59 protein-coding genes and 6 pseudogenes (2 of these 65 only partly in view) are annotated in these 57,069 nt (G+C 49.2%); 34 read left to right on the top strand and 31 right to left on the bottom strand.

All coding sequences use genetic code 11. The features are described 5' to 3' along the window. A protein-coding gene (tsaB, locus tag HV229_RS10785; protein WP_094761103.1) for a tRNA (adenosine(37)-N6)-threonylcarbamoyltransferase complex dimerization subunit type 1 TsaB crosses the window boundary here: on the bottom strand, positions 1-586 show its 5' portion. It extends 110 nt beyond the left edge of the window; the window shows 586 of its 696 coding nt (coding positions 1-586); the start codon lies at positions 584-586; the stop codon falls past the left edge of the window. Positions 587-644: 58 nt separating this feature from the next. Continuing rightward, a complete protein-coding gene (locus HV229_RS10780) occupies positions 645-2,555 on the bottom strand; it encodes an ATP-dependent DNA helicase (RefSeq protein WP_181547537.1) in 1,911 nt (636 codons plus the stop codon). A 141-nt stretch (positions 2,556-2,696) separates the two neighbouring features. On the opposite strand from HV229_RS10780, the gene HV229_RS10775 reads away from it, so the two are divergent. Beyond that, positions 2,697-3,041 (top strand): RidA family protein, encoded by a 345-nt coding sequence (locus HV229_RS10775; protein ID WP_016153387.1) that lies wholly within the window; start codon positions 2,697-2,699, stop codon positions 3,039-3,041. Positions 3,042-3,047: 6 nt separating this feature from the next. Here HV229_RS10775 and HV229_RS10770 read toward each other — a convergent pair whose 3' ends face one another. Then, positions 3,048-3,227, bottom strand: coding sequence for a YoaH family protein (locus HV229_RS10770; protein WP_016153388.1), 180 nt, complete (start codon positions 3,225-3,227; stop codon positions 3,048-3,050). A gap of 83 nt (positions 3,228-3,310) precedes the next feature. Between HV229_RS10770 and pabB the strand changes: the two genes are divergently transcribed. The 4 genes from pabB (at position 3,311) to HV229_RS10750 (ending at position 8,534) form a co-directional block, all read left to right on the top strand. Next, positions 3,311-4,672, top strand: coding sequence for an aminodeoxychorismate synthase component 1 (pabB, locus tag HV229_RS10765; RefSeq protein WP_046275024.1), 1,362 nt, complete (start codon positions 3,311-3,313; stop codon positions 4,670-4,672). A gap of 3 nt (positions 4,673-4,675) precedes the next feature. Beyond that, positions 4,676-5,254: a CoA pyrophosphatase gene (locus HV229_RS10760; protein ID WP_016153390.1), complete on the top strand. Its 579-nt coding sequence runs from the start codon at positions 4,676-4,678 to the stop codon at positions 5,252-5,254. Between the two features lie 183 nt (positions 5,255-5,437). Beyond that, the gene (sdaA, locus tag HV229_RS10755; RefSeq protein WP_016153391.1) at positions 5,438-6,802 is read left to right on the top strand and encodes an L-serine ammonia-lyase; all 1,365 of its coding nucleotides are present in this window, start codon (positions 5,438-5,440) and stop codon (positions 6,800-6,802) included. 130 nt (positions 6,803-6,932) lie between these two features. Then, the gene (locus HV229_RS10750; RefSeq protein ID WP_053389063.1) at positions 6,933-8,534 is read left to right on the top strand and encodes an EAL domain-containing protein; all 1,602 of its coding nucleotides are present in this window, start codon (positions 6,933-6,935) and stop codon (positions 8,532-8,534) included. Positions 8,535-8,540: 6 nt separating this feature from the next. Here HV229_RS10750 and yoaE read toward each other — a convergent pair whose 3' ends face one another. Next, entirely contained in the window at positions 8,541-10,100 is a 1,560-nt protein-coding gene (yoaE, locus tag HV229_RS10745; protein ID WP_016153393.1) for a CNNM family cation transport protein YoaE, read from the bottom strand. 459 nt (positions 10,101-10,559) lie between these two features. Between yoaE and manX the strand changes: the two genes are divergently transcribed. From manX to mntP, 5 genes are all read left to right on the top strand, one after another. Then, positions 10,560-11,522 (top strand): PTS mannose transporter subunit IIAB, encoded by a 963-nt coding sequence (manX, locus tag HV229_RS10740; RefSeq protein ID WP_016153394.1) that lies wholly within the window; start codon positions 10,560-10,562, stop codon positions 11,520-11,522. A 58-nt stretch (positions 11,523-11,580) separates the two neighbouring features. Then, positions 11,581-12,381 carry a PTS mannose transporter subunit IIC gene (gene manY / locus HV229_RS10735; protein WP_016153395.1) on the top strand — a complete coding sequence of 267 codons (801 nt, stop codon included), beginning with the start codon at positions 11,581-11,583 and terminating at the stop codon, positions 12,379-12,381. A 12-nt stretch (positions 12,382-12,393) separates the two neighbouring features. After that, complete coding sequence (locus tag HV229_RS10730; protein ID WP_016153396.1) at positions 12,394-13,245, top strand: PTS mannose transporter subunit IID; 852 nt, start codon at positions 12,394-12,396, stop codon at positions 13,243-13,245. 60 nt (positions 13,246-13,305) lie between these two features. Further along, positions 13,306-13,764: a DUF986 family protein gene (locus HV229_RS10725; protein WP_181547535.1), complete on the top strand. Its 459-nt coding sequence runs from the start codon at positions 13,306-13,308 to the stop codon at positions 13,762-13,764. 433 nt (positions 13,765-14,197) lie between these two features. After that, positions 14,198-14,764 (top strand): manganese efflux pump MntP, encoded by a 567-nt coding sequence (mntP, locus tag HV229_RS10720; RefSeq protein WP_016153398.1) that lies wholly within the window; start codon positions 14,198-14,200, stop codon positions 14,762-14,764. On the opposite strand, the gene rlmA is transcribed toward mntP, so the two are convergent. The 6 genes from rlmA to mgrB all read right to left on the bottom strand — a co-directional run bounded on the left by rlmA (position 14,761) and on the right by mgrB (position 19,103). Continuing rightward, on the bottom strand, positions 14,761-15,570 hold the full coding sequence (rlmA, locus tag HV229_RS10715; RefSeq protein WP_181547533.1) for a 23S rRNA (guanine(745)-N(1))-methyltransferase: 810 nt from the start codon (positions 15,568-15,570) through the stop codon (positions 14,761-14,763). The genes mntP and rlmA overlap by 4 nt on opposite strands. 63 nt (positions 15,571-15,633) lie before the next feature. Beyond that, a complete protein-coding gene (gene ftsI, locus HV229_RS10710; RefSeq protein WP_065554706.1) occupies positions 15,634-17,379 on the bottom strand; it encodes a peptidoglycan glycosyltransferase FtsI in 1,746 nt (581 codons plus the stop codon). 219 nt (positions 17,380-17,598) lie between these two features. Further along, on the bottom strand, positions 17,599-17,808 hold the full coding sequence (gene cspE, locus HV229_RS10705) for a transcription antiterminator/RNA stability regulator CspE (protein ID WP_001062678.1): 210 nt from the start codon (positions 17,806-17,808) through the stop codon (positions 17,599-17,601). Positions 17,809-17,820: 12 nt separating this feature from the next. Next, positions 17,821-17,964, bottom strand: coding sequence for a DUF2627 domain-containing protein (locus HV229_RS10700; RefSeq protein ID WP_006684179.1), 144 nt, complete (start codon positions 17,962-17,964; stop codon positions 17,821-17,823). A 636-nt stretch (positions 17,965-18,600) separates the two neighbouring features. Next, positions 18,601-18,885 (bottom strand): YebO family protein, encoded by a 285-nt coding sequence (locus tag HV229_RS10695; protein ID WP_047358298.1) that lies wholly within the window; start codon positions 18,883-18,885, stop codon positions 18,601-18,603. 74 nt (positions 18,886-18,959) lie between these two features. Continuing rightward, complete coding sequence (mgrB, locus tag HV229_RS10690) at positions 18,960-19,103, bottom strand: PhoP/PhoQ regulator MgrB (RefSeq protein ID WP_016153402.1); 144 nt, start codon at positions 19,101-19,103, stop codon at positions 18,960-18,962. Between the two features lie 164 nt (positions 19,104-19,267). Here mgrB and HV229_RS10685 point away from each other — a divergent pair, with 164 nt between their 5' ends. Beyond that, positions 19,268-19,507 (top strand): YobH family protein, encoded by a 240-nt coding sequence (locus HV229_RS10685; protein WP_016153403.1) that lies wholly within the window; start codon positions 19,268-19,270, stop codon positions 19,505-19,507. A gap of 112 nt (positions 19,508-19,619) precedes the next feature. On the opposite strand, the gene kdgR is transcribed toward HV229_RS10685, so the two are convergent. After that, a complete protein-coding gene (gene kdgR, locus HV229_RS10680; RefSeq protein ID WP_003833778.1) occupies positions 19,620-20,411 on the bottom strand; it encodes a DNA-binding transcriptional regulator KdgR in 792 nt (263 codons plus the stop codon). A gap of 174 nt (positions 20,412-20,585) precedes the next feature. Between kdgR and HV229_RS10675 the strand changes: the two genes are divergently transcribed. Continuing rightward, positions 20,586-21,959 carry an MFS transporter gene (locus HV229_RS10675; RefSeq protein ID WP_181547531.1) on the top strand — a complete coding sequence of 458 codons (1,374 nt, stop codon included), beginning with the start codon at positions 20,586-20,588 and terminating at the stop codon, positions 21,957-21,959. A 49-nt stretch (positions 21,960-22,008) separates the two neighbouring features. Here the strand turns inward: HV229_RS10675 and icd are convergent, their stop codons facing one another. Continuing rightward, on the bottom strand, positions 22,009-23,259 hold the full coding sequence (icd, locus tag HV229_RS10670) for an NADP-dependent isocitrate dehydrogenase (protein ID WP_003030769.1): 1,251 nt from the start codon (positions 23,257-23,259) through the stop codon (positions 22,009-22,011). A gap of 461 nt (positions 23,260-23,720) precedes the next feature. Between icd and HV229_RS10665 the strand changes: the two genes are divergently transcribed. From HV229_RS10665 to HV229_RS10655, 3 genes and pseudogenes are all read left to right on the top strand, one after another. Further along, positions 23,721-24,083 (top strand): hypothetical protein, encoded by a 363-nt coding sequence (locus HV229_RS10665; RefSeq protein WP_181547529.1) that lies wholly within the window; start codon positions 23,721-23,723, stop codon positions 24,081-24,083. Between the two features lies 1 nt (position 24,084). Beyond that, the gene (locus tag HV229_RS10660; RefSeq protein WP_181547527.1) at positions 24,085-24,438 is read left to right on the top strand and encodes a hypothetical protein; all 354 of its coding nucleotides are present in this window, start codon (positions 24,085-24,087) and stop codon (positions 24,436-24,438) included. Positions 24,439-24,744: 306 nt separating this feature from the next. After that, positions 24,745-25,038 (top strand): annotated as a pseudogene (locus tag HV229_RS10655) (DDE-type integrase/transposase/recombinase); the annotation flags it as partial. Between the two features lie 226 nt (positions 25,039-25,264). Here the strand turns inward: HV229_RS10655 and HV229_RS10650 are convergent. Further along, entirely contained in the window at positions 25,265-26,509 is a 1,245-nt protein-coding gene (locus HV229_RS10650; RefSeq protein ID WP_181547525.1) for an IS110 family transposase, read from the bottom strand. 82 nt (positions 26,510-26,591) lie between these two features. On the opposite strand from HV229_RS10650, the pseudogene HV229_RS10645 reads away from it, so the two are divergent. The 6 genes and pseudogenes from HV229_RS10645 to purB all read left to right on the top strand — a co-directional run. After that, a pseudogene (locus HV229_RS10645) lies at positions 26,592-26,891 on the top strand (integrase core domain-containing protein); the annotation flags it as partial. A gap of 256 nt (positions 26,892-27,147) precedes the next feature. Further along, the gene (rluE, locus tag HV229_RS10640; RefSeq protein ID WP_181547523.1) at positions 27,148-27,798 is read left to right on the top strand and encodes a 23S rRNA pseudouridine(2457) synthase RluE; all 651 of its coding nucleotides are present in this window, start codon (positions 27,148-27,150) and stop codon (positions 27,796-27,798) included. A gap of 13 nt (positions 27,799-27,811) precedes the next feature. Then, positions 27,812-28,273, top strand: a complete 462-nt coding sequence (locus HV229_RS10635; protein ID WP_016153407.1) for an NUDIX hydrolase — start codon at positions 27,812-27,814, stop codon at positions 28,271-28,273. Positions 28,274-28,326: 53 nt separating this feature from the next. Next, positions 28,327-29,433: a tRNA 2-thiouridine(34) synthase MnmA gene (gene mnmA / locus HV229_RS10630; RefSeq protein WP_003832402.1), complete on the top strand. Its 1,107-nt coding sequence runs from the start codon at positions 28,327-28,329 to the stop codon at positions 29,431-29,433. Between the two features lie 34 nt (positions 29,434-29,467). Then, complete coding sequence (gene hflD, locus HV229_RS10625; RefSeq protein WP_016153409.1) at positions 29,468-30,109, top strand: high frequency lysogenization protein HflD; 642 nt, start codon at positions 29,468-29,470, stop codon at positions 30,107-30,109. A gap of 3 nt (positions 30,110-30,112) precedes the next feature. Continuing rightward, the gene (purB, locus tag HV229_RS10620; protein ID WP_016153410.1) at positions 30,113-31,483 is read left to right on the top strand and encodes an adenylosuccinate lyase; all 1,371 of its coding nucleotides are present in this window, start codon (positions 30,113-30,115) and stop codon (positions 31,481-31,483) included. Positions 31,484-31,557: 74 nt separating this feature from the next. Here the strand turns inward: purB and ruvB are convergent, their stop codons facing one another. The 6 genes from ruvB to aspS all read right to left on the bottom strand — a co-directional run bounded on the left by ruvB (position 31,558) and on the right by aspS (position 36,814). Beyond that, positions 31,558-32,568: a Holliday junction branch migration DNA helicase RuvB gene (gene ruvB, locus HV229_RS10615; protein ID WP_016153411.1), complete on the bottom strand. Its 1,011-nt coding sequence runs from the start codon at positions 32,566-32,568 to the stop codon at positions 31,558-31,560. Positions 32,569-32,576: 8 nt separating this feature from the next. Continuing rightward, positions 32,577-33,188, bottom strand: a complete 612-nt coding sequence (ruvA, locus tag HV229_RS10610; RefSeq protein WP_016153412.1) for a Holliday junction branch migration protein RuvA — start codon at positions 33,186-33,188, stop codon at positions 32,577-32,579. 80 nt (positions 33,189-33,268) lie between these two features. Continuing rightward, a complete protein-coding gene (gene ruvC / locus HV229_RS10605; protein WP_003034867.1) occupies positions 33,269-33,790 on the bottom strand; it encodes a crossover junction endodeoxyribonuclease RuvC in 522 nt (173 codons plus the stop codon). A gap of 34 nt (positions 33,791-33,824) precedes the next feature. Continuing rightward, positions 33,825-34,568, bottom strand: a complete 744-nt coding sequence (locus HV229_RS10600; RefSeq protein WP_016153413.1) for a YebC/PmpR family DNA-binding transcriptional regulator — start codon at positions 34,566-34,568, stop codon at positions 33,825-33,827. A 28-nt stretch (positions 34,569-34,596) separates the two neighbouring features. Next, a complete protein-coding gene (gene nudB / locus HV229_RS10595; protein WP_181547521.1) occupies positions 34,597-35,040 on the bottom strand; it encodes a dihydroneopterin triphosphate diphosphatase in 444 nt (147 codons plus the stop codon). A 1-nt stretch (position 35,041) separates the two neighbouring features. Continuing rightward, positions 35,042-36,814, bottom strand: coding sequence for an aspartate--tRNA ligase (aspS, locus tag HV229_RS10590; RefSeq protein WP_016153415.1), 1,773 nt, complete (start codon positions 36,812-36,814; stop codon positions 35,042-35,044). 264 nt (positions 36,815-37,078) lie between these two features. Here aspS and HV229_RS10585 point away from each other — a divergent pair, with 264 nt between their 5' ends. The 7 genes and pseudogenes from HV229_RS10585 to HV229_RS10550 all read left to right on the top strand — a co-directional run bounded on the left by HV229_RS10585 (position 37,079) and on the right by HV229_RS10550 (position 43,297). Beyond that, entirely contained in the window at positions 37,079-37,645 is a 567-nt protein-coding gene (locus HV229_RS10585) for a hydrolase (protein ID WP_016156803.1), read from the top strand. Further along, positions 37,642-38,124: pseudogene (locus HV229_RS10580) on the top strand (DUF72 domain-containing protein); the annotation flags it as partial. The gene HV229_RS10585 and the pseudogene HV229_RS10580, both read left to right, overlap by 4 nt. A gap of 64 nt (positions 38,125-38,188) precedes the next feature. Next, positions 38,189-39,139, top strand: a pseudogene (locus tag HV229_RS10575) (recombinase family protein); the annotation flags it as partial. Between the two features lie 468 nt (positions 39,140-39,607). After that, positions 39,608-39,955: an IS66 family insertion sequence element accessory protein TnpB gene (gene tnpB / locus HV229_RS10565; protein WP_000609174.1), complete on the top strand. Its 348-nt coding sequence runs from the start codon at positions 39,608-39,610 to the stop codon at positions 39,953-39,955. 49 nt (positions 39,956-40,004) lie between these two features. After that, on the top strand, positions 40,005-41,540 hold the full coding sequence (locus HV229_RS10560) for an IS66 family transposase (protein ID WP_016239903.1): 1,536 nt from the start codon (positions 40,005-40,007) through the stop codon (positions 41,538-41,540). Further along, positions 41,516-42,157: a hypothetical protein gene (locus HV229_RS10555; RefSeq protein WP_249417795.1), complete on the top strand. Its 642-nt coding sequence runs from the start codon at positions 41,516-41,518 to the stop codon at positions 42,155-42,157. Before HV229_RS10560 ends, HV229_RS10555 begins: the two co-directional genes overlap by 25 nt. A gap of 159 nt (positions 42,158-42,316) precedes the next feature. Then, a complete protein-coding gene (locus tag HV229_RS10550) occupies positions 42,317-43,297 on the top strand; it encodes an IS5-like element ISKpn26 family transposase (RefSeq protein WP_000019445.1) in 981 nt (326 codons plus the stop codon). A 38-nt stretch (positions 43,298-43,335) separates the two neighbouring features. On the opposite strand, the gene HV229_RS10545 is transcribed toward HV229_RS10550, so the two are convergent. From HV229_RS10545 to HV229_RS10495, 11 genes and pseudogenes are all read right to left on the bottom strand, one after another. Continuing rightward, a complete protein-coding gene (locus HV229_RS10545; protein WP_249417794.1) occupies positions 43,336-44,133 on the bottom strand; it encodes a phage baseplate protein in 798 nt (265 codons plus the stop codon). Between the two features lie 100 nt (positions 44,134-44,233). Further along, on the bottom strand, positions 44,234-46,339 hold the full coding sequence (locus HV229_RS10540; protein WP_249417793.1) for a tape measure protein: 2,106 nt from the start codon (positions 46,337-46,339) through the stop codon (positions 44,234-44,236). Then, positions 46,321-47,301 (bottom strand): IS5-like element ISKpn26 family transposase, encoded by a 981-nt coding sequence (locus HV229_RS10535; protein WP_000019445.1) that lies wholly within the window; start codon positions 47,299-47,301, stop codon positions 46,321-46,323. The genes HV229_RS10540 and HV229_RS10535 overlap by 19 nt, the downstream gene beginning before the upstream one ends. 67 nt (positions 47,302-47,368) lie before the next feature. Continuing rightward, positions 47,369-47,605 (bottom strand): annotated as a pseudogene (locus HV229_RS10530) (tail tape measure protein); the annotation flags it as partial. 85 nt (positions 47,606-47,690) lie between these two features. Continuing rightward, positions 47,691-47,909, bottom strand: a complete 219-nt coding sequence (locus tag HV229_RS10525) for a hypothetical protein (RefSeq protein WP_181547517.1) — start codon at positions 47,907-47,909, stop codon at positions 47,691-47,693. A gap of 18 nt (positions 47,910-47,927) precedes the next feature. Next, the gene (locus HV229_RS10520) at positions 47,928-48,647 is read right to left on the bottom strand and encodes a transposase (RefSeq protein WP_181547515.1); all 720 of its coding nucleotides are present in this window, start codon (positions 48,645-48,647) and stop codon (positions 47,928-47,930) included. 535 nt (positions 48,648-49,182) lie between these two features. After that, complete coding sequence (locus HV229_RS10515) at positions 49,183-49,407, bottom strand: hypothetical protein (RefSeq protein WP_137370511.1); 225 nt, start codon at positions 49,405-49,407, stop codon at positions 49,183-49,185. Continuing rightward, positions 49,407-49,733 carry a hypothetical protein gene (locus tag HV229_RS10510; protein ID WP_181547513.1) on the bottom strand — a complete coding sequence of 109 codons (327 nt, stop codon included), beginning with the start codon at positions 49,731-49,733 and terminating at the stop codon, positions 49,407-49,409. Before HV229_RS10510 ends, HV229_RS10515 begins: the two co-directional genes overlap by 1 nt. Before the next feature lie 163 nt (positions 49,734-49,896). Then, entirely contained in the window at positions 49,897-50,283 is a 387-nt protein-coding gene (locus HV229_RS10505) for a hypothetical protein (protein WP_000272011.1), read from the bottom strand. Then, positions 50,283-50,564, bottom strand: a complete 282-nt coding sequence (locus HV229_RS10500; RefSeq protein WP_137370513.1) for a hypothetical protein — start codon at positions 50,562-50,564, stop codon at positions 50,283-50,285. The genes HV229_RS10505 and HV229_RS10500 overlap by 1 nt, the downstream gene beginning before the upstream one ends. After that, positions 50,565-51,122: a hypothetical protein gene (locus HV229_RS10495; protein ID WP_137370514.1), complete on the bottom strand. Its 558-nt coding sequence runs from the start codon at positions 51,120-51,122 to the stop codon at positions 50,565-50,567. Positions 51,123-51,322: 200 nt separating this feature from the next. On the opposite strand from HV229_RS10495, the gene HV229_RS26510 reads away from it, so the two are divergent. Further along, a complete protein-coding gene (locus HV229_RS26510) occupies positions 51,323-51,505 on the top strand; it encodes a hypothetical protein (RefSeq protein ID WP_137370515.1) in 183 nt (60 codons plus the stop codon). A gap of 447 nt (positions 51,506-51,952) precedes the next feature. Here the strand turns inward: HV229_RS26510 and HV229_RS10490 are convergent, their stop codons facing one another. Beyond that, positions 51,953-52,621 carry a DNA N-6-adenine-methyltransferase gene (locus HV229_RS10490; protein WP_137370516.1) on the bottom strand — a complete coding sequence of 223 codons (669 nt, stop codon included), beginning with the start codon at positions 52,619-52,621 and terminating at the stop codon, positions 51,953-51,955. A gap of 1,670 nt (positions 52,622-54,291) precedes the next feature. Between HV229_RS10490 and HV229_RS10485 the strand changes: the two genes are divergently transcribed. From HV229_RS10485 to cmoB, 5 genes and pseudogenes are all read left to right on the top strand, one after another. Further along, positions 54,292-55,215, top strand: a complete 924-nt coding sequence (locus HV229_RS10485) for a hypothetical protein (protein WP_181547511.1) — start codon at positions 54,292-54,294, stop codon at positions 55,213-55,215. A gap of 88 nt (positions 55,216-55,303) precedes the next feature. Then, positions 55,304-55,648, top strand: a pseudogene (locus tag HV229_RS10480) (DUF72 domain-containing protein); the annotation flags it as partial. Positions 55,649-55,700: 52 nt separating this feature from the next. Beyond that, the gene (locus HV229_RS10475) at positions 55,701-56,096 is read left to right on the top strand and encodes an MAPEG family protein (RefSeq protein WP_181547507.1); all 396 of its coding nucleotides are present in this window, start codon (positions 55,701-55,703) and stop codon (positions 56,094-56,096) included. 40 nt (positions 56,097-56,136) lie between these two features. Then, on the top strand, positions 56,137-56,880 hold the full coding sequence (cmoA, locus tag HV229_RS10470; protein ID WP_016153419.1) for a carboxy-S-adenosyl-L-methionine synthase CmoA: 744 nt from the start codon (positions 56,137-56,139) through the stop codon (positions 56,878-56,880). After that, positions 56,877-57,069, top strand: the beginning of a protein-coding gene (cmoB, locus tag HV229_RS10465; protein ID WP_016153420.1) for a tRNA 5-methoxyuridine(34)/uridine 5-oxyacetic acid(34) synthase CmoB. The gene runs 776 nt beyond the window's last position; the window shows 193 of its 969 coding nt (coding positions 1-193); it begins with the start codon at positions 56,877-56,879; its stop codon lies beyond the right edge, outside the window. Before cmoA ends, cmoB begins: the two co-directional genes overlap by 4 nt.

Genomic DNA, 57,069 nt, shown 5'->3' with positions numbered 1-57,069 from the left:
GCAGCATATCTTCAGCCGCCGGAAGCAAAACGTCGCCATCGCTCAGCGTCAGACCGCTGTCTTTACCGAGCTCAGGCCAGGCAGGCCAGCCCGTTCCGACCGTTACCCACTCGCCAGACAGTTGCAGTAAACGCGCATGCACCTGCTCGGGGGTTAGCACCGCTTCGGTTTCTTCACCGTGCCAGTTGCCGTGCTCATCACGCAGGTATTCGGCCCAATAGACTTCGCCCATTCGCGCGTCGATCGCGGCCAGTACGCGGGTCGCGCCCGACTTACGCCAGGCTCCCTGCGCCATTGTTGCCAGGGTGGAGACGCCGATCATCGGTAAATTCGCGCCTAACGCCAGCCCCTGAGCAATGCCAATCCCAATACGTACACCGGTGAAACTGCCAGGACCGCGACCAAACGCCAGAGCGTCGATATCGGTTAACGTGAGATCGCCAGCGGCCAGGATTTCCTCAACCATTGGTAAAATTCGTTGGGTGTGTTCTCGTGGGCAAAGCTCGAAATGAGCCTTGGTAGTACCGTCATTCCACAGGGCAACAGAGCACGCCTCTGTGGCGGTATCGATAGCCAGAATTCGCATGGGTGTTTGTGATCAGGTCAATAAATTTGGCGCGCATCTTACCACACTCCGTAACAAATTACTCAGTCGTTGGTATGGCAAGAAAACGAACAGCGCGAGCAATATCACGCGTCCGCGGCGCAGGCGGAAGACTTGCCAGGAAAGTGGCACCGTAAGGTCGCATCACCAGACGGTTGTCGCAAATCACCAGCACCCCGCGGTCGTCGGCGTCACGAATCAGACGCCCCACGCCCTGTTTCAGGGTGATTACCGCATCCGGCAACTGAACGTCTTCAAACGGATCGCCGCCGCGCAAACGGCAGTCCTCCATCCTCGCTTTTAACAGCGGATCGTCGGGCGAGGTGAACGGCAGTTTATCAATAATCACCAGCGACAACGTATCGCCACGCACGTCCACCCCTTCCCAGAAGCTGCTGGTGGCAACCAGTAACGCATTACCTGCGCTGACAAACTGCTGTAACAGTTGTCCTTTACTGGTTTCGCCCTGCAGCAGCACGGGAAGGGTCATGGTGGCGCGGAATTGTTCCGCCAGATCGCGCATCATCGCGTGCGAGGTACACAGCATAAAACAGCGTCCGTTGTTCGCTTCGATAATAGGACGCAGCATGGATGCCAACTGACGCGCCGCTCCCGGTTGGTTGGTTTGCGGGAGATTACGCGGCACGCACAGCAGCGCCTGGCGCGTGTAATCAAATGGACTTGGCAGCAGCATCGACTCGGCATCTTCAATACCCAGCCGCGCGGTGAAATGATGAAGATCATCGTTTACCGACAGCGTCGCGGAGGTAAAAATCCAGCAGCCCGGCTTCTGTTCCATCACTTCTTTGAATTTATCCGCCACCGTGAGCGGCGTCAGCGCAAGGGTGAAATGGCGCGAGGTGCATTCATACCAGTAGCTGAAACCTGGCTGGTTGATCTCTTTCAGGCGCTTCAGACGAGTACGGTAAAGCGTGGCACGTTCAAACGCGGCATCCAGCAAAGCGGAACGTCCGAGAGACAGTTTCGCCACGTCGTAACACAGCTCCAGCGTGTCATCGAGCAACAAAAACGCGCGCTGCACGCGCGGGTCGGCCAGCAGTTCCCGCAAGTTTCCTCGATAGCTCGGCTCGCCCAGTTGCAGGCGGAAGTCCTGCGCGCTTTGCGCCAGCCGGTCGGCGCATTTTTGAAGCTGCTGAGTGTCTTTCAGCTCGGTACGATAGGCAATGGTGATGTCTTTCGCCAGATCCAGCAGTTGGCGACTGGAGAGCGATTGACCAAAATACTGGCTGGCGATATCCGGTAACTGATGCGCTTCATCGAAGATCATCACTTCAGCTTCCGGGATCAGCTCGCCAAACCCACTCTCTTTTACCACCATATCAGCGAGAAACAGATGGTGGTTTACCACGACGACATCTGCATCCATCGCCTTCTTGCGCGCTTTAACGACAAAGCACTCTTTGTACAGCGGGCAGTCGCTCCCAAGGCAATTATCGTTTGTGCTCGTCACCAGCGGCCAGGCCTGAGAGTCTTCCGCCACGCTGACGCAGGTGCTGATGTCACCATCAAGGGTTTGATTTGACCAGGAGCGTAGCAGAATGACGTCACTTAAAGTCTGTACCGGCAGGTCACCGCCCGCCAGCGCCTGTTGTTCGAGACGCTCAAGACACAGATAGTTTGAACGCCCTTTCAGCAGCGCCAGTTTACCCGTGAATTCCAGAGCCTTCGCTACTGTGGGTAAATCGCGGCTGTATAGCTGATCCTGCAACGCCTTCGAGCCCGTGGAGACAATTACTTTCTTTCCGGCACGCAGCGCGGGGGCAAGATAAGCGTAGGTTTTACCCGTTCCTGTTCCGGCTTCGACAACAAGCGGCTGTGATTTTTCGATAGCATGACTGACGGCGAAGGCCATCTGCCGCTGTGGTTCACGCGGTTTAAAACCGGGTATCGCTTTAGCCAACTGACCGTCTGCTGCAAAATCGTCCGTCACACTGCCCCCTGTTAATTTGAACAGGGATTATGTCAGGCCAGCGGCTCTTTCGCCAGTTGAAGAGGTGACGTGGACACAACATTATGGCAGTCTTGGCGCAACCCGAAGCCATTATGAAAAAACGTAAATGAGGAATGATTTATGACGATTGTGCGCATTGATGCCGAAGCGCGTTGGTCCGACGTGGTTATCCACAACAACACGTTGTATTACACCGGCGTACCGGAAAATCTGGATGCCGACGCCTTTGAGCAAACGGCAAATACGCTGGCGCAAATTGATGCGGTGCTGGAAAAACAGGGCAGCAGCAAGTCACGTATTCTTGATGCCACCCTGTTCCTGGCGGACAAAAATGATTTTGCCGCCATGAACAAAGCCTGGGACGCATGGGTTGTTGCTGGTCACGCGCCGGTACGTTGTACCGTTCAGGCCGGGTTAATGAACCCGAAATACAAAGTTGAAATTAAGATTATCGCTGCGGTATAAGCGGCGTTATTCGTCTTCATCTTCAAAACGCGCCACGATCCGCTCGCCGGTATGGCTGGCGCGTAATTCAGCAGCCACTTTCGTAATCGCCTCGCCACTGCTCATCCCCTGGGATATCAGTTCATGAATGCGTTCAACCGCCTGTTGCTGCTGATCGTGCGTGAGTGAAGGTAAACCTGCAATCATGGTGAACTCCTGCTAAATTATTAGCGCTAATTATTTCATGCTACCCGGCACATAGCCAGTGAAGTAGCAACGAGTCAGGACTGATGAAGACGTTATCTCCCGCTGTAATCACACTCCCCTGGCGTCTGGACGCCGCTGAGCACTATTTTGCCACATTAAGCCACCAGCCCTGGGCAATGCTTTTGCATTCAGGCCATGCCGACCATCCGCATAATCGCTTTGATATTCTGGTCGCCGACCCCATTACCACGCTGGTCACACATGCAGAAGAGACCGTTGTGCATGACCATCACGGCACTATGCAAACGGTTGATGATCCGATGACAGTTTTACGTTCGGCGCTGACATCGCTGACTATTCAGCCCGATTATAATCCCGATTTTCCCTTCCAGGGAGGCGCATTGGGTCTGTTCGGTTATGACTTAGGCCGTCGTTTTGAATCTCTGCCAACGGAAGCCGAACAGGATATCACGCTACCGGACATGGCGGTTGGCATTTACGATTGGGCGCTGATTGTCGATCATCAGTTGCAAAGGGTGTCGCTACTTAGCCACTCCGATGTACAGGCACGACGCCGTTGGCTGGAAAGTCAACAGATTCCCGTGCGCGAACCGTTTTCGTTAACATCCTCGTGGCAGTCCAACATGACCCGCGCGCAGTATGGTGAAAAGTTCCGTCAGGTGCAGCGTTATCTGCACAGCGGCGATTGCTATCAGGTCAATCTTGCCCAGCGTTTTCAGGCGCATTATCAAGGAGATGAGTGGTTGGCGTTTGTACGTCTCAACCATGCGAACCGCGCCCCGTTCAGTGCGTTTATACGTCTTGAGGAGGGGGCGATTCTCAGCCTTTCACCTGAGCGTTTTATTCTGCTGGAAAACCAGCACATCCAGACGCGTCCGATTAAAGGCACGCTGCCCAGACTTGAAGATGCCGATGCCGATCGTCTGCAGGCTCAATCACTGGCGAACTCCCCAAAGGATCAGGCGGAAAACCTGATGATCGTCGATTTAATGCGTAATGATATCGGCCGCGTTGCCGAACCCGGTTCGGTACAGGTTCCGGAACTGTTCGTTGTCGAACCGTTCCCTGCCGTTCATCATTTGGTCAGCACCATTACCGCGCGTCTGCCAGAGTCATTGCACGCCACTGACCTGCTGCGCGCCGCCTTCCCCGGCGGCTCTATTACCGGTGCGCCAAAAGTGCGGGCAATGGAAATTATTGACGAACTGGAACCGCAAAGACGCAACGCCTGGTGCGGTAGCATTGGCTATCTGAGCTTTTGCGGCAATATGGATACCAGCATCACCATTCGCACGCTGACAGCCACCAACGGACGCATTTATTGTTCCGCTGGCGGTGGCATTGTGGCGGACAGCCAGGAAGATGCGGAGTATCAGGAAACGTTTGATAAAGTGAATCGTATTTTGCACCAACTGGAGAACTGACACGTGGAATACAGCAGCCTGACGCTTGATGATTTTTTATCGCGCTTTCAACTCCTGCGCCCGCAGGTTAATCATACTGCGTTAAACCAGCGTCAGGCCGCCGTACTGATCCCCGTCGTGCGTCGTGCACAGCCGGGGTTACTGTTAACTCAGCGATCCGTTCATCTGCGCAAGCACGCCGGACAAGTCGCCTTTCCCGGCGGCGCGGTGGATAGCAGCGATGCCTCGTTAATTGCCGCCGCCCTTCGCGAAGCGCAGGAAGAAGTGGCGATCCCACCATCCTGCGTGGAGGTGATTGGCGTTCTGCCGCCGGTCGACAGTGTGACCGGTTTCCAGGTCACGCCGGTGGTAGGCATTATCCCGCCAAATTTGCCGTATCGCGCAAGTGTTGATGAAGTTTCCGCCGTGTTCGAAATGCCGCTGGCACAAGCCCTGCATTTAGGTCGTTATCATCCGCTGGATATCTACCGTCGCGGCGATTCACATCGTGTATGGCTTTCCTGGTATGAGCAATATTTCGTCTGGGGAATGACCGCCGGAATAATTCGTGAGCTGGCGCTGCAAATTGGCGTCAAGCCCTGACTATACTTATCTTTACGCACACCATAGACAACTTGAAACTCAGGTCACAACATTAGTAAAACCGCGGTTATCTATTAGTTTAATTCATGTGAATAGTTAAGCCGATCGCCGCGTTCCCTCTTACACTATGCGCAGTTATAACATCGTTACTGGAAACCCCAGTCGCCCTGTAGGAGTATTATCGTGATTAGTCTATTCGACATGTTTAAGGTGGGGATTGGTCCCTCATCTTCCCATACCGTAGGGCCTATGAAGGCGGGTAAACAGTTCGTCGATGACCTGGTCGAAAAAGGATTACTGGACAGCGTTACTCGTGTCGCCGTCGACGTGTATGGTTCACTGTCGCTCACGGGTAAAGGTCACCATACCGATATCGCCATTATTATGGGTCTGGCGGGCAATGAGCCTGCTACCGTGGATATTGACAGCATCCCCGGATTTATCCGCGACGTAGAAACGCGTGGACGCCTGCTGCTTGCGCAGGGCCAGCACGAAGTGGATTTCCCGCAGAATGACGGAATGCGTTTTCACAACGGCAACCTGCCGCTGCATGAAAACGGAATGCAGATCCACGCGTACAGTGGCGAAACCGTCATTTACAGCAAAACCTACTACTCCATCGGCGGTGGATTCATCGTTGATGAAGAACATTTTGGTCAGGATGCCGCGGGCGAGGTCAGTGTGCCTTATCCGTTCAAATCCGCCACCGAAATGCTGGAATACTGCAACAGCACCGGCCTGTCTCTCTCTGGCATGGCGATGCAGAACGAACTTGCTCTGCACAGTAAAAAAGAGATTGAAGAGTACTTTGGTAACGTCTGGCAAACCATGCAGGCTTGTATCGATCGTGGTATGAACACCGAAGGCGTGCTGCCGGGTCCGCTGCGCGTTCCTCGTCGTGCTTCAGCCCTGCGTCGTATGCTGGTTTCCAGCGATAAACTGTCCAACGATCCGATGAACGTGATCGACTGGGTGAACATGTTCGCGCTGGCCGTTAACGAAGAAAATGCCGCGGGTGGTCGCGTAGTCACTGCGCCAACCAACGGTGCCTGCGGTATCGTGCCTGCGGTACTGGCCTATTACGATCATTTCATCGAGTCCGTCAGCCCGGATATCTATACTCGTTATTTCCTGGCGGCCGGCGCGATTGGCGCGTTGTATAAAATGAACGCGTCTATCTCTGGTGCAGAAGTGGGTTGTCAGGGTGAAGTGGGCGTAGCCTGTTCCATGGCTGCCGCGGGTCTGGCTGAACTGTTAGGCGCAAGCCCTGAGCAGGTGTGTGTTGCTGCTGAAATCGGCATGGAACATAACCTCGGCTTAACCTGCGATCCGGTGGCGGGACAGGTACAGGTTCCGTGCATCGAACGTAATGCCATTGCGTCAGTGAAGGCGATCAACGCTGCGCGTATGGCAATGCGCCGTACCAGCGCTCCGCGCGTCTCGCTGGATAAAGTCATTGAGACCATGTACGAAACAGGTAAAGACATGAACGCCAAATACCGTGAAACGTCACGCGGTGGTCTGGCAATCAAAGTTCAATGTGACTAATACTTATTTTTCGCCCATCTGCGACGGATGGGCGAATTTGCCCCCTCTCCCTCGTCTGGCGTAATTTTCCCCACTACACTTGCTCTGTTGCTGTTGGCTACTGTGACCAACGGCTTATCGGGCGGCCCGCATGCAAACAGCGCAAAGGATCATCAAGAACTATCGCCGGAATCGCTTAATCGTCTGCACATTATGTGCACTACTGACGCTCATTCTCACATTAACTGTCCGATTTATTTCGGAGCGTAATTTAAATCATCGCAATACCGTTACCTTTGCCAACCACGCCGTTGAAGAGTTGGATGACGTGCTTTTGCCCCTACAGACCGGACGCGATGTACTGCTACCGCTGATTGGGCTTCCCTGCTCAGTCGCGCGTTTACCTCTGAGTAAGCATGCAGCCAGACTGCAAACGGTACGTTCTATCAGCCTGATTCAGAGCGGGATCCTTTATTGTTCCAGCATTTTTGGCTATCGCAATGTGCCTATTCGCCAACTGGAGCCTGAATTACCCAGTCGGGAGCCGCAATTGCTGCTGTCTACCGACCATTCGTTGATTAAGGGCAGTCCGATTCTGACGCAATGGTATCCAGCATCTGCCGATGGCTCAGATGGCGTGCTGGAAATCGTGAATATTGATTTATTATCGTCCATGTTGCTTGAACCCCAGCCACCGCAAATTACCCATGCCAGCTTAACCGTCGGTAATCGCCATTTGCTATATGGACAGGGTGTTGTCGATACGCTACCTGAACTGAATAATGAAAAACGCTACCAGCTCTCATCGCAACATTTCCCCTTTACTATCAGCGTCACCGGTCCGGGTGCCAGCGAACTGGCTATAAAACATTTGCCAACACAACTGCCGCTGGCGGTGATCCTAAGTTTTTTAGTGGGCTACCTGGCATGGCTGGCGACCGCCAGCAGAATGAGCTTCTCCTGGGAGATAAATCTGGCCCTTGCTGCACGGGAATTCGAGCTGTTTTGCCAGCCGCTACTTAATGCGCAAACCCAACAATGTATGGGAGTGGAAATCCTTTTACGCTGGAATAACCCGCGCCAGGGTTGGATCTCTCCCGAAGTGTTTATTCCCATCGCAGAGGAGCACAACCTGATTGTGCCGCTTACCCGTCATGTCATCGCAGAAACCATTCAGCAACGACACTTATTCCCGATGAGCAGCCAGTTTCATATTGGGATTAATGTTGCCGCCAGCCATTTTCGTAACGGTACGCTGCTAAAAGATCTCAACCAGTACTGGTTCAGCCAGCACCCTATTCAGCAGTTGGTTATCGAACTTACCGAGCGCGATGCGTTGCTGGATGTGGATTATCGGGTCGTGCGCGAGTTAAATCGGCTTGGCGTAAAGCTGGCAATTGACGATTTCGGCACCGGCAACAGCTCGCTCTCCTGGCTGGAAAAGCTTCGCCCGGATGTGCTGAAGATAGATAAATCATTTACCTCAGCAATCGGGACAGACGCCGTGAACTCAACCGTCACAGACATCATTATCGCTTTGGGGAAAAAACTGAATATAGAACTGGTGGCGGAAGGCGTTGAAACACAGGCGCAGGCACAGCATTTGCGCCGACACGGCGTACATTTATTGCAAGGCTTTTTGTATGCAAAGCCGATGCCGCTGCGCGATTTTCCCAAATGGCTGGCGGGCAGCACGCCGCCGCCCGCCCGGCATAACGGGCGACACAGTATGCACGTTATGCCGTTTCGCTAACCCCGCTTACTCGTCTTCGTCGTGAGCGGGTTGTTCTTTAACAATGCGAACTAAATCCACACGATAGTCATTGGCTTCGACAATCGTAATGCTCAACGGTGCAACATCGATAACATCACCTACGCGTGGAATATGGCCGTTAGCGGCAATGACTAAACCTGCCACCGTGGCGATGTCTTCATCTTCATTCACTAACGTATCCACGTCCAGCGCCTGTTGCAACGCATGCAGATCGGTACCACCTTTCACCAACCAACCGCCTGCATCAGCAATAATTTCAGGCGTTTCATCAGCATCCGGGAATTCACCGGCAATAGCTTCTAATACGTCCAACGGCGTGACCAGACCCTGGACTACACCAAACTCGTTAGTGACGATAACAAAGCTGCCGCGAGCGCGTCGCAGAACACCTAACAGATTGATAGGATCCAGCGTTTCCGGGACAATAATAGCCGGAGACGCAGAGGCAATGGCCGCCACATCCACACCGTCTTCCAGCGCGACCAGCAGCTCTTTAGCACGCACAATACCGATGATTTCATCCAGTTCGCCACGACACACCGGGAACAGGCTGTGTGGTGACGAGAGCAATTGCTCGCGAATTTCCTCCACGCTCAGGTCTGCATCAACCCAGCTAATTTCGCCACGAGGCGTCATAATGCCGCGTAATGAACGCGACGCCAGAGAAAGGACGCCGTTGATCATATAGCGTTCTTCTTCCACAAATGCGCCTTCCGGGACGGGAACCGGCACTGGGTTGTCGGATTCCATCTGCGCGCTGGCCTGACTTTTACCCCCCATCAGACGCAGGATTGCATCGGCAGTGCGCGCACGCAGCGGCAGCGTCGACTGGTGGCGAATAAAGTTCCGACGGGCAATCTGGTTAAACAACTCAATGATGATTGAGAAGCCAATCGCCGCATACAGATAGCCTTTCGGAATATGGAAGCCAAACCCTTCGGCAACCAGGCTCAGACCGATCATTAACAGGAAGCTCAGACACAGCACTACCACCGTCGGATGTTGGTTCACAAATCGTGTCAGCGGCTTAGAAGCCAGCAGCATCACGGCCATAGCAATCACGACCGCCGCCATCATCACCGGCAGATGGTTGACCATACCGACCGCCGTAATAACGGCATCCAGCGAGAATACCGCGTCGAGTATGACAATCTGCGTCACAACAACCCAAAAACTCGCATACCCTTTTGCCTGGCCGGTATCATGTTCACGGTTTTCCAGCCGCTCATGCAGCTCTGTCGTGGCCTTGAACAAGAGGAAAATCCCCCCCAGCAGCATGATCAGATCGCGCCCCGAGAACGAGTAGTCCATTACCGTAAATAGCGGCTTAGTTAGCGTCACCATCCACGAAATCACGGACAACAAGCCCAGGCGCATAACCAGTGCCAGTGACAAACCGATTAAACGCGCTTTATCTCGCTGTTTTGGCGGCAGCTTATCAGCCAGGATCGCAATGAAGACCAGGTTATCGATACCCAGAACAATTTCGAGAACGACAAGCGTGAGCAAACCCACCCAAATCTGCGGGTCCATTAATAATTCCATGACAAGCTCCTGCTTAAGGAATGACCAAACTGCGCGCTGAGGATCTCAGGCGTTGAAGCGATATGCAGAGACAATTTGTGGCAAAAAGTGCCAATCTGACAGGCTTGATACGGCCTGATAGTGAAATGACGTCGGTGACGATCCATATGGTGAGCTACTGCCCTATACTCCTGAGTAATTAAACCGATGCTAAACATAACAGAGACAATCGTTTTTTAGCAAAGATTTACCTTCCTTTGCAATAAGTTGTTTCGGAGATATTTTACCCTTCGAAATTTCTTTTTATCGGAAGTTAAATTACGGATCTTCATCACATAAAATATTTTTTTCGATATCTAAAATAATTCACGAAAATCATAGGTTTTTCTTTGTAACCCTTATCTGAATCGATTCGATTGCGGACGACGATTCAAATACATCTTCACGTTGATGTGTTAACGATAATAAAGGAGGTAGCAAGTGACCATTGCTATTGTAATAGGCACACATGGTTGGGCTGCAGAGCAGTTACTTAAGACAGCAGAAATGCTGTTAGGCGAGCAGGAAAACGTCGGCTGGATCGATTTCGTTCCAGGCGAAAATGCCGAAACGCTGATTGAAAAGTACAACGCTCAGTTGGCAAAACTCGATACCAGTAAAGGCGTGCTGTTTCTCGTTGACACATGGGGAGGCAGCCCGTTTAACGCTGCGAGCCGCATTGTCGTCGATAAAGAGCATTACGAAGTCATCGCCGGTGTGAACATTCCCATGCTGGTTGAAACCTTCATGGCGCGTGATGACAACCCCAGCTTCGATGAATTAGTAGCACTGGCCGTTGAAACCGGTAGCGAAGGCGTGAAAGCGCTGAAAGCAAAACCGGTGGAGAAAGCCGCTCCAGCCCCAGTCGCGGCGCCAAAAGCAGCAGCTCCCGCCAAACCGATGGGGCCGAACGATTATATGCAGATCGGCCTGGCGCGTATTGATGACCGCTTAATCCATGGTCAGGTAGCAACTCGCTGGACCAAAGAAACCAACGTAACACGCATTATCGTCGTCAGTGATGAAGTTGCCGCCGATACCGTGCGTAAAACGCTGCTGACCCAGGTTGCACCTCCGGGTGTGACGGCGCATGTGGTTGATGTCGCGAAAATGATCCGCGTCTACAACAACCCGAAATATGCAGGTGAGCGTGTGATGCTGTTGTTTACCAACCCGACCGACGTAGAACGTATCGTTGAAGGTGGTGTGAAAATTACCTCTGTAAACATTGGCGGTATGGCTTTCCGTCAGGGTAAAACGCAGGTAAACAACGCAATTTCTGTCGATGAAAAAGACATCGAAGCCTTCAAGAAACTCAACGAACGCGGTATTGAGCTCGAGGCTCGTAAGGTTTCTACCGATCAGAAACTGAAAATGATGGATTTGATTGCCAAGGTGAAATAACGCCCTGGCATTTACTTAGTTTTCACACTTAAGTCTGTATAGCAATAGGAGAAGTACAATGGAGATTACCACTCTTCAGATTGTGCTGGTGTTCATCGTCGCATGTATCGCGGGTATGGAGTCGGTACTCGATGAATTTCAGTTCCACCGTCCGTTGGTGGCCTGTACGCTGATTGGTGCCGTTCTCGGTGATATGAAAACCGGTATCATCATCGGTGGTACCCTGGAAATGATCGCCCTGGGCTGGATGAACATCGGTGCTGCGGTTGCACCTGATGCCGCATTGGCCTCAATTATCTCTACCGTTCTGGTTATCGCGGGTCACCAAAGCATTGGTGCAGGTATCGCGCTGGCTATCCCACTGGCAGCAGCAGGCCAGGTACTGACCATCATCGTTCGTACTATCACCGTAGCATTCCAGCACGCAGCGGATAAGGCGGCAGAAAACGGTAACCTAACGGCGATCTCCTGGCTGCACGTATCCTCCCTGTTCCTGCAGGCTATGCGTATCGCTATCCCGGCGGTAATCGTGGCGATTTCTGTTGGTACCAGTGAAGTTCAGAGCATGCTTAATGCCATTCCGGAAGTTGTGACCGGCGGTCTGAACATCGCAGGGGGTATGATCGTAGTGGTTGGTTATGCGATGGTCATCAACATGATGCGCGCAGGCTACCTGATGCCATTCTTCTACCTCGGCTTCGTCACCGCGGCATTTACTAACTTCAACCTGGTTGCTCTGGGTGTGATTGGCGCAGTAATGGCTATCCTCTACATTCAGCTGAGCCCGAAATATAACCGCGTAGCCGGCGCACCTGCTGCTGCTGCTGGCAATAACGATCTCGATAACGAACTGGACTAGCAGGTGAGCGAAATGGTTGATATGACTAAAACTACCACCGAGAAAAAACTCACTCCGAGTGACATTCGTGGCGTGTTCCTTCGTTCTAACCTGTTTCAGGGTTCCTGGAACTTCGAACGTATGCAGGCGCTGGGTTTCTGTTTCTCCATGGTGCCGGCTATCCGCCGCTTGTACCCGGAAAACAACGACGCACGTAAGCAGGCTATTAAGCGTCACCTGGAATTCTTTAATACCCATCCGTACGTAGCGGCCCCCGTATTGGGCGTTACGCTGGCGATGGAAGAGCAGCGTGCAAACGGCGCAGAGATTGACGATGGTGCCATCAACGGTATCAAAGTTGGTCTGATGGGACCGCTTGCAGGCGTGGGCGACCCGATCTTCTGGGGTACCGTACGTCCGGTATTCGCCGCACTTGGCGCAGGTATCGCGATGAGCGGCAGTCTGCTTGGACCACTGCTGTTCTTCATCCTGTTTAACCTGGTTCGTCTGGCAACTCGTTACTACGGTGTGGCATACGGCTACCGTAAAGGTATCGATATCGTTAAAGATATGGGCGGTGGCTTCCTGCAGAAACTGACTGAGGGGGCGTCAATCCTCGGCCTGTTTGTCATGGGGGCATTGGTTAACAAGTGGACGCACGTAAACATCCCGCTGGTGGTTTCCACCATCACCGGTCAGGATGGTCAGACTCGTGTCACCACTGTGCAGACTATCCTTGACCAGCTGATGCCGGGTCTGGTTCCTCTGCTGTTGACTTTCGCCTGTATGTGGCTGCTGCGTAAAAAAGTGAACCCGCTGTGGATCATCGTTGGCTTCTTCGTCATCGGTATCGCGGGCTACGCTGTCGGACTGCTCGGCCTGTAAGACTGTTGTACATCACCGGGGGCTTGCCCCCGGTTTTTCTATTTAGAGGGTTGAGGATTCATGACTATCACGGACCTGGTGCTGGTTCTTTTTATCTTTTCGCTGCTGGCGTATGCCATTTACGATCAGTTCATCATGCCCCGCCGTAATGGCCCTACTCTGCTGTCTGTCGCCCTGCTTCCTCGTAGCAGAGTCGACAGCGTTATCTTCCTTGGCTTGATTGCTATTCTTATCTACAACAACATCACCAGCCACGGCGCGCAATTTACCACATGGTTATTATGTGCACTGGTATTGATGGGACTGTATCTGTTTTGGATCCGTACGCCAAAAATCATCTTCAAACAGAAAGGCTTTTTTTTCGCCAATGTTTGGATTGAATATAACCGGATTAAAGAGATGAATTTATCTGAAGACGGTGTCCTGGTGATGCAATTAGAACATCGAAGATTACTGGTTCGCGTACGGAATATAGACGATCTCGAAAACATATATAAACTTTTAATTTCAAATCAATGAGTTAAAAATATAGCCTGAACTATGTTTTATATATATCCATTCCAAAATAAACATAGCTAAGGCTATATCCCACTGCTCATAATGTTATTTATTTTAACGTTTTATTTATAAATAAATCTAAATGAAAATCGTTTTCAATTAGAGGCCAAATATTATTTCTACGTTTCTTGTTTTATATTCTCAAAATATGTTAAGGTTGCGCCCGTCGTTGGGGAGTAGCCGATTTCCAGACTCCGGAAATGTACGTGTCAACATACTCGTTGAAAAACGTGGCGCGTACGGACTGATCTTACAGGTTCAGTCAGGCGAGACCATAGGCACATCAACTGCAATGCATACCTGAATGGCGCTGTATTTACAGTGATTCCAGCCTGTATGCATGGTTACTGGGGGCAGTGATGTGTTTTATGGATACCCCGGTCAGGACGCTGTTATGAATCTCACCGCAACTGTTCTTCTTGCTTTCGGCATGTCGATGGATGCTTTCGCTGCATCAATTGGCAAAGGCGCCACCCTGCATAAACCCAAATTTTCTGAAGCACTGCGCACCGGCCTTATTTTCGGCGCCGTTGAAACGCTTACGCCGCTCATTGGCTGGGGCATGGGTATGCTCGCCAGCAAATTTGTACTGGAGTGGAACCATTGGATCGCCTTCATTCTGCTGATCTTTTTAGGCGGACGAATGATAATAGAAGGCTTTCGCGACGACGGGGATGAAGATGAAGAGCCACAGCGCCGCCATGGCTTCTGGCTGCTGGTCACCACCGCCATTGCAACCAGTCTCGACGCAATGGCCGTCGGGGTGGGTCTGGCTTTCCTGCAGGTCAACATTATTGCCACTGCGCTGGCCATCGGCTGCGCCACGTTGATTATGTCTACGCTCGGCATGATGATCGGTCGTTTCATTGGCCCGATGCTGGGCAAGCGAGCTGAAATTTTGGGCGGGGTGGTACTGATAGGTATTGGCGCCCAGATCCTCTGGGCACACTTCCACGGTTAATTCAGGCGCTGCCAGATATGAATACTAAAGTCTGTCTGGCAGTCAAACGTCGTTTTTCCGGCTAACGTTTCCCACACTTCCGGCTTTGCCCGCCAGGCGAACGGTGTCATTTGCAGTAACGCAACGGCCTCGCTACCTTTGAGCTGCATCTGATACCCCAGCGCAAGACTCTCTTGCAGAACAAAACCGTCCAGTTGCTCAGTGTGTGGCGCATGCAAACGCACCTCATCATAAATCAGCCCTTTCAGCTCCATTAAATGACGCGGACCCGGCGTGGCGGTAATAACCCAGCCACCCGGTTTGACCACGCGAGCCAGCTCCGGCGCTTTACAGGGCGCGTAGATCCGGATGATGACATCCATTGACTCGTCGGCAAACGGCAGGCGATGGCTGGAGGCAACGCAAAAGGTCACCTGCGAATAACGACGGGCTGCGGCCTTAATCGCCACTTTAGAAACGTCAAGACCAAAGGTTGTACAGCCCGTCAGCGCATCGGCAAACGCATGGGTGTAATACCCTTCCCCACAGCCAATATCCAGGATCGCCGCATCTTCTGAACTCAACCTCTGGGTGAGCACATCCACAATTGCTTCGCGCAGCGGCTGATAGTGTCCGGCATCGAGAAATGCCCGGCGCGCCTGCATCATCTCCGCGCTATCACCCGGATCGCGCGACCGTTTGTGCTGAACCGGCAGTAAGTTGACATACCCTTCTTTCGCCACGTCAAACTGGTGCCGCCCAGGGCAGACAAAACTGTTATTCGCTTGAGTAAGAGGCTGGTGGCAAAGAGGACAGGAAAACGACATGACAACTCCGGCAGGTGACTTAAGGGCGCAAGTGTAACGCGAATTGCGCCCTGGGAAAATAACTTACAGCGACGGCGAGGATACGTTGCTGCCGTGCATTACCAGCAGATGCTCGGAGTCGGGAGGCATACCGTCCGGCTTTACGTTTTCCAGACGCAGGACATCGCCCATTATCTGGCTGAATACAGGCGCGGAGACTGCCCCGCCATAATAAGCACCGTTTTGCGGGTTATTTATAACCACAACCAGCGCGAACTTTGGGTCGCTTGCTGGCGCAACGCCCGCCGTATAGGCCACATATTTATCGACATATTTGCCGTCATCGCCAATTTTCTTTGCCGTTCCGGTCTTAACCGCGACGCGATAATCTCTGACCGCGGCCTTGGTTCCCCCGCCGCCGGGTAGCGCGACGCTTTCCATCATATGTTCAACCTGGTGAACCAACGCCTCCGGCATCACTCGCGTACCTATTACCGGCGGATCGATACGCGTAATAGAAAGGGGTCGATAGATACCAAAACTGCCGATGGTGGCATATACATGCGCCAGCTGGAGCGGCGTCACCATTAATCCATAACCAAATGCGAAGGTTGCCCGGTCCAGATCGCTCCAGTAGCGGCGTTGAGGCATTAATCCGCGACTTTCCCCGGTTAAACCCAGTCCGGTTGGATCGCCAAAGCCAAAGCTTTTATAGGTATTCAGTAATTTCTGTACCGGCATCGCCAGCGAAAGGTGTGACACGCCGGTATCGCTCGATTTCTGCAAAATCCCGGTCAGCGATAGCTCCGGGTAAAATCCGACGTCGCGGATGCGATGCCCATCAACAATAAAAGGATGAGTATCAATCACGCTGTCAGGCTGTACTATCCCCTGCTGCAGAGCGGTCATAATCACCAGTGGTTTTACGGTTGAACCGGGTTCAAAGGTATCGCTAATTGCACGATTACGAAAATCATCCAGTACCGCGCCATCACGGTTATTGGGATTGAAATCGGGAAAGCTTGCCATGGAGAGTATTTCGCCGGTGGCAATGTTGACCAGCACTGCGGCCCCTGATTCCGCTTTATTCCATGTCACGGCATTGTCCAGCGCGTCTTCAGTAACCGTCTGCAAACGCTCATCAATGCTGAGCTGTAATTCATGCGCCGGCACCGGCATCACTTCCGTGATATTTTCGATGACATGGCCAAATTTGTCTTTCCGTACCAGGCGGGAGCCAGGTTTGCCCATCAACTGGCTATTGAAGCTTTTCTCCAGCCCTTCAATCCCCTGACCGTCAATGTTGGTGAAACCAATCAGATTGGCCGCAACATGTCCGGCGGGATAAAAGCGGCGGGACTCTTCACGCAGGTTGATTCCCGGCAGATCCAGTTTGTCGACCCATTCTGCCTGCTGAGGAGAGATCTGGCGCGCCAGATAGATAAACCGCCCGGCTGGATTGCTGTTAACGCGTTCAGCCAGCGTGCTGAGAGAAATATGCAGCGTCTTCGCTAACGCCTGCCAACGTTCGTTATAGCCAACGCCACCCTTGCTGATAATCGTCTTCGGATCGGCCCAGACGGCGTTAACCGGAACGCTTACCGCCAGCGGTCGCCCTTCTCTGTCGGTTATCATTCCGCGTGGCGAAGCGATGGACACCTCGCGTAAGGAACGCATGTCTTCCTGTTTCACCAGATTCGTCGGCGTGACAATTTGCAACCACGCAACCCGCCCCAGCAGCAATCCAAGGCTCAATAATATTGCCACGCAAAGCAGGGCAAAACGTACGGGAGTAAAATTGCGCGCATCGCCGTCGTTTTTCTTTTTCACCCGATCTCCAACAAGATAGTTTTTCAGGTGTCTGATTTAACGGGAAATGCCGCAAGAAAGCGGGGAAAACTATGCTACGAACATCACGCCTTTGCAACAAAGCGCTAATGGATGGGCATTCAGTAATATTTTGACGTAATTTGAATTAAAAAGCCCCGCATAAGCGAGGCTTTATATCTGAGATGGATGCGCAAAAGCGCTTCAAATCAGTGGTGTCGATCAGATAGCTGTTACGTTAACAGCAGCCGGACCTTTCTGGCCGTCCTGAATTTCGAACTCAACGTTCTGGCCTTCAGCCAGAGTTTTGAAGCCGTTACCCTGGATAGCGGAGAAGTGTACGAACACGTCTTTGCTGCCATCAGCCGGAGTAATGAAACCAAAACCTTTAGACTCGTTGAACCACTTAACTTGACCTTTAATCTTTGCCATTTGCAAAATTCCTTAGAGTATTTTCTTCGCCCGCGGGCATAACATAGATAAAACTGAGACATTACTGCTTGAGGCACTAATATAAGGTTCGGCAGAGAAGCGGTATTCAACGTCAACGTGTTTACTCAGGACTTCTTTACTGAAAATGCCACACATAAACAGAACTGTACCTCGTTTAACCCAAAACGTGTTATCACATACAACGTTAATAATGGCAAGCCATTTTTAAACGTGTCTCGATCGGTCGCACAAATCCCGTCGTCCATCAAACAGCAACTGCACAGTTATGCGCCAGATCGAGTAGAATTATATTCTCGCCTCTCTCCCCTATCCCCGCCTGACTTGCGCCATAGCTGGGATATTTCTACCATAGCTCAATAGGTTCAGTTGTTCCAGGTTATCTGTTACGAGTTCTGCCAGATATCATTTTTTATGCTTAGTAATGCATAAAATGTCACAAGCGTAAAAATGAGATCCGCCTTCTGGTTTTGCACCAAAATAATGAAAGAATGATGACAAGGCACAAAAAAAGTAAGAGAAACGTTTCGCTGTTAATAAAACGATCGTTATCACAAAAATGACATAATCATATTTTTTACGTATGGAAGATTATATTTATATCAGACTGGGGATAAGATATTAATTAGGCGGAGCATCTGAAAATACTGAGAATAGATGACTGCCCGGCCGCCAATTACACGACGGGGACAGAAGAAAATAATCTGACGCGCTGACGACAGGATGAAGCAACTGAGAACAACAACAGCCTTTCCTCATCCTGCCATACCTTTTTTACCGCTCAGCTACCAGGCGGATGATGTCATCGTCTTCATCCTTAATGGGCAGTGCAGTAGGCTCTGCTGCTTTCTCGGGTTCGTTAGCTTCACAAAGGCGACGTAACAAAGCATTCTGTCTTTTTTGCTGATCTAACAATGCCTCAAGCAGCTCAATCTGCTCGTTAGTACGCGAACTTGCCCGATTGATAAAAAACCAAAGAACAAGCCCAACAATCAGAACCACCACCGATACCGCTAAAGGCGCAAAACTCAACGCGCCAGAATTCAAAACTTCGTTCATTTTACCACCTCAATGTAGACAGTGTAGTTTACCACTGCCGCACAAGAAGGTAATCAACTGTTGCGAAAATGCGCTTACCAGGGAATAAATTTATTGAAGGCACAAATACCGCTGAAAAATTGTACGTCCTGATCGCACATGATGTTGAACACCTGCGCCCACATCAGTATGCATACCAGTACAACAACAATCAGCACTACCCAGCGAATTTTTTTCACTCCAGCTCCACTCTTCAACTCCACATCTTATGTCTATAAATTATCATGCGTTACCTAAACCCAGCGTTAACTGTATAGGCATTCAATCTTTTTAGGAATGATTGACTTGTTTCATACCGTGTACAGGCTAATCTAATAACAATGAGAAAAGTTAAGAGGTTGTAATGCGTCTGATTATCCGCGCTATTGTGTTGTTAGCTCTGGTTTGGATCGGTTTATTATTGAGCGGCTATGGGATTTTGATTGGAAGTAAGGAGAATGCTGCCGGTCTGGGTCTGCAATGCCAATATCTGACTGCCCGTGGAACCAGCACTGCACAGTACGTCCACACCAGTAGCGGTATCATTGGCCTGTCGGATTGTCCCTTGTTAAGGAAAAGCACGGTCATTATCGATAACGGCTAATAATGCAACATTACATTCGATACGTTATATACGCCAGGTAACGTTATGACTGTTCATAAAAAACCCCAGGTACAAAATACCTGGGGTTTTTAACATTCGCGATTACGTCAGATTAGAACGGATAGTCGTTATAGCCCATTTGTTCTGAAATCTTGCGCGCTGCCGTATGCAGCATTGCCACATACTCGTGTAAACGCTCTTCTGAGAAACGCAGCGTTGGGAATGAAATACTCAACCCCGCAATAACCACGCCGAAACGGTCAAACACCGGTACGCCGATGCAGCGCAGGCCTTCTTCCTGTTCTTCGTTATCTTCGCCGTAACCCTGCTCACGTACTTTATCCAGCAGTACCAGTAATTCATCAGTATTCGTAATGGTACGATCGGTGCTGCGTTTGTACTCAATGCCATCCAGAATCTGCTTCACTTCATCGCGGTCACGCCATGCCAGCAGAACTTTACCGATAGCCGTACTGTACAGCGGATTACGACGACCAACGCGGGAATACATGCGCAGATTGTACATAGAGTCGATTTTGTGAATGTAGACGATGCTGTCTTCATCCAGCGCACCGAGGTGTACTGTCTCTTTGGTCAGGCGCGAAAGTTCGCGCATCTGAATGTCAGCGCTACGGATAAGATCGACGTTTTGCAACGCGCGCGCGCCCAGCTCGAATAATTTCAGGGTCAGTGAGTATTTCTCAGACTCCCCTTCCTGTGCCACATAACCCAGCGTTTTCATGGTCTGCAAAAAGCGATAAACGGTGCTTTTCGACATCATGACGCGTTGCGACAACTCGGTAATACCAATTTCGCGCTCTTCACCCAGCGCCTGCAGAATGCCAAAAACTTTCAGCACGGAAGATACAGAATCGGGTTGCTTATCCAGATCTGCGATTGCCATTTATCACCCCTTTCGAGTGTTTTATAAAAATCAGAACCGGTTTTTATTATAATTTCACGTACCAACCCTCGCAATCGCTCTTTGCTCACTTAGTTACAAATCTGCGACCTAACACCTGAATATCAATGCTAAAATTAATACTCTCATCATAAATTCCACAAATATCGACTTTCTATGGAAAAAATTCAGGCCGATGGTCTGCCATTGCCCCAGCGATATGGCGCAATTTTAACCATTGTTATTGGCATTTCTATGGCAGTACTCGACGGTGCAATAGCGAACGTGGCCCTGCCAACTATCGCCGCCGATCTTCAGGCCTCACCTGCCAGCTCAATCTGGATTGTAAACGCCTATCAAATCGCGATCGTCGTTTCGCTCCTGTCCCTCTCTTTTTTAGGCGATATGTTCGGTTACCGGCGCATTTATAAGTGTGGCCTGGTCGTGTTCCTGCTTGCATCGCTATTTTGTGCCTTGTCAGATTCGTTGCACATGCTGACGCTGGCTCGCGTCGCCCAGGGTTTTGGCGGTGCGGCGCTAATGAGCGTGAATACGGCATTGATCCGACTTATTTATCCCCAGCGTCAACTCGGGCGAGGGATGGGGATTAACTCTTTTATCGTCGCGGTCTCCTCGGCCGCGGGTCCGACCATTGCCGCAGCAATTCTTTCTATTGCCTCCTGGAAATGGCTGTTTCTGATTAACGTCCCGCTGGGAATAGTCGCCCTGTTGCTGGCGATGCGTTTTTTGCCAGCCAATGCGTCCCGCGGCACTAAACCACGCTTTGACCTGCCCAGTGCGGTAATGAATGCCTTAACGTTTGGCTTGTTAATTACGGCGCTCAGCGGCTTTGCACAAGGACAGTCGCTAAAACTGATTGGTGCCGAGCTTGTGGCGCTTATGGTGGTAGGTTTTTTCTTTATCCGACGCCAGCTCGCGCTGGAGGTGCCGTTACTGCCGGTTGACCTGTTACGCATTCCACTGTTTTCACTCTCGATTTGTACCTCGATATGTTCATTCTGCGCACAAATGCTGGCATTGGTTTCCCTGCCCTTCTTTATGCAAACGGTGCTCGGACGCAGCGAGGTCGAAACAGGCCTGCTGTTGACGCCATGGCCGCTGGCAACCATGGTGATGGCGCCGCTGGCGGGATATCTGATTGAACGCGTTCACGCCGGGCTGTTGGGCGTACTGGGCATGGCGTTGATGGCCAGCGGGTTGTTTTCGCTGGTGCTGCTGCCCGTTTCCCCCTCCGATTTTAATATCATCTGGCCGATGATTCTGTGCGGCGCGGGCTTTGGCTTGTTCCAGTCCCCAAATAATCACACCATCATCACCTCCGCGCCGCGTGAACGCAGCGGTGGGGCGAGCGGTATGCTGGGGACGGCGCGCTTGCTGGGTCAGAGTACCGGGGCCGCGCTGGTCGCGCTGATGCTAAACCAGTTTGGCGACAGTGGAACGCACGTCTCGCTGATAGCCGCAGGCATTCTGGCCTCGCTGGCAGCAATTGTGAGTGGTTTACGTATTACGCAACCGCGAGTTCAGGCATAAAAAAACGGGAACCTCTCGGCTCCCGTTCTCACACAACCCAGAATCTGGATTACATGTTTTCGATGATTGCGTCGCCAAACTCTGAACATTTCAGCAGTTTAGCGCCATCCATCAGGCGTTCGAAATCGTAAGTTACGGTTTTCGCGTTAATCGCGCCTTCCATACCTTTAACAATCAGGTCAGCCGCTTCTACCCAACCCATGTGGCGCAGCATCATTTCAGCGGACAGAATAATGGAACCTGGGTTCACTTTATCCTGACCTGCATACTTCGGTGCAGTACCGTGGGTTGCTTCGAACAGCGCACATTCGTCACCGATGTTCGCGCCCGGCGCGATACCAATACCACCAACCTGTGCGGCCAGCGCATCGGAGATGTAGTCGCCGTTCAGGTTCATACAGGCAATCACATCATATTCAGCCGGACGCAGCAGGATCTGTTGCAGGAACGCATCGGCGATAACATCCTTAACCACGATCTCTTTGCCGGTTTTCGGGTTCTTGATTTTCACCCACGGACCGCCGTCGATCAGTTCACCACCGAATTCTTCACGCGCTAACTGGTAACCCCAGTCTTTGAACGCGCCTTCGGTGAATTTCATGATGTTACCTTTGTGTACCAGGGTAACAGAATCACGATCGTTAGCGATGGCGTATTCGATCGCCGCACGAACCAGACGTTTAGTCCCTTCTTCAGAACACGGTTTGATACCAATACCGCAATGCTCCGGGAAGCGGATTTTCTTCACGCCCATCTCTTCGCGCAGGAATTTAATCACTTTCTCGGCATCTGCAGAGTCCGCTTTCCATTCGATACCAGCGTAGATATCTTCGGAGTTTTCACGGAAGATGACCATGTCGGTCAGTTCAGGGTGCTTAACCGGGCTAGGCGTGCCCTGGTAATAACGCACCGGGCGCAGGCAGACATACAGGTCAAGTTCCTGACGCAGGGCAACGTTCAGAGAGCGAATACCGCCGCCAACTGGGGTGGTCAGTGGGCCTTTGATGGCAACACGATATTCACGAATCAGATCAAGGGTTTCAGCAGGCAGCCAGACGTCCTGGCCATAAACCTGAGTGGATTTCTCGCCGGTGTAGATTTCCATCCAGGAGATTTTACGCTCGCCTTTATAGGCTTTCTCGACAGCAGCATCGACAACTTTGATCATCGGTGGGGTTACATCAACGCCGATACCGTCGCCTTCAATGAACGGGATAATCGGATTTTCAGGAACGTTGAGTTTGCCGTTTTGCAGGGTGATCTTCTTACCTTCCGCCGGAACAACTACTTTGCTTTCCATTCACCTCTCCTTCGAGCGCTTCTGGTTCTGCTCGTCTGTCATCGCGCTGCATGTGCGTTTGCGTCCTGCTGCACGAATGCGTTAGAGCAATTTTTTGTTAATGTTTTGTAATGAGCATGTCAATACTACCCTAATGTTCGTCGCCATGAAAGACACTCGTTCTTAGGCTATAATGCGGCAATTGATATAATCTGAAAATACCATGCAAAAAACTTCTTTTAGAAGAATCATAGTATTTTCTTTCTTTTCAAGAAACTAACCTCACATCAAGTAGTTATACCAGATTCTACTTAACAAAAAACCCTGCCAGTGTTAACTAACAGGGTATGTTTTGGTCAAATTTTGACATTCCTCGATTCAGCAACTATCCATTTATTTGCGCAATTGGGAAAGTTATCAGAAGTCATGGATACGCCTTAGAGTAACGAGTAACTTATGCCTTCGTTTTTTCTGAGGTTCACATGAAACGCTTCCCCCTGATAGCCCTGATTCTGATGGCAACCTCTGCATCAGCTCATCAACTTGAATCACAATTCCCCCACGGTTTAGATGAAGCGCTACGTTGTGCATACTTTGCTGACAAAGCAGAACTATCTACCTCCCCATATGAGAAAGTAGCTCTGAGGATTGCAAAAGAAGCGTACAGAGAACTTTCTGATGATGCCTTTACGATTAAGTTTGCAGAAGATTTCGCCCTTGCAGCTACAGGTGCATACAGTCAAGTGAACATGTTCGCAAACCGTCAGCAGGGAACGGTAGATGAAATGCTTAGGAAGGGTGCTATCGAACTGATGAAGGTAAATCAATGTGAAAAGGTCAAGTAATATGAAACGCTTTCCCCTTATATCTCTGGTTCTTCTGTCTGCTGCTGGTACTGCTCAGGCTGCACAGGGAATATCTTTCCCATATCGGAAGCACTATGCCTGTACATGGATTTTCACTGGTACACCACAGCAAGCGCCCGACCTTTACACAGCGGTTAACCCTAACTCTGGTGCAATGTCACTACAGCGACCAGGGGCGCAGGTTTACTACGCAAAGAAAATCACTGATGATATTTGGGAAGAGATTAACCCTACGCCTGGTCAAGATGCAGAAGATATACGCGTCAGAACTGATGGTGTACTGGATACGTATCAAGGCAACACGAAAATCAGCACCTGTATTGAAGTGGAGTGACACTAAATGGTAAGCATTATCAGGACTACTGGCAACACCTCAACTGGTTTGCATATGGTTCAGAGAAGCGGGAACAAGTTCAAATTTCGCTGTAGCGAAGATTCAATCAAGAACCTCGTTTCAGTGACTGTCAAGCCAGAACACATGCACTACTTCACCGCACGTAAGGATGGTGTATATCACTCAGAGTTGTACGATAGACCGGAACAATGTGCAGACGAGTTGATTTCATTCATCTTCAAATGCACAGGTATTCGGTGCAGTAGAGATTAAATGAAAAAAACCTGTCACCAGTATCTCTACCAGCACAGGGTTTTGTTTATTATGTTTCGCCGTAAGGGCAAACAGCGGTTGCCGGTGCGTAATCCCTCGCCACTGGCCACACCGGAAGCGCTGAACCAGATCGGGTCTGTCGACTTTATGCATGATGCCCTGATCTGTGGCCGTCGTTTTCGCACGTTCAATGTCGTTGATGACTTTAACCGTGAGGCATTGTCGATTGAAATCGATCTGAATCTGCCAGCTCTGCGAGTGGTCCGCGTGCTCGACAGGATAGCCGCAAATCGCGGCTATCCTGTCATGCCGCGCATGGATAACGGACTACCGTTTGAATCAACAGTTTTTGCGCACAAGGATCCTGCCATCTAATACAAAGGCGATGGTTCATTTTTGTATCCGATATCGCTCATCTCCTTTCGGCTTATAAATATGCTTACCATGACATACAAGGGTCCGAATGGCCCGACAGGACTTAACACAGCATTTTGGGAAACCATGGGCGTTGAGCATTATCTAATGGTCGCGATGCGCCTTACGGCCCGTTGAATCACGTCCCATGGCTTATTTCATAATACCCTTTGTAATCAATATCCTGCTTTACTATTGCATGCGCCACTCTGGCGACTTTTGTTGCTACAGCCGTCATGGCTTTTCTTTTCTGATCTGGCTTATCTCCATTTTCCCGAATATAACGTTCATATTTGTAGCGGAAGCTGTTTTCTCTCGTTCTTACGGCTACGGTGGCGGCAAGCCAGAAGGCATATCTTAATCGCGCATTTCCACGTTTCGACAATCTGTAACCACTGTGCTTTTGCCCGCTCTGGCTGGCGGAAAGATTAAAACCGCAAAAGTTGAGGTACTGCCGGTAATGAGCGAAACGTGTTAGATCACCGCTTTCAGCAATTATCATAAGGGCAATGATAGCGCCAATACCGGGGATCGTACGTAAGTGTCTGTAGTCACTCCGTTCCTGTAAATAATTTTCTGCCTGCTTTTCAAGCTGCAATCGCTGTGCCGAAAGCCCGACATAACGATGAAGTTGTAATCTGAACGTGGTCACTGCCAGAGAATCTTCTGACAACGGTAATGCAATGGAATCCGCAGCAACATCATAGAGATGTTCAAGAAACTGCTTTTTATACTGTTTCCTGCCAACAACATCCCATGACTGTTTTACAAACAAATCCCGGTTCAATGATGTAATACAAGACGGTGTAGGGAATTGAAGTAAAAACTGACAGAACCACTCTGCCCGGGACATATGCAGAAATTGCTCAGCCTCAGGGAAATAAAGGGTCAGATAGTGGTTAACCAGGCTGTTCAGGCATCGGGTTCGAGCCAGAGTAACCTGATGGTATGTGTTTGATATCTCCTGTATATCGATAATGCCATTCGCCAGAGGATCATAAAATGGTGAAGATAATCCCTGTTCGAGCAAATACATAATGACACTGGCATCTTTGCGATCATTTTTATCCCATGTCTTAAACAGCATCTCACGAGCTCGCGCACATCTGACAGATGAAACAAGATGGCATTTTACTCCCTGCTTATGTAACCACCATGCAATGTTGCGGTGATAATCAGCTGTAGGTTCAAAGGCCGCGATAATATCATCATGGGGGGAAGCGGTGAGCGCAAGCAATCGGTTGAACCCTTCCAGTGTATTTTCAATACGCAGGTAAGATGTTCGTCCATCCGGGTGTCTAATTTTTGCATCATGATGTTTTTTAGCGATATCCAGGGCAATCAGTGTCCCCGACAGGCTGGTGTTACTGACAAGAGTATTCATTGATTTTCTCCACTTGCGACAGGCATTACAAGTTGTAGAAAATGGCTGGGTAAAACGCGAACTGGATGCATTCAATAGGTATCATGGTCCGGAATTTATCTCACTGGCACTGGCTGAATGGGCAGAGAAACAAGCAGTAAAACTGGAGTTTATCCAGCCGGGTAAGCCGCCACAGAACGCTTTCATTGAGCGCTTTAACCGGACATACCGTACAGAAATACTCGATTTTTATCTGTTCAGAACGCTGAATGAAGTGCGGGAAAGCACGGAAAAATGGTTGTCAGAATATAACTGTGAACTCCCGCATGAATCACTGGACAATATGACGCCGGAGGAATACCAACAGCACCATTATTTGGCCGGGATCTCAAAAAATGCATAGAACTAAAACGGGTCTATTTACAAACGCACCTGCCAGTAAGTTCTCACCTGTCCACCCAGCCCCCCTTATCCGTGTAAAATTTGACCTCATACTCTTTGCCGTTATGAGTTTTCTGGTCTTCTACCCATTTATTAATTAGGCTTTTCTGACGATGAATGGTCGAACCTGCACCTTGAAGTTTTGACGAGTAACGCATGTACCCGATAGCAACACACATAGCTTTGAATCTTTTGAATCGCCTTATGGAGGGCATTTTATGAGCAATGCCCGCAAATACTCCAGTGATTCTAAAACTTCTTTTAGAAATCACCGGGTTGAGCGATTCAGCTCACGACAAGTCACCAAACAGCGTAAAGAAAACCAGCCAAAACGCGTGGTTTTGTTCAATAAACCCTACGATGTTTTGCCACAATTTACTGACGAAGCGGGCAGAAGCACGTTAAAAGATTTTATTCCCGTGCCGGGAATCTATGCTGCGGGCCGACTCGACCGGGACAGCGAAGGACTTTTGGTGCTGACCAATGATGGCGCGCTGCAGGCGCGGTTAACCCAACCCGGCAAGCGCACGGGGAAAATCTATTACGTCCAGGTCGAAGGCGAGCCGACAGCAGAAGCGCTGGATGCGCTGCGTACCGGGGTGACGCTCAATGATGGTCCCACGCTGCCCGCAGGTATTGAAATAGTAGAGGAGCCCGCCTGGCTGTGGCCGAGAAACCCGCCAATTCGGGAACGGAAAAATATCCCCACCAGTTGGCTGAAAGTTACTTTATATGAAGGCCGTAACCGCCAGGTTCGTCGTATGACAGCGCATGTTGGATTCCCGACGCTGCGCCTCATCCGCTATGCCATGGGAGATTACACGCTGGAAAATCTCGCCAACGGTCAATGGCGGGATGCAACTAACTGAATAAGGAACAGGTATGTTCAAACCGCACGTCACGGTCGCCTGCATTGTGCATGCAGAAGATAAGTTCTTAGTCGTTGAGGAAACAATCAATGGCAAAGCCCTGTGGAATCAACCTGCAGGACATCTGGAAGCGGATGAAACCCTGGTGCAAGCCGCCGCTCGCGAACTGTGGGAAGAGACGGGCATCAAAGCGCAGCCGCAACACTTCATCCGGATGCATCAATGGATTGCGCCGGACAAAACGCCCTTTTTACGTTTTCTGTTTTCTATCGAGCTTGCCAATATGTGCGCTACTGAACCTCATGACAGCGATATAGATTGCTGTCGCTGGGTCAGCGCAGAAGAGGTTCTCTCAGCGCCAAATCTGCGTTCGCCGTTGGTTGCGGAGAGTATTCGTTGCTATCAGAGCGGACAGCGCTACCCGCTGGCGATGATCGGCGAATTTAACTGGCCGTTTACAGAGGGTGTCAAGTAAGGGGCTGCGTGCTAGAATATGCCGCCTTGAAGTTCAATGTCGTGAGTATTCCTATGTCTGAAAGCCCAAAAAAAGTGATCGTCGGCATGTCCGGCGGTGTCGATTCCTCCGTTTCTGCCTGGCTGTTGCAACAACAGGGTTATCAGGTAGAAGGCCTGTTCATGAAGAACTGGGAAGAGGACGATGGCGAGGAATATTGCACAGCGGCCGCAGATCTTGCAGATGCGCAGGCTGTCTGTGACAAACTCGGCATTGAACTGCATACCGTCAACTTTGCTGCAGAATACTGGGACAACGTCTTTGAACTGTTCCTTGAAGAGTACAAAGCGGGCCGTACGCCAAACCCCGATATTCTGTGCAATAAAGAAATCAAGTTTAAAGCCTTCCTCGAGTTTGCCGCCGAAGATTTAGGTGCCGATTATATCGCCACCGGTCACTACGTGCGCCGCGCCGACGTCGACGGCAAAAGCCGCCTGCTGCGTGGACTTGATGGCAATAAAGACCAGAGCTATTTCCTCTACACGCTCGGTCACGAACAAATCGCGCAGAGCCTGTTCCCGGTCGGCGAACTGGAAAAACCGCAGGTGCGTAAAATTGCCGAAGATCTCGGTCTGATTACGGCCAAGAAAAAAGACTCAACCGGTATCTGCTTCATCGGCGAACGTAAGTTCCGCGAGTTTCTCGGTCGTTACCTGCCGGCTCAGCCTGGCAAAATCATCACCGTTGATGGCGAAGAGATTGGCCAGCATCAGGGGCTGATGTACCACACGCTGGGTCAGCGTAAAGGTCTGGGCATTGGCGGGACGAAAGAAGGCACGGAAGATCCGTGGTACGTGGTGGATAAAGACGTCGAGAACAACATTCTGGTTGTTGCTCAGGGTCATGAACACCCGCGTCTGATGTCCGTTGGCCTGGTGGCGCAACAGCTGCACTGGGTCGATCGCGAACCGTTCACCGGCACAATGCGTTGCACGGTGAAAACCCGCTATCGTCAGACCGACATTCCGTGCACCGTTAAGGCGCTGGATGCTGAACGTATTGAAGTCATTTTCGACGAGCCAGTCGCGGCGGTAACGCCGGGTCAGTCGGCTGTCTTTTACAATGGCGAAGTGTGCCTCGGCGGCGGCATTATCGAACAACGATTGCCTCTGCCGGTATAATTACTTACACATCTAATACAAGGAAGCAGTGAACGTGGCAAAGAATTATTATGACATCACCCTCGCTCTGGCAGGCATTTGTCAGTCGGCACGCCTGGTGCAGGAACTGGCGCACCAGGGGCATTGTGATGCCGATGCATTGCACGTTTCACTGAACAGTGTCATCGACATGAATCCCAGCTCTACGCTGGGCGTGTTTGGCGGTAGCGAGGCCAACCTGCGTTTAGGTCTGGAAACGATGCTCGGCGTGCTCAACGCCAGCAGTCGTCAGGGGCTGAACGCGGAACTCACCCGCTACACGTTAAGCCTGATGGTGCTGGAGCGTAAGCTGTCAGCAGCTAAAGGCGCTATGGACACGCTGGGAGACCGTATCAACGGCTTGCAGCGCCAACTGGACCATTTTGATTTGCAGTCAGAAACGTTGATGAGTGCGATGGCAGGCATTTATGTTGACGTCATCAGCCCACTCGGCCCACGTATTCAGGTTACGGGCTCCCCGGCCATCCTTCAGAGCCCACAGGTTCAGGCTAAAGTACGCGCTTCCCTGCTGGCTGGCATTCGCGCTGCCGTGCTCTGGCATCAGGTTGGTGGAGGCCGTCTGCAACTCATGTTTTCTCGTAATCGCCTGACGACTCAGGCTAAACAAATTCTTGCTCATTTAACCCCGGAGTTGTGATCTATGGAATTATCCTCACTGACCGCCGTTTCCCCTGTCGATGGACGCTACGGCGATAAAGTCAGCGCGCTGCGCGGGATTTTCAGCGAATACGGTTTGCTGAAATTCCGTGTACAAGTTGAAGTACGCTGGCTGCAAAAACTGGCCGCGCACGCAGCGATCAAGGAAGTTCCTGCTTTTGCTGCCGACGCAATCGGTTTCCTTGATGCGATTGTCGCTAACTTCAATGAAGAAGATGCTGCGCGTATCAAAACCATTGAGCGTACGACCAACCATGACGTGAAGGCAGTTGAGTATTTCCTGAAAGAGAAAGTGGCGGATATCCCGGAACTGCACGCTGTTTCCGAGTTCATCCACTTCGCGTGTACCTCAGAAGACATCAACAACCTGTCTCACGCGCTGATGCTGAAAACCGCCCGTGACGAAGTGGTTCTGCCGTACTGGCGCAAGCTTATCGACGCGGTGAAAGATCTTTCCGTACAGTATCGCGATATTCCTCTGCTCTCCCGTACCCACGGTCAGCCAGCCACCCCGTCTACGCTGGGCAAAGAAATGGCAAACGTGGCTTACCGTATGGAGCGTCAGTACCGCCAGCTCAATCAGGTCGAAATTCTCGGCAAAATCAACGGTGCAGTCGGTAACTATAACGCCCACATCGCCGCTTATCCGGAAGTGGACTGGCATCAGTTCAGCGAAGAATTTGTCACCTCGCTGGGCATCCAGTGGAACCCGTACACCACGCAGATTGAGCCGCACGACTACATTGCCGAGCTGTTTGATTGCATCGCCCGTTTCAACACTATCCTGATCGACTTCGACCGCGATGTCTGGGGTTACGTGGCGCTGAACCATTTCAAACAGAAAACTATCGCGGGTGAAATTGGCTCCTCCACCATGCCGCACAAGGTGAACCCAATCGATTTCGAAAACTCCGAGGGTAACCTGGGCCTGTCTAACGCGGTTCTGCAGCATCTGGCGAGCAAACTGCCGGTCTCCCGCTGGCAGCGCGATCTGACGGACTCTACCGTTCTGCGTAACCTGGGCGTGGGGATTGGCTATGCACTGATCGCTTATCAGTCCACGCTGAAAGGTGTGAGCAAACTGGAAGTGAACCGCGATCATCTGCTGGATGAACTGGATCATAACTGGGAAGTGCTGGCAGAGCCGATCCAGACCGTGATGCGTCGCTATGGCATTGAAAAACCATACGAGAAGCTGAAGGAACTGACCCGCGGCAAACGCGTTGACGCCGAAGGTATGAAGCAGTTTATCGACGGTCTGGCGCTGCCTGAAGACGAGAAAACGCGCCTGAAAGCAATGACGCCGGCCAATTACATTGGTCGCGCCGTCACCATGGTTGATGAACTGAAGTAATCTGTTTTACGCCTGTCAGGCCTGCATCATATCGTAGGCCTGCCAGGCGTAGCGCCATTAGGGATTATTGAGTCTTATGGCATTTCCGGCGGTGTAATGCCAAAGTGGTTCCACGCCCGCACCGTTGCCATACGTCCGCGCGGAGTTCGCTGCAGAAAACCTTGCTGAATCAGATACGGCTCCAGCACGTCCTCAATGGTTTCACGCTCTTCCCCAATCGCCGCCGCCAGGTTATCCAGTCCTACCGGTCCGCCGAAGAATTTATCGATAACCGCCAGCAGCAGCTTACGGTCCATATAATCGAATCCTTCCGCATCCACATTGAGCATATCCAGTGCCTGAGCGGCAATATCTGCTGAAATTGTGCCGTCATGCTTCACTTCGGAGAAGTCACGTACCCGGCGTAATAAACGGTTGGCGATACGCGGCGTACCACGGGCGCGGCGTGCCACTTCCAATGCGCCTTCATCGCTCATTTCCAGTCCCATAAAGCGGGCGCTGCGTCCAACAATGTGCTGCAGGTCTGCCACCTGATAGAATTCCAGGCGCTGTACAATACCGAAGCGGTCACGCAGCGGAGACGTTAACGAACCGGCGCGCGTCGTCGCCCCGATCAGGGTAAACGGCGGCAGATCGATCTTAATCGAACGTGCGGCTGGTCCTTCGCCAATCATGATATCCAGCTGATAATCTTCCATCGCCGGATACAGCACCTCTTCCACCACCGGTGACAGGCGATGGATTTCATCGATAAACAGCACATCGTGCGGTTCAAGGTTGGTGAGCATTGCCGCCAGATCGCCCGCTTTTTCCAGTACCGGACCGGAAGTGGTGCGCAAATTAACGCCCATTTCATTGGCAACAATATTGGCAAGCGTGGTTTTACCGAGACCTGGAGGACCGAAAATCAGCAGGTGATCGAGGGCTTCACCGCGCAGCTTCGCCGCCTGGATAAAAATCTCCATTTGCGAACGCACCTGAGGCTGGCCAATATACTCTTCCAGCAATTTGGGGCGGATCGCGCGATCCACCAAATCTTCAGGGGTCGTGCTGACAGCCGAAATCAGGCGATCTGCTTCAATCATCCTTTACCTCACAATGCCGCGCGAAGCGCTTCACGAATCAGGGTTTCACTGCTGGCATCAGGGCGAGCAATTTTGCTCACCATGCGGCTGGCTTCCTGTGGTTTATAGCCTAACGCCACCAGCGCAGCAACCGCTTCCTGCTCGGCGTCATCCGTTGCAGGACTGGCCGGAGAGGTCAGGACCAGATCCGCCGCCGGCGTGAAGAGATCGCCATGCAGGCCTTTAAAGCGGTCTTTCATTTCCACAATCAAACGCTCTGCGGTTTTCTTACCTATGCCCGGTAATTTCACCAGCGCGCCAAGCTCTTCGCGCTCAACGGCATTAACGAACTGCTGTGCAGACATACCGGAGAGGATCGCCAGCGCCAGCTTCGGCCCGACGCCATTGGTTTTGATTAACTCTTTAAACAGCGTGCGTTCTTGTTTGTTGTTAAAACCATATAGCAGTTGAGCGTCTTCACGCACCACAAAATGGGTGAAGATAATCGCTTCCTGCCCGGCTTCCGGCAACTCGTAGAAACAGGTCATCGGCATATGGACTTCATAGCCTACTCCGCCGGTTTCCAGAAGGACCAGCGGGGGTTGTTTTTCAAGAATGATGCCTCTGAGTCTGCCTATCACGTGACGCTCCTGCGTTAAGGGCTAAAAGGTAATGCGCTATCATAAAAAAAGGCTGGATAGATATCCAGCCTCATTTGTCACTAACGTAACCGACCTCGCGCCAGATTCAGTCGCGACTCGCTCATTTGCATGGCGTTCTGGCTGACGTGGCAATGGGTAATAGCAATCGCCAGCGCATCCGCGGCATCCGCCTGCGGATTTGCCGGGAGTTTTAGCAGCGTGCGCACCATATGCTGAACCTGGCTTTTTTCCGCGCTGCCGATACCCACCACGGTCTGTTTTACCTGGCGGGCCGCGTATTCAAAGACCGGAAGATCCTGATTGGTAGCCGCAACGATCGCCACGCCGCGCGCCTGCCCCAGCTTTAGCGCCGAGTCGGCATTCTTCGCCATAAAGACCTGCTCAATGGCAAAATAGTCGGGCTGGAACTGGGTGATGATTTCCGTCACGCCTGCATAAATCAACTTCAGACGTGATGGAAGATCGTCGACTTTGGTGCGAATGCAGCCGCTACCGAGGTAGGTCAGCTGTCTGCCGACCTGACGGATTACGCCATAACCGGTGATGCGCGACCCCGGGTCAATGCCGAGAATGATAGACATCACGCATCTCCTGTTAGTTTATGGCTTAACCACATCATTCGAGCGTTGCAGCAACCTCATCGGAGATTTCGCCGTTGTGGTAAACTTCCTGCACGTCGTCGCAGTCTTCCAGCATATCGATCAGACGCATCAGCTTCGGTGCCGTTTCTGCATCCATATCCGCTTTGGTGGAGGGGATCATAGACACTTCAGCCGCGTCCGCTTTCAGACCAGCCGCTTCCAGCGCATCACGCACTTTGCCCATCTCTTCCCACGCGGTGTAAACGTCAATCGCGCCGTCGTCGAAGGTCACAACGTCTTCAGCGCCCGCTTCCAGTGCCGCTTCCATAATGGCGTCTTCGTCGCCTTGTTCAAAAGAGATCACGCCTTTTTTGCTGAACAGGTAAGCTACGGAACCGTCGGTACCGAGGTTGCCGCCCGTTTTAGTGAATGCGTGACGCACTTCCGCAACGGTACGGTTACGGTTGTCAGACAGACACTCAATCATAACGGCTGTTCCGCCAGGACCGTAACCTTCATAGATGATGGTTTCCATGTTCGCATCATCGTCGCCACCAACACCACGCGCGATTGCACGGTTCAGGGTGTCACGGGTCATGTTATTTGCCAGCGCTTTATCAACCGCGGCGCGCAGACGTGGGTTAGCATCCGGATCGCCGCCGCCCAGTTTGGCTGCCGTCACCAGCTCACGAATGATTTTGGTGAAAATTTTACCGCGTTTAGCATCCTGCGCTGCTTTACGATGTCTGGTGTTGGCCCATTTACTATGACCTGCCATAAATAATCTCTCCAAAAAGCGCGCCTTTTCAGGCGACGTTAATTACAAACTCTTCAATCGCCTGCCGGTTACTCCACGACTTGGTTAACTGCGCGGCTTCGTGCGCATTAACCCAACGGTAGGTCAGATGTTCGGTGAACACGATCTCTCGTTCAGAGGGAAGTGCCAGGCAAAACCAGGATTCAGTATTACGCTCAATTCCCGGCGCATAGCGATGACGTAAATGGCTAAAAATCTCAAATTCCACCGTGCGCTGACAGTCAATTAAGGTCAGTTGCTCAGTCGCAACATCAATGGAGACCTCTTCCTTTACTTCGCGCATCGCGGCTTGCGACGCGGTTTCACCCTCTTCAAGGCTGCCGGTGACCGACTGCCAGAAATCAGGATCGTCGCGTCGCTGTAACATCAGCACTCTCCCGGTGTCCTTTGCATAAATCACGACTAACACCGAGACAGGCTGTTTGTATCTCATATCAGTTATTCTCAGCCTTCTTAACAACCTGAATGCTCAGTTCCGCCAGCGCGGCTTCGTTGGCAAAGCTTGGCGCTTCAGTCATCAGACACGCTGCAGCCGTAGTTTTCGGGAAGGCAATAACGTCACGAATGTTGTCAGTACCGGTCAGCAGCATAGTCAGACGATCCAGACCAAACGCCAGGCCCGCATGCGGCGGTGTACCGTATTTTAGCGCATCCAGCAGGAAGCCGAACTTCTCGCGCTGTTCTTGCTCGTTAATGCCCAGAATACCGAATACGGTCTGCTGCATATCACCGTTGTGAATACGCACGGAACCACCGCCCACTTCATAGCCGTTGATGACCATATCGTACGCGTTGGCAACCGCGTCTTCCGGCGCAGCTTTCAGCTCAGCGGCAGTCATGTCTTTTGGCGCGGTGAACGGGTGGTGCATCGCGGTCAGCCCGCCTTCACCATCGTCTTCAAACATCGGGAAGTCGATAACCCACAGCGGCGCCCATTTGGCTTCGTCGGTAATGTTCAGGTCTTTGCCCAGTTTCAGACGCAGCGCGCCCATCGCGTCGGCCACCACTTTCTTGTTGTCGGCACCGAAGAAAATCATGTCGCCGTCTTGCGCACCAGTACGCTCCAGAATCGCGTCTACGATTTCTGCGTTCAGGAACTTAGCAACCGGGCTGGTGATGCCTTCCAGGCCTTTCGCACGCTCGGTGACTTTGATGTAAGCCAGACCTTTCGCGCCGTAAATCTTAATAAAGTTACCGTAATCGTCGATCTGCTTACGGCTTAAGCTCGCACCGCCCGGTACACGCAGGGCAGCTACGCGGCCTTTCGCATCGTTCGCCGGACCAGAGAACACGGCGAACTCAACGCCTTTCACCAGATCGGCAACGTCAACCAGTTCCATCGGGTTACGCAGGTCTGGTTTATCAGAACCGTAACGACGCTCGGCTTCGGCAAAGGTCATGATCGGGAAGTCACCCAGATCCACACCTTTGACTTCCAGCCACAGGTTACGCACCAGCGCTTCCATCACTTCACGCACCTGCGGCGCGGTCATGAAGGAAGTCTCAACGTCGATCTGAGTAAATTCAGGCTGACGGTCAGCACGTAAGTCTTCATCACGGAAGCATTTTACGATCTGATAGTAGCGGTCAAAACCGGACATCATCAGCAGCTGTTTAAACAGCTGAGGAGACTGCGGCAGCGCGTAGAACTTACCTTTATGAACACGAGAAGGAACCAGGTAATCGCGCGCGCCTTCCGGCGTAGCTTTGGTCAGCATCGGAGTTTCGATGTCGAGGAAGCCGTGATCGTCCATAAAACGACGCACCAGGCTGGTAATTTTGGCACGCGTTTTCAGGCGCTGCGCCATTTCAGGGCGACGCAGATCCAGGTAGCGATACTTCAGTCGCGCTTCTTCGGTGTTTACGTGGTTAGAGTCCAGCGGCAGCGAGTCTGAACGGTTGATGATGGTCAGATCGGAGGCCAGTACTTCAATTTCGCCAGTCGCCATATCGGCGTTGACGTTTTTCGCGTCACGCGCACGCACGGTGCCCGTAACCTGGATACAGAACTCATTACGCAGTTCGGAGGCCAGCTTTAACGCATCCGCACGGTCCGGATCGAAAAATACCTGCACGATACCTTCGCGGTCGCGCATATCGATAAAGATCAGGCTACCAAGATCACGACGACGGTTGACCCAACCACACAGAGTCACCTGCTGCCCCTCGTGGGACAGACGTAGCTGTCCGCAATATTCTGTACGCATGAGATATCCCTTAACTTTGCCGCAGGCGGATTGTCACCTGTCTCGCAGGTGACGAAGTCGCAGCTTTAGCTGAATGTCACAACTGAATGAAAAAAGGCGGCTATTATACTGGAAATTCTGCCGCACGATAAGTCCGGTACTGACTGTACGCCTGTTTCCTGGACGGGCATTGCGTAATCTCACAAAAAATAACAAAAATTGTCGTCCCTTTCACACTGATTCGCGATTAAGGTGTAACGGAATTCTTTTTTTACTGGAGTGATCATGCTGGAACTGAACGCAAAAACAACCGCTCTTGTTGTTATTGATCTACAGGAAGGTATCCTGCCTTTCGCTGGCGGCCCATACTCGGCAAACGACGTGGTTGCCCGCGCCGCGCAGTTGGCGGAAAAATTCCGTGCCCACGGTTCCCCGGTGGTAATGGTGCGCGTCGGCTGGTCTGACGATTATGCCGAAGCGCTGAAACAGCCAGTTGATGCTCACGCTCCGGCCAAAGCGTTACCCGAAAACTGGTGGAATTACCCGAGCGCTCTGGGTAAATGCGCCAGCGACCTCGAAGTGACCAAACGCCAGTGGGGAGCTTTCTACGGCACCGATCTGGAATTACAACTGCGTCGTCGGGGCATCGAGACCATCGTCCTGTGCGGCATCTCCACAAATATTGGCGTGGAGTCAACGGCGCGAAATGCGTGGGAGCTGGGTTTTAATCTGATCGTTGCAGAAAACGCCTGTAGTGCCGCCAGCGCTGAGCAACATCAGGGCAGCATGACGCATATTTTCCCGCGTATCGCACGCGTACGCAGCGTGGATGAGATCCTGCAAGCGCTATGATTTATATCGGTTTACCCCAGTGGGCGCATCCCAAATGGGTGCGTCTGGGGATCACCAGCCTTGAAGAGTATGCCCGCCACTTTAACTGTGTGGAGGGCAATACCACGCTGTACGCGCTGCCAAAAGCCGACATTGTGGCCCGCTGGCATGCGCAGACTACCGATGCGTTTCGATTTTGTTTTAAGTTTCCGGCCACTATTTCGCATCAGGCCGCGCTGCGTAATTGCGATGACCAGGTACAAGAGTTTTTCACGCGCATGTCGCCACTTGAATCACGCATTGGGCAATACTGGCTGCAATTACCCGCGACTTTTGGCCCGCACGACCTGCCTGCCTTGTGGCAGTTTCTTGATGCGCTCCCCAAATCCTTTACCTACGGTGTGGAAGTTCGCCATCCGGACTTTTTTGCCAAAGGCGAAACAGAGCAGCTATTCAATCGTGGCCTACATGAGCGCGGGGTAAATCGGGTGATTCTAGATAGACACGTTTAAATACACCACCTAAAGCGATACAATCTAAGTATCAGTTTTGAGGTGGTAAACAATGAAACGTGTCATTTCATACATTCGTTTCTCATCAGAGAAGCAAGCTAAAGGCGACTCACTCCGCAGACAGTCTAAGATGGTCACGGATTGGCTTAAGGCTCACCCTGAGTACTATCTAGATGAATCCCTTACTTTTCGTGATTTAGGCGTTAGCGGGTTCACTGGCAAACACTTACAAGGTGGCTTAGGTGACTTCTTAACCGCTATCGAGAAAGGGCTTGTTAAAGCTGGTGATACGCTCTTGATAGAATCCCTTGACCGTCTGTCACGTCAAGATGTAGACCAAGCAAGTGAGCTATTACGAAACATTCTCCGCTCTGGTGTAGATGTAGTCACCTTGTCCGATGGCGAACATTACACAAAGGAATCTCTTAAAGACCCGTTAGCCTTGATTAAAAGCATTCTGATAATGCAAAGAGCACATGAGGAATCATTACGTAAATCTGAACGTATCCAAGCTGCATGGGATGCAAAGAAGGAAGAGGCTAAAGCTGGTATCAAGATTTCTAAGCGTTGTCCTGCATGGCTCAAGCTTAATGATGACCGTAAAAGCTTCTCTGTAATCCCTGAGAAGGTAGAGACAGTAAAGAGATGCTTTCAGCTACGGCTAGAGGGTAAGTCTATCTGGGATATTGTCAGGACTCTTAATGCTGAAGGTCACCAAACACTAAACCAATATAAAGCGGGTTCATTTGGTCAAACTTCTGTACAAGACCTTTTGAAGAATCGTTCTGTAATTGGTTACTTCACCCCTAAAGGCTGTGAAGAGATTGCAGGTTATTACCCTTCTATTATTCCTGAGACTGATTTCTATAGGGTTCAGCAATTATCTTATAGTCGATATGGAAGGAAGCCTGTCTCTGAAAACCCTATGGCTGTGAACCTCTTCAAAGGTGTTATCCGTTGTTCTGAATGTGGTCATACTTTGATTATTAATGGATTTACTGAAAAACGGTAAGCGTCGTCTGAGTACCGTCTGGTCCCGAATCCAGGATCCTGTAACTTAAGCACCCACTTATTTTGCAGGTGGACACCTCATGCGCGCTAAAGAAAGACTTCCCCGGAAACACTATTCCCCTGAATTCAAAATGGAACTGGTCAGGCTGGCTCTTGAAGAAGAAGGCAGTATTGCCGCACTGGCCCGGAAACATGACGTCAATGATAACCTGCTCTTTAAATGGATAAGGCTCTGGCAGCGTGAAGGGCGGGTCTGTCGGCCCCGAAAAAACTCATCGTCGCTTCCTGCCCTGATACCCGTGCAGCTTCAGGCGGGCTCTTCTCTCCCAACCTTCGAACTACCATCCTGCTCTCCTCCCGCTACCTGCCACATAAAATGTCGGGGAGGAGAAATAACACTGACTCATCCCTCTGCTGAACTCATGAGCACTGTCCTGCGCGAACTGATGCGGGGGCCGGTATGATAAATCTTCCCGCAGGCACAAAAATCTGGCTGGTTGCCGGTATCACCGATATGCGCAACGGCTTCAATGGCCTCGCCGCAAAGGTGCAGACCGCGCTGAAAGATGACCCGATGTCCGGCCACGTCTTCATCTTCCGGGGACGCAGCGGCAGTCAGGTAAAACTGCTCTGGTCCACCGGCGATGGTCTGTGCCTGCTGACAAAGCGACTGGAACGTGGTCGCTTCGCCTGGCCCTCAGCCCGCGATGGCAAAGTGTTCCTGACGCCGGCGCAACTGGCGATGCTGATGGAAGGTATCGACTGGCGACAGCCAAAGCGGTTACTGACATCCCTGACCATGTTGTAGCGCTCTTTATCCTGGTTGTCGCAGAATAAGCCTGGTAAAATACAGGCTTATGAACGACACCTCTTCTGACGACATCCTTCTGCTGAAACAGCGCCTGGCCGAACAGGAAGCGTTGATCCACGCCCTGCAGGAAAAGCTGAGCAACCGGGAACGCGAAATAGACCATCTGCAGGCGCAACTGGATAAGCTGCGCCGGATGAACTTCGGCAGTCGTTCCGAAAAGGTATCCCGCCGTATCGCGCAAATGGAAGCTGACCTGAACCTGCTGCAGCAGGAAAGCGATACGCTGACCGGCCGGGTGGATGACCCGGCAGTGCAGCGCCCGCTGCGTCAGACCCGCACCCGCAAACCGTTCCCTGAGTCACTCCCACGGGATGAGAAGCGGCTGCTGCCGACTGAGCCGTGTTGCCCGGAGTGCGGTGGTTCGCTGAGTTACCTGGGTGAGGATGCCGCCGAACAGCTGGAGCTGATGCGCAGCGCCTTCCGGGTTATCCGGACAGTCCGTGAAAAGCATGCCTGCCGTCGGTGCGATCGCATCGTTCAGGCCCCGGCTCCTTCGCGCCCCATCGAACGGGGGATCGCCGGACCGGGGCTGCTGGCCCGAGTGCTGACCTCAAAGTATGCAGAGCACACACCGCTGTATCGCCAGTCGGAGATCTATGCCCGCCAGGGTGTAGTGTTGAGTCGTTCTGTACTGTCGGGCTGGGTGGATGCGTGTTGTCGTCTGCTGGCACCGCTGGATGAAGCCCTTCAGCACTATGTCCTGACCGACGGCAAACTCCATGCTGACGATACGCCTGTCCCGGTGCTGTTGCCGGGCAATAAGAAGACGAAGACCGGGCGCTTATGGACGTACGTTCGAGACGACCGCAACGCCGGATCAGCGCTGGCCCCCGCAGTGTGGTTCGCTTACAGCCCGGACAGAAAAGGTATCCACCCTCAGACCCATCTTGCAGGCTTCAGTGGCGTACTGCAGGCTGATGCCTACGCCGGGTTCAACGAGCTCTACCGCGACGGCCATATAAAGGAAGCCGCGTGCTGGGCCCATGCCCGCCGAAAAATCCACGATGTTCACGTCCGTACCCCGTCAGCCCTGACGGAGGAGGCGCTGAAACGGATCGGCGAGCTGTATGCCATCGAGTCGGAGCTCAGAGGTAAAAGAGCAGAGGAACGGCAGGCAGTCCGGCACCAAAAAGTGCTGCCGCTGCTGGCGTCACTGGAGGGGTGGCTGCGGGAGAAACAGAAAACCCTCTCAAGGCACTCAGAACTGGCGAAGGCGTTCGGGTATGCGCTGAACCAGTGGCCGGCGCTGATCCGCTATGCAGAAGATGGCTGGGTGGAGGTGGATAATAACATTGCCGAAAACGCCCTACGACGGGTCAGTCTGGGGAGAAAAAACTGGCTGTTCTTCGGCTCGGATCATGGTGGTGAGCGCGGTGCGTCACTGTACAGTCTTATCGGGACGTGCAAATTAAACGGCGTGGATCCGGAACGCTATCTGCATTATGTACTTGATGTCATCGCCGACTGGCCTGTGAACCGGGTGGGTGCTCTGCTCCCGTGGCGGGTTACTCTGCCTGCCTGACCAGCTTCACTTCGTCAATACGGTTCTCACTGCACGCTTACGAAAAACGTCATGGTATTTACCGTTGTCCCTGTAAGCAAGAAAACCGTTGTAATGCCAAGGGATTATCAAGAAAACAGACAGACGGAACATTACTTACTCTACTCTCTCGTATAGACCGTTTTGAACCAGAACAAATAAATGTTATTGACACCTTAAAATTACAGCGCGAAGGGATTCTTAAGAATATCGAAAAGCTGGTGGAGTTGTCGCTTATAATTGATGATATGACGGCTATCACTTCCAAGCTTAAACAGCTTAAAAGCGACCTGTCACTAATTGAATCTGACATTGAAAAAGAGAATCAGCGAATCAAATCTATTGATACTGGTTCTTTGTCTGATTGTGATTTGAGTACAAAGGCAGGAAGGATTGAAGCGCAATTGATTATTCGTGGTGTTGTTAAAGAAGCTGTCTTAGACACTACTAATAAGCGTTGCAAGGTTGTCTTTCACAACGGTAAGGTAATTGACCTACCCATAACAGAAAACCCCTCAGAAGCTGTTACAGAGGCTATACAGTCGCTTACTGAGATTGCTTCTAAGGGGTTATTAGATATCGATGAGTTTTCACTTTAACGGTAAGTCTTGTTAGGATTTATAGAATACTTTTTGAGGACTCGACCAGCTTCATTATTAGCCTTTTGAATGCTGGTTGTTTCTTCTTTAGGGAAGGTGCGAACAAGTTCCTGATATGAGATCATCATATTCATCCGGAGCGCATCCCAGAGGGACATCATGAGCCATCAACTCACCTTCGCCGATAGTGAATTCAGCACTAAGCGCCGTCAGACCCGAAAAGAGATTTTCCTCTCCCGCATGGAGCAGATTCTGCCATGGCAGAATATGACCGCTGTCATCGAGCCGTTTTATCCCAAGGCGGGCAATGGCCGACGGCCCTATCCGCTGGAGACCATGCTGCGTATTCACTGCATGCAGCATTGGTACAACCTGAGCGACGGTGCCATGGAAGATGCCCTGTACGAAATCGCCTCCATGCGCCTGTTTGCCCGATTATCCCTGGATAGCGCCCTGCCGGATCGCACCACCATCATGAATTTCCGCCACCTGCTCGAGCAGCATCAACTGGCCCGTCAATTGTTCAAGACCATCAATCGCTGGCTGGCCGAAGCAGGCGTCATGATGACCCAAGGCACTTTGGTGGATGCCACCATCATTGAGGCACCCAGCTCGACCAAGAACAAAGAGCAGCAACGCGATCCGGAGATGCATCAGACCAAGAAAGGCAATCAGTGGCACTTTGGCATGAAGGCCCACATTGGTGTCGATGCCAAGAGTGGCCTGACCCACAGCCTGGTCACCACCGCGGCCAACGAGCATGACCTCAATCAGCTGGGTAATCTGCTTCATGGAGAGGAGCAATTTGTCTCAGCCGATGCCGGCTACCAAGGAGCGCCACAGCGCGAGGAGCTGGCCGAGGTGGATGTGGACTGGCTGATCGCCGAGCGTCCCGGCAAGGTAAAAACCTTGAAGCAGCATCCGCGCAAGAACAAAACGGCCATCAACATCGAATACATGAAAGCCAGCATCCGTGCCAGGGTGGAGCACCCGTTTCGCATCATCAAGCGGCAGTTCGGCTTCGTGAAAGCCAGATACAAGGGGCTGCTGAAAAACGATAACCAACTGGCGATGTTATTCACCCTGGCCAACCTGTTTCGGGTGGACCAAATGATACGTCAGTGGGAGAGATCTCAGTAAAAACCGGAAATAACGCCAGAAATGGTGGAAAAAATAGCCTAAATAGGCTGATTCGATGTGTTTGCGGGAAAAAAATCGGCCCAGATCCGCGAAATTTTAATCAGCGAGTCAGCTTGGGAAGAAATGACCTGCTTATTCGCACCTTCCTTAGACAGACTTGAATAGTCAATCTTCCAAGACTTATTACAGCTAATTTGAGCATCAAGAATCTTGCTTCTTCCTTCTGGTGAATAGCCCGATAAATCTGTTACCTGCATTAATTCTTTGCAAGATAACATTGGTGAACCGTAAGACGTTGTGGTATTCCCTGTATTCTTCTTAGAAGTTACACCATCATCTTTAGTAGTTGCCGTTTTACCAGTTGCAGCAGAAACATCAGTTGTTCCTACCACTGCTTTAAAGTCTACTCCTTGGAATACCATCTGGATTCTTAAACCGTTCGAGATAGTATGCTCCTTGGAAGCTTTAAACTGTGTAATTACTGCATCATCAATCTTAATACCATCTTTACAGATGATTGAAATAATTTGCTTCTGGTCTCTCCAAGTCTCTACAGTTGAAATAAAGTTTTCTACAAGTTGCCCTTGTCGGGTTCTTATAATAGAACCGCTGGAACCTACTACTACAGCACCAGAGATAGTGATTGTTTTAGGTGCTCTTTGAACGTTATCCGTAAGGGTCTGCCCAGACTGCATAGCCTGAGTTGTCACCATCATAGGGGAGTCATATTCCATATTCTCTGTTGCTGACAGTGACAGAAAGTTATCTGGGTTACCATGTAGATGGAAATAAACCCCATCCTTACCTGAGTATCTGATTTGCTTTGTATCAAACATTGTTGTATTCCTACTCATCTATTAGTGGTGTGCTACGTGAATGCACCTGAGTAGTTATAGGCATCAGTTTTCATTTTTCACGTAACACACGGTTAAATTACTAGTCTTCTGGATAGCTTGAGCTAATTAAAGTAGCCTCTGCATAGTTATCATAGATATTGTTGCTGAAATTAATAAAACTATCTTGGTCTGGTTTAATAGCAACTTCACCACCAAGAGAGACTTTAACAGGTTCCTTAATACGCTTACTCAAAGCATTAATTTCATTCCGTAACGACTGAATATCTGAACTTGTTAAACTGTTCTGAGTGATATTATTTAGTTCTGGATGCTGGAATCTTGCAATATTCAAAGCTGCATTATCCAAAAAATCACCCACTGAACTAAAAATTCGATTCCACCCTTCATTAATTTCATTCGGTTTATCAGGGTCACCTGAATAAGCAGGGTTAAAATCAGTTCCAACACCGACACCAGAAGGATGTAGATTAGCGTTTTTAGCTGACTCTGAATTAACATAATTAGCGGCTTTCTTCAGCGCATACAATGCAAGAGTGACACCTCTAATTTGTGGAATCATTGAGGCAAACGCTAAAGCTAATTCAGTTCCATCATTAGCGAAACCAAATGCAGCAGCAGTACCAACACCACCAACTACACCATTAAATCTCCCACCTTTACCGCCAGCCTGTGAAGTTACCTGTCCAGCAACCTGATTAGCTCTTGCTCCAAGCGTTGTAATTGCCCTGACAAGATTTAAAACCCCTGCCGTAGAACTTGCTACTGCTTTCACTGATAACGCCATAGTAAGTCCTTTGACGAAATTAAGTAGTTTCTCACCAGCACCGTCAATTAACTTTTGCTGTGCATCATCAAGACTGAAATAGAACTTTTTAACCTGAAGCATCCACCCTTCAAGTTTGTTATTGAACACACGAATATCATCAACACCATTTTTAAGCATGTTGATAAGCCCACCGATAGCATCACCAGCAGAACCGCTAACCATACCCATTTCACTAAGCAAGCTGCTTAGGCTGGTTAAGAAGCCGTTTAACTCATCCTGTGAACCTGAGAAGACTTTAACAAGCGTATCATCCCAATTGTTAGCCAGCTTCCCTAAAGCGGTTTGAGTGCTCTTGGCGACTTCAGCCCAACCACCCGCTTTATCAATCATCAAGCCCATCTGTTTAGCGACTTTAGGAAGAGTATCAGCGGAAAGTACCTTCCCGTTTTTCATGGCTGCATCAAGCTCTGTAGCAGTCATACCCAATGCTTCAGCGAATAGTTTAAATGCACCTGCCATACGGTCACCTAACTGACCACGAAGTTCTTCAGCCTGAATCTTGCCCTTGCTCGCCATTTGCTCAAAAGCTTTCAAAATGCCGTTTAGCTCATCGTTACTAAGCCCCATTAACCGGCTCATAGCAGTTGCATTACCAAATAGTTGTTGTGTCTCATCCTGTGACATAGAACCCTGAGCACCAGCGGCAAACTTAGCGTAGCTTGATAGACCTTCACTGATATTTAAACCTGTCTTGTCTGCCAACCCCCTGATAAATGTTTCAGCTTCAGGCGCTTTATCTCCAAGAACAAATTTAGATGCTCGCTGTGCTGAATCTCTTTTCAAACCAGCATTCATAATGCTCTTGTAAGCGTTAAGAGCACCCATTACAGAATAGAATGCACCTGATAACTTAATTGCATTACTTGCTAAGTTACCAAAGGAATCATTTACTTTATTGATGTTGGTGGTCTTTGTCTGTGACCTATATTTACCCAGCGCTTCACGAAGAGACTGATTTATCTTTGCAAGCTCAACATTAAACTTTTCATTTCCAATATTACCAGCCTTACCGCTTAAGCTGTAATACTGTGCTTTAAACATTTTCGCCATTAGCGGATTAACATCACCAAGCTTAGACATATTCACACTATGCGCTGCTGTGATTGCTCGGCTACCACTAATTCGTGGTTGCCTTGCTGCTTTAACAGCTTCTTCAACCTGAGTTTTGAACTTAAAGACCTTCGTAGACTTAGGGAAGGTGCGAATAAGCAGGTCATTTCTTCCCAAGCTGACTCGCTGATTAAAATTTCGCGGATCTGGGCCGATTTTTTTCCCGCAAACACATCGAATCAGCCTATTTAGGCTATTTTTTCCACCATTTCTGGCGTTATTTCCGGTTTTTACTGAGATCTCTCCCACTGACGTATCATTTGGTCCACCCGAAACAGGTTGGCCAGGGTGAATAACATCGCCAGTTGGTTATCGTTTTTCAGCAGCCCCTTGTATCTGGCTTTCACGAAGCCGAACTGCCGCTTGATGATGCGAAACGGGTGCTCCACCCTGGCACGGATGCTGGCTTTCATGTATTCGATGTTGATGGCCGTTTTGTTCTTGCGCGGATGCTGCTTCAAGGTTTTTACCTTGCCGGGACGCTCGGCGATCAGCCAGTCCACATCCACCTCGGCCAGCTCCTCGCGCTGTGGCGCTCCTTGGTAGCCGGCATCGGCTGAGACAAATTGCTCCTCTCCATGAAGCAGATTACCCAGCTGATTGAGGTCATGCTCGTTGGCCGCGGTGGTGACCAGGCTGTGGGTCAGGCCACTCTTGGCATCGACACCAATGTGGGCCTTCATGCCAAAGTGCCACTGATTGCCTTTCTTGGTCTGATGCATCTCCGGATCGCGTTGCTGCTCTTTGTTCTTGGTCGAGCTGGGTGCCTCAATGATGGTGGCATCCACCAAAGTGCCTTGGGTCATCATGACGCCTGCTTCGGCCAGCCAGCGATTGATGGTCTTGAACAATTGACGGGCCAGTTGATGCTGCTCGAGCAGGTGGCGGAAATTCATGATGGTGGTGCGATCCGGCAGGGCGCTATCCAGGGATAATCGGGCAAACAGGCGCATGGAGGCGATTTCGTACAGGGCATCTTCCATGGCACCGTCGCTCAGGTTGTACCAATGCTGCATGCAGTGAATACGCAGCATGGTCTCCAGCGGATAGGGCCGTCGGCCATTGCCCGCCTTGGGATAAAACGGCTCGATGACAGCGGTCATATTCTGCCATGGCAGAATCTGCTCCATGCGGGAGAGGAAAATCTCTTTTCGGGTCTGACGGCGCTTAGTGCTGAATTCACTATCGGCGAAGGTGAGTTGATGGCTCATGATGTCCCTCTGGGATGCGCTCCGGATGAATATGATGATCTCATATCAGGAACTTGTTCGCACCTTCCTTAGCTCTTTCTTCCAATCTATTAAAAGTCTGGTTAATCTTCTTTTCCATATTCCCTAAAGAGGCTGTTAAATCCTTATCCATGCTCTTTGGGTTAACTTTAAATGCTTTATTTAAATTACGTTCAATCTTTGTAGCTGACTGCATAGCGAGTTTTTCAACTCGTTGCAATCCCTTAATAACGTTTTCATTGAAGCCTAATTCAACGATAAACGAATCAACTGTAAACTTGCTCATTCATATTTCACCTCATACAAAAAAGGAGAGTTACCGATTTTATTCGATAATCTCTCCCGTATTAGTTTGACCCAACCAATTCTTATTAATGGTAAACGTAAGTATGAATCCCATCTTCACCTAAAATCTGTGCATCACATGGTAACTTATCCAAGCACCACGAAGGAATCTTACGTACCTTTGCTTTATGCGAGGTGATAATTTGGCGCTTACTCTTAATTCGTAGCTTTGGCTTGTTTGGTTGCAGCTTCAAACTTTCACAAACAGATTTAATAACCTCGTAACGCTGCTGTAAATCAATCATTCATCACCTCACACCATATCAAATAGCCTTTGCATATTTGCTAGAAATCTTAGTTAGCTGCTCAATATCAGCTTGCAATGCTTGTTTCTTCTGTGCTTCATAGTCGCTGATTAGTTGCTTCATAGCTTTAAGCTGGTTAGCAAGTTCTTGCTTAAATCTGTTTAATTGTTTGCTATGACACTCAAGCAGATTCTTTTCAGCTAACAGACAAATCTCTTCATCTGTTTTATCAGACAATAAAACATATGAGCCTGTACCGCGTGAAGCTGGTCTAACATCAATTAAACGGAATCCTTCAGGGATGCTCTGAAGAACCTTTGAAACATTCTCTCTTGCTGTACCAAAACCATCATTATCTTCAACTGAGTAATACGCGAATGGATTTTGTCTAATTTCCACTTCAATATCAAAATCAGTTGGCTTCTCAGTTTCTTCAAAGTTCTTCACATTGTCGTAAGCAATATCAAGCTTAATACGCTGTGCTTTCAGCAATGGGTAATATTCCCGCTCAAGCTCAAGTAATGCCTCAGTCTTGCATACATCAGGTAACTCAGTTGGTTCAGGATAAACATTGATAATTTCACTTGGGATTGCTGTCTTACGTTCCCATTCATCCCTAGCAACTTTATCAGCAATTGCTTCTTGCTGTTTATGTACCGGATGAGCACCATTACCAATTGAGTTAATAGCTAGTGGTCTGCTATCGATTTCTTTTTCAAACTCATTGCGAATAGTCATTTTAAATTTCCTTCTAAGTGTGTGTTTAAGTTTTCGTGAAGTACACTCAATAGCCACACTTAGAAGAGGTAACTATGAATTATCCAAGACTACCAAGTGTACTTGACGAAAAAGCCCTAAACAGAAAACTGTGAAGGGCTGGATGATTTATTAAAATGAAAGACAGGTGAAGACTTTCTTCAAAGACTCTCTAACAAAAGCACTTGAAGAAATGCCCTAAGCATCCTCATTAGGGCTAACGTCTGTAGGATATATCAGGATTGGTTAAAGCTTCTTAGAATAGCCTCTCAAGTGTGGGACTCGAAAAGCTATGATTAAGCAAGCATTGCACTTACCAGAATATCTATCCACTAGATGTTTTTTGTTGAAATATAAATAGAGAGAATTGCTCTCCCTATATAACTATATTCGCATGTTTAACGCTATTTGTCAAACACATTTTTAACAATCTGGTAACATCAATTCTTATTTACTGTGTTACCTATCCAGCAGCCACATAATAAACCCAATATCGTCCAAGCAATTACTAAATCCATTACAGAATCCCTTTTGCTCTTGCGGCAATGATAACTCGCTTAACAGCATGCACAGGAGAGGCAAAGTAAGCGCCATTTGTCTCAATCAGAGAATCAGGAACTTCAATAACTCCTACAGGCTCACCAATAGTGATATTATTATACACCCCGATATCACCTTTAACCCGCTCAAAGACTTTTTCAAAGTCGAACTTTTTGATACTCATGTCAATTTGTACTTTCATTAGTGTAAAACCTCGTTTGTTTGTAGTTGAAAAATATTGTCACTGTAGATAATTGTCACAGCACCTTTCAGAAATTGCTCTGGGGAAATGCTGTATTTGTTTGTCTGTTCGATAATTAAGCGCTTCATGTTGCTGTCTGTAATCGGTAGCATCATTCGAGGCTCGTTAAACTTCACCGACTGAATATAATCTTCAATTTCTTCTGAGTTCTCAGCCGTCAAAGCTAACAACTTGTCAAAGTCAATGCTAATACCTGCATCAGTGAAAGCCTGAACCATATTTACTGTGTCAGTATCAACAAAAATCTGTAATGGGTATTCGTTCATTTTTTAAATCCTCTATGAGATAGTTTCTATCGAATCAATTAAAACACATCTTAAACCTGTCAAAATAGCCATTCTGAGGTCAGTAACCATGCGGGTTACAGAGGGAGTGAGACACCTTAGTAATAGGGTAACTCATCTCTGAGTCTCACTCATTCTCACATACTTACACGGATGCTTTAATCTTGTAGTATTGACTACGTGATAAACCGTATTTCTCAGAAATATAACTTTGTGATTGTCCTTTGGTGATTGCATCAATGATTAAATCTTTATCGTATCTGTTACCATTGGCTTTGTGTTTGTCACCATTTTTAATAGAGTTGAAATTCTCAATTAATTTAATGGCGTCTTTAAGGTCGTCTTCGTAAGCATAATCAAAACCTCTGATAAACTCGAAATCACCATTATCTTTTTGTGCTTCAGTCCAGATATCGAATCTTGAGGCTAATTGCTGGTGGGTAAACTTAGGTTTATTAGTTTGCGTTACGTCTTTCCAGACCTTGCCGTCAAATCTTACCAAATGGTCACGATGTTTATAAAAGTCATACATTAAACCTCCATCGCTAACTTTTGAATCTTGATGCTTAAAAGTCTTGCCAAGTCCAGTTTAAAAGCATTTGAAGACTTCAGACTATCAAGGTCATCTTGTGTAATCCTGATATGATGCCTTGCAGACTCTAAGCGACTATTAAGCAAATCTTGTTCGTTAATGTCACGGTTAATTGCAAGTTTCATTACTGCTGCATGTGATAACCCTGTAATGTTTTTGATTCGGTTAAGTTCGTCAAAGGCTGTCTTTGTAACTCTGGTTAATGTGTGTTTGGTCATTATTTAAAATCCTTCTGCCAATAAATATGGGTCAAACTCAAAGTCTGCTTGTTCGTTTTCGATTGGTTCGATGTTTCCAACGGCAATATGATGTTCAACAACACCAATTAACTTTGCGCACATCACAGCAAGCAATGCACAATAGGCATCAGTTGGTAATTCGTAGCTTAGTCGGGTTGCTTGTCGCTGAAGATAATTTGTCACTACCCCTGAGTTAATTTCATCAAGATTCTTCAGAAGATAAAACAATTTCTTGTTGTATTTCGGGTGACCCTCGCTTCTACAGAATCCAATAAAAATATCATCAAGCTTGCTTGGTAGTTGTTCGTAAGAATCAAAGTTAGCCAGATAATTCTTGATAGTGTTCTTTGTTGTTTTTCGTGTTGGCATATAACGGTTCCTCGGTGTAATTGCCCGAATTACTTCGTCAATGCCTTTGCGCTCTGCTCTGGTGAACTTGGGTACTTCGTGGCGGGTTGGGTTGTTTGTGTAAGCGTAGGAGTTGTGCTTGTTGCGTTCTTTTGATGCCTGAAGCATCGCTCTAAATTCTGCGTCTATCATTCATATTCTGACTCTCATAAGATGTTATGTTTCTGTTAACTATATATACAATATTAGCAGTTTCAAGGGCTAATGTCAAGTGTTTTTTAACAACTTCGTAACATTTGTGGTATAATGGTTTTATGAGAGAGGGATTATTAGAAGGCGTGGCTGTATCGTTCGGTCACATGTTTTGCATTGCACACAGGAAGAGAATATGAATGTTTACCATCCCTCAGACCCTAGCGGATAACCTTGCTGGTGGCGGTGTCGGGCTTGTTATTGGCGTCCTGCTCCGTTACTTCATCCTAAGAGTGCTTATCGTCTTTAGGTTGTTTGGTCGTGAATGGTCGTTTGACCTGAAAGACAGAGGCCGTGAAGACAACCACCAAGACCCATCCTAACCCCTATCACTCCCACCTCTGAAGTATTTTAGCTGGTGGGTAGTGAAATCTCTTGACAAAGCCGGGAAGCTGTATATTTCAGTTGGTCACTTTCAGCTATCTAGTTGACAGTTTGTAGAAAAAATCCTTATTCATCAATGAGTTGTAATTAGCCAATATATAGAACTGACAAGACTCTTCACAGGGAACTTCAAAGGTTAACTTCACCCATAGAGCGACACCCCAGAAAGGGAAGCTCCCTTCTTAACCGCCCCCTTAAACAATATTTACAGACCCCGTTCACCAATCTCAATATTTTATTTCTCGCTCTTCGTTTGTTGCTCGTTTCTATTATTGAGGGGGTTTGAAAAACCTCTGTAAAATACCCCTTCCAGTAAAAAGCGAATAACCCCAGAAAGGGGAATCGCCTCTTTAACATTCTCGTAATCAGCACTCTATATGAGAATCTTAGCTCAACCTTTGAACAATCTTGTAAGTGGTGCTTAGAGGCATTCTTAGCGCTTCGGCTATACTCTTAATGGGTTGCCCTTGGTCATACATTTTAATCAGCCTGTCGAGCGTCTGTGCATCGTGCATATGAGGTCTTCCACGTAAACCACCCCTATTAACCACGGCAAGTAAAAGCATTGTGTCACCACAATAGATTGTCTGTGTAACTTCAGCCTTCGGTTTGCGGGGTGTGTTCCTGTATATTAAGACGCAACTTGGAAACGGTGAACGCACTACAACACCTCTCTTCCCTGCTGGTGGAAGGTATTTGACTGCTCGGTGTAACGTTCGAATCTCATGCAGGAAGGGGTTTGTATATACACATCGAAGCCAGTAAGTTGTCTTTGACCTGTGCGGAACCAGACATACACACACATCAGCTTCAGGGGCTTTTAAGAGGAACTTTTCAGCCATGCTAAACGGCGGGTTACAGAAGACCTTTTCACCAATCCACGATTGATTGGCTATATCATTGGTGAACCGTGGTAGTAACGTGTCATGCTCAGATGCAGCACCATCCAGACTGAAGTTAAACTCACGATGCAGGTTATGAAATAAACGATACGGTGTACGCCAGTCATCAGAACCACCATGATAACGACCGACATTGATTATTGGATGTGACACAAGCGAAGCGTCCTTAGTATAATTATTAAACACTTGTTTAGCATTTAGTGCTATTTATTGAGTTTAGCACTTTTTGCTAAAGACAGACCCCTTGACAAATGCTAATATTTTTGACATGCCCTTACTTAACGGACTTCTTAAGAGCTTTTGAGAAGTCTTCTAAACGAGATATCTTCTCGGATATCTGCCCTTCATTTAAGAAGGTTTGTTTAGAAACTCTCAAGAATATCTCTTACAGTCACTGTTAAGATAGAGCCTACCTCCGGTTTCATGGTTCTCTTCCTCCCGTTAAACATCCCTTCCTAGCAACTTGGTAACACCTGTGTAGTTTCTTGGTAGAATCTTTCAAGGTAACTTAGCTCTGAGTTTATGAAGTTGACCTATGAGATAGACTCTATCAAATCTATTAGTCAATAGTTGCTTGGGTGCTATATAGACTCTCTTATTGGGAAGAGAGGGATATAGTGACCATAGGAACCCCTCCTGTTAAAAGTTTCTTGACGTTATTATCTCGATATGTATAATGGCTCACTGTACTAGGTTTTCTTCCAAAGTAACCATGTACCTCTTTATGGCAGTGTCCGGCGAGGTAAGGTCGGGTAGGGTGCTGTATGGTAGTGTCAGGTACGGTGTGGGTGGATTGTCGTAGCCACGTTAAAAATCGACTTACAGGGACTCTTTCGGGAGTCCTTTTTTGTTTGTATAAAATCTGTACAGACAATATCCAGCCTCAAAATTTTTTTATAAAAAATGACTAGCCCTTTCTTCAACCCCCCCCTTCTGAAAATCTTCAAAAATATCTGTCACAGGTCTATGTCTGCTTGGTACGGTACATTCACGATATAGCACCCCCTTTGCAGAATTTTAAAATATCATTGACTTTCTTCATGGATTACTGCATGAGGCCCAACAAAAACCCATTCACATCTAATGATAATTTTAAAGAAGTTTAAACCTATCAATGACTGTAACATTTTATAGCTCTGTGAAAACTTCTCCAGATTTCCCTGTAACAGACACAAACTTCTGTGACCTTTTACATCAATAACTTAGAAGAACGCCTCTTACATATCTATCCAGACCTTTTCCCTATAATAAGATAACTCCTTATAAATCAGTACTGATATAAACACAGTATGTTTTTAACATAATGACTCTTTCACGCACTAAGAAGCATCTAAGTAAATTCTGTATAGCTAACAAGATTACCTTTCACGATTTTTTAAGGAGGAACTACGAAGATTTACAACCATTACATTCTAATCATCACGTAGCTGATTGTTATCTCTTGCAACTGTAACATATGGTGACCAACTATCTACACATCGTTATATAGCCCTGTATATAGCACTTTTCTAGGGGTCGAGAGATGGATGACTGATACGACACAGCTTACCCCGAACTGAGAATGTATAGATTATTTATATATATCAATAAGTTACACCCAAAAGAGACTATACCTGATACTGCATAGAATCTGTGTATTACTGCATAGATGCTTGGATAAACACCGTTAAATCACATAGGTAGCCACCTGATAAAGCCCTGTTATTTACAGGCTGGCTTTATTTATGTATAACCTAATGATTAATCACAATTATCTTCTGGGTATGACAAATGTATTTTACTAAGATAATGTGCACTTCGTTTCAACAGGAGGTTCAATATATATGAAAGAGATTATCTACAACATATTTTGTTTTTGTCCTGATGGGATTCATATTACTCATGCAGGAATTGTACCTCATGAGTATGATGGTAGTGATGCACAAAAATTGGAATTTTTACAACGTAATTTAGATGTTGACTTGGCATCTTGTCGTTTATTCTATGACATACACCCTTCAGTTTTAGACGACAATAATAAATTGACACTTGCAAGATATAATGCAAACTTGCGATTTGGGAATTCTGTCATTCCATTTGAGTTAGCATTACAAGCTCTAAATGCACCAGAAAACCCTTTAGTTATTGTTACCCAAGTTGTAAAAGGTAAAATACAATATGAGGTTCAGTTATCAACTTCAGAACGATTAAGGAACAGACACACCCCTAATTATCACATTGAAGGCGTAAAGGACTTACCTGACTACCTTGACAACTACATGAAAGATGATGGCTTTCATATTAAAAAACTCCTCAATGATGACCACATGGAACCAATAAGACTCCTGTTTAACAAAAAACATTACTTATCAAGCTTCAAACTTTTAATGTCATTTATTGATACCATCGCTTACATTGAGTTCGGCAACAAAAAAAGAGTTTTTCAAGATTGGTTAGATACATACTCAAATATACAAAGCCTTGGAGTAACTTCTGATGAATTATATGAATTAAGAAATTCATTGCTTCATATGACCAACCTAAACTCACACAAAGTCACTCAAGGGAAAGAAAGACGTCTTAGCATTGCTGTATGTAAAAGAGGTCACCCAACTCAATATCATGATAATATAGTATATATTAATTATACGGATTTTTTATTTCTATTCGATGAAGCTGTTGACAAATGGGTTGATAGTTATAATGGTAGTAATAAGCAACTCACCTTCATTGAAAGATATGATGAAGTTGTCAGGGATAATTACTAACAATATTTGGGGCTAACAGCCCCATTCTAACACCTCAACATTACATGTATATGCTTAGTCATCCATATAGTGTATTTAGACCTTGCTAATGCTGGACAGTCGACCGGTACATGCCGCCATACCACATACTGAAGCGATACGCGACGCCCAGCGCAAGAAGCCAAAGGTTCCGGTGCATGCGGTGGTGACGGCAAACCATCCGATGGTACGCTTTATCGGCAGCGATAATATGGCACAAAACAGCGCGCTTTTTGCCGTCTGGCTGACCAAGCTGTCGCAATGGCAACAAACCACAACGCCGTATCTGTTTTTACATACCCCGGATATCGCGCAGGCCCCGGAGCTTGTCGATACGCTATGGGCAAATTTACGCAGCGCCCTGCCAGAGATCGGATCAGCGCCGTCTATTCCACAGCAATCTTCTCTTTTCTGAAAATGCCACCTATCATAGTCAATGCCATCAGCCATTTTAAAAGGGAGTTTGTATGGTAAGCGCGCTTTATGCCGTATTGGGTGCGTTATTGTTAATTAAGTTCTCCTTTGACGTCGTTCGCCTGCGCATGCAATACCGCGTTGCATATGGTGACGGAGGTTTTAGTGAACTACAAAGCGCTATCCGCATTCACGGTAATGCGGTGGAATATATTCCCGTCGCATTGGTGCTGCTGTTATTTATGGAGATGAACGGCGCAGAAACGTGGATGGTGCATATTTGCGGGCTGATTTTGATTGCCGGACGACTGATGCATTATTACGGATTCCATCACCGGCTTTTCCGCTGGCGACGTTCAGGCATGAGCGCGACCTGGTGTTCGCTGTTGCTAATGGTGCTGGCGAATTTTTGGTATATGCCCTGGGAGTTGGTTTTCTCCCTGCATTAGCGCACAATACGCCACTTTATTTTTCCCGGATTTTTACGTTATGTCTCACCGCGACACGCTTTTTTCTGCGCCTATCGCCAGTCTGGGTGACTGGACCTTTGATGAACGGGTAGCTGAAGTCTTCCCGGATATGATCCAGCGATCCGTTCCTGGCTATTCCAATATCATTTCTATGATTGGGATGTTGGCCGAACGTTTCGTACAACCCAACACACAGGTCTACGATCTGGGCTGTTCTCTGGGCGCTGCGACGCTCTCGGTGCGTCGCAATATTCATCACGAGAATTGCAAAATTATTGCCGTTGATAATTCCCCGGCTATGGTTGAGCGCTGCCGCCGTCATATTGACGCCTATAAAGCGCCGACACCGGTTGACGTTGTCGAAGGCGATATTCGCAACATTACTATCGAAAACGCCTCGATGGTGGTGCTGAATTTTACCCTGCAATTCCTTGAGCCACCTGAGCGCCAGGCATTGTTGGATAAGATTTATCAGGGGCTGAACCCCGGCGGCGCGCTGGTACTGTCTGAAAAATTCAGTTTCGAAGACGCTAACGTTGGCGAGCTGCTGTTCAACATGCACCACGATTTCAAACGGGCAAATGGCTATAGCGAGCTGGAAATCAGCCAAAAGCGCAGCATGCTGGAGAACGTGATGCTGACCGACTCGGTCGAAACGCACAAAGCGAGACTGCATCAGGCGGGCTTTGAACACAGCGAATTGTGGTTCCAGTGCTTTAACTTTGGTTCTCTGGTGGCACTGAAAGCTGAGGTTAGCGCATGATCGACTTTGGTAACTTTTATCAACTGATTGCCAAAAATCACCTTTCCCATTGGCTGGAAACGCTCCCGGCGCAAATCGCGACCTGGCAGCGCGATCAGCACGGCTTGTTTAAGCAGTGGTCAAATGCCGTCGAGTTTCTGCCCGAGCTGACGCCGCATCGCCTGGACTTACTGCATAGCGTTACCGCCG

Origin of the sequence: Citrobacter sp. RHBSTW-00524 (assembly GCF_013747755.1) — a bacterium.
Classification (GTDB): domain Bacteria; phylum Pseudomonadota; class Gammaproteobacteria; order Enterobacterales; family Enterobacteriaceae; genus Citrobacter; species Citrobacter braakii.
Note: the sequence above shows the minus strand (reverse complement) of the source record. Positions and strands in the feature narration are given on the sequence as shown.

What these genes read in the sequence shown, in the direction of transcription:
- HV229_RS10775 (WP_016153387.1), top strand. Translation starts at nt 2,697, where the DNA reads ATGACGATTGTGCGCATTGATGCCGAAGCGCGTTGGTCCGACGTGGTT.
- HV229_RS10770 (WP_016153388.1), bottom strand. Translation starts at nt 3,227, where the DNA reads ATGATTGCAGGTTTACCTTCACTCACGCACGATCAGCAGCAACAGGCG.
- pabB (WP_046275024.1), top strand. Translation starts at nt 3,311, where the DNA reads ATGAAGACGTTATCTCCCGCTGTAATCACACTCCCCTGGCGTCTGGAC.
- HV229_RS10750 (WP_053389063.1), top strand. Translation starts at nt 6,933, where the DNA reads ATGCAAACAGCGCAAAGGATCATCAAGAACTATCGCCGGAATCGCTTA.
- yoaE (WP_016153393.1), bottom strand. Translation starts at nt 10,100, where the DNA reads ATGGAATTATTAATGGACCCGCAGATTTGGGTGGGTTTGCTCACGCTT.
- manY (WP_016153395.1), top strand. Translation starts at nt 11,581, where the DNA reads ATGGAGATTACCACTCTTCAGATTGTGCTGGTGTTCATCGTCGCATGT.
- HV229_RS10730 (WP_016153396.1), top strand. Translation starts at nt 12,394, where the DNA reads ATGGTTGATATGACTAAAACTACCACCGAGAAAAAACTCACTCCGAGT.
- HV229_RS10725 (WP_181547535.1), top strand. Translation starts at nt 13,306, where the DNA reads ATGACTATCACGGACCTGGTGCTGGTTCTTTTTATCTTTTCGCTGCTG.
- mntP (WP_016153398.1), top strand. Translation starts at nt 14,198, where the DNA reads ATGAATCTCACCGCAACTGTTCTTCTTGCTTTCGGCATGTCGATGGAT.
- rlmA (WP_181547533.1), bottom strand. Translation starts at nt 15,570, where the DNA reads ATGTCGTTTTCCTGTCCTCTTTGCCACCAGCCTCTTACTCAAGCGAAT.
- cspE (WP_001062678.1), bottom strand. Translation starts at nt 17,808, where the DNA reads ATGGCAAAGATTAAAGGTCAAGTTAAGTGGTTCAACGAGTCTAAAGGT.
- HV229_RS10700 (WP_006684179.1), bottom strand. Translation starts at nt 17,964, where the DNA reads ATGTGTGGCATTTTCAGTAAAGAAGTCCTGAGTAAACACGTTGACGTT.
- HV229_RS10695 (WP_047358298.1), bottom strand. Translation starts at nt 18,885, where the DNA reads ATGAACGAAGTTTTGAATTCTGGCGCGTTGAGTTTTGCGCCTTTAGCG.
- HV229_RS10685 (WP_016153403.1), top strand. Translation starts at nt 19,268, where the DNA reads ATGCGTCTGATTATCCGCGCTATTGTGTTGTTAGCTCTGGTTTGGATC.
- kdgR (WP_003833778.1), bottom strand. Translation starts at nt 20,411, where the DNA reads ATGGCAATCGCAGATCTGGATAAGCAACCCGATTCTGTATCTTCCGTG.
- HV229_RS10675 (WP_181547531.1), top strand. Translation starts at nt 20,586, where the DNA reads ATGGAAAAAATTCAGGCCGATGGTCTGCCATTGCCCCAGCGATATGGC.
- icd (WP_003030769.1), bottom strand. Translation starts at nt 23,259, where the DNA reads ATGGAAAGCAAAGTAGTTGTTCCGGCGGAAGGTAAGAAGATCACCCTG.
- HV229_RS10665 (WP_181547529.1), top strand. Translation starts at nt 23,721, where the DNA reads ATGAAACGCTTCCCCCTGATAGCCCTGATTCTGATGGCAACCTCTGCA.
- HV229_RS10660 (WP_181547527.1), top strand. Translation starts at nt 24,085, where the DNA reads ATGAAACGCTTTCCCCTTATATCTCTGGTTCTTCTGTCTGCTGCTGGT.
- HV229_RS10650 (WP_181547525.1), bottom strand. Translation starts at nt 26,509, where the DNA reads ATGAATACTCTTGTCAGTAACACCAGCCTGTCGGGGACACTGATTGCC.
- rluE (WP_181547523.1), top strand. Translation starts at nt 27,148, where the DNA reads ATGAGCAATGCCCGCAAATACTCCAGTGATTCTAAAACTTCTTTTAGA.
- HV229_RS10635 (WP_016153407.1), top strand. Translation starts at nt 27,812, where the DNA reads ATGTTCAAACCGCACGTCACGGTCGCCTGCATTGTGCATGCAGAAGAT.
- mnmA (WP_003832402.1), top strand. Translation starts at nt 28,327, where the DNA reads ATGTCTGAAAGCCCAAAAAAAGTGATCGTCGGCATGTCCGGCGGTGTC.
- purB (WP_016153410.1), top strand. Translation starts at nt 30,113, where the DNA reads ATGGAATTATCCTCACTGACCGCCGTTTCCCCTGTCGATGGACGCTAC.
- ruvB (WP_016153411.1), bottom strand. Translation starts at nt 32,568, where the DNA reads ATGATTGAAGCAGATCGCCTGATTTCGGCTGTCAGCACGACCCCTGAA.
- ruvC (WP_003034867.1), bottom strand. Translation starts at nt 33,790, where the DNA reads ATGTCTATCATTCTCGGCATTGACCCGGGGTCGCGCATCACCGGTTAT.
- HV229_RS10600 (WP_016153413.1), bottom strand. Translation starts at nt 34,568, where the DNA reads ATGGCAGGTCATAGTAAATGGGCCAACACCAGACATCGTAAAGCAGCG.
- nudB (WP_181547521.1), bottom strand. Translation starts at nt 35,040, where the DNA reads ATGAGATACAAACAGCCTGTCTCGGTGTTAGTCGTGATTTATGCAAAG.
- aspS (WP_016153415.1), bottom strand. Translation starts at nt 36,814, where the DNA reads ATGCGTACAGAATATTGCGGACAGCTACGTCTGTCCCACGAGGGGCAG.
- HV229_RS10585 (WP_016156803.1), top strand. Translation starts at nt 37,079, where the DNA reads ATGCTGGAACTGAACGCAAAAACAACCGCTCTTGTTGTTATTGATCTA.
- tnpB (WP_000609174.1), top strand. Translation starts at nt 39,608, where the DNA reads ATGATAAATCTTCCCGCAGGCACAAAAATCTGGCTGGTTGCCGGTATC.
- HV229_RS10560 (WP_016239903.1), top strand. Translation starts at nt 40,005, where the DNA reads ATGAACGACACCTCTTCTGACGACATCCTTCTGCTGAAACAGCGCCTG.
- HV229_RS10550 (WP_000019445.1), top strand. Translation starts at nt 42,317, where the DNA reads ATGAGCCATCAACTCACCTTCGCCGATAGTGAATTCAGCACTAAGCGC.
- HV229_RS10545 (WP_249417794.1), bottom strand. Translation starts at nt 44,133, where the DNA reads ATGTTTGATACAAAGCAAATCAGATACTCAGGTAAGGATGGGGTTTAT.
- HV229_RS10535 (WP_000019445.1), bottom strand. Translation starts at nt 47,301, where the DNA reads ATGAGCCATCAACTCACCTTCGCCGATAGTGAATTCAGCACTAAGCGC.
- HV229_RS10525 (WP_181547517.1), bottom strand. Translation starts at nt 47,909, where the DNA reads ATGATTGATTTACAGCAGCGTTACGAGGTTATTAAATCTGTTTGTGAA.
- HV229_RS10520 (WP_181547515.1), bottom strand. Translation starts at nt 48,647, where the DNA reads ATGACTATTCGCAATGAGTTTGAAAAAGAAATCGATAGCAGACCACTA.
- HV229_RS10515 (WP_137370511.1), bottom strand. Translation starts at nt 49,407, where the DNA reads ATGAAAGTACAAATTGACATGAGTATCAAAAAGTTCGACTTTGAAAAA.
- HV229_RS10510 (WP_181547513.1), bottom strand. Translation starts at nt 49,733, where the DNA reads ATGAACGAATACCCATTACAGATTTTTGTTGATACTGACACAGTAAAT.
- HV229_RS10505 (WP_000272011.1), bottom strand. Translation starts at nt 50,283, where the DNA reads ATGTATGACTTTTATAAACATCGTGACCATTTGGTAAGATTTGACGGC.
- HV229_RS10495 (WP_137370514.1), bottom strand. Translation starts at nt 51,122, where the DNA reads ATGATAGACGCAGAATTTAGAGCGATGCTTCAGGCATCAAAAGAACGC.
- HV229_RS26510 (WP_137370515.1), top strand. Translation starts at nt 51,323, where the DNA reads ATGTTTACCATCCCTCAGACCCTAGCGGATAACCTTGCTGGTGGCGGT.
- HV229_RS10485 (WP_181547511.1), top strand. Translation starts at nt 54,292, where the DNA reads ATGAAAGAGATTATCTACAACATATTTTGTTTTTGTCCTGATGGGATT.
- HV229_RS10475 (WP_181547507.1), top strand. Translation starts at nt 55,701, where the DNA reads ATGGTAAGCGCGCTTTATGCCGTATTGGGTGCGTTATTGTTAATTAAG.
- cmoA (WP_016153419.1), top strand. Translation starts at nt 56,137, where the DNA reads ATGTCTCACCGCGACACGCTTTTTTCTGCGCCTATCGCCAGTCTGGGT.